Genomic DNA, 57,671 nt, shown 5'->3' on the forward strand with positions numbered 1-57,671 from the left:
CCGGATCAACCAGACCGGCACCGCTGTCGCCGATATCCTGATCGTCATCGCCGCTGCCGGGCTGCCCGCCGCCGGCAAGGCCGTCCTCGTCGAGCTTCACCGTCGCCACCGTGAAGGTCGGCTTGGCCACGAGGTCGAGCGTGGCACTGCTTTCGCGCACGGCAAGGTCGTCGCCCGCGATCTCGCTGGGGCTGTTGACGCCTTCGCCGAGCTCGCTGTCGATCGCCACCGCATAGACCGGGAAGCTCTGGCTGCCCGAGGCCCCCATCGGTACCGCGATGGACACGTCGATGGTGGCGTTCGTGTCGTTGGCGGCAAGCTGACTGCCGACCGGTGCCACGATATAGGTGCCTTCAGGAACGCCGTAGGGGTTGCCCGCCGCCAGCGTGACGGCGGAATAGCCATCGCCCGGTGCATCCCAGCTCGCATCCGGCAGCTTGACCAGAAGGTAATGACTCTCCGAGCCATCCGCCACGTCGCCGAAGCTGCCATTGACCTGCAGGTTGACGTTCTGGCCCTGGAAACCGACGCCGCCGAAGGCCGCGTTGAGCGCTGTCGGATAGTCGCCGACGGCATTTACAACGACGGGGATGCTGCCGAAGGTCGAGCTGGTCTCGCCGCTCGACGCGTCCTTAAGGTAGATCGTGTACAGAATGCTATAATCCGCCCCGAGATCGTTGTTCGGCTGCGTGATCTTCAGCGTCTGCGCCTCGGTCCAGGTGAGCACCAGATCGACGGTGGAGTCGCCGACGAAGATGCCCGGCGTATTGTCGTCCTTCGTATAGGTGAGCACGACATTGTTGGGCAGATCCACGATCCGGACCGACGTCACCGTCTCGTCCGCATCGCCGACATGCGTGAAGCCGATCGAGATCGGACTGGCGACCGGCGTGTCATTGGCCGGGTTGCTGTCGTACTGGTTCGGCTTGCTGTCCTCGTCGACCACGAACGAGGCTGTCACGGTTCCGTCCGCCGGATCCGGGTAGATCGAGAAGGTGGCGTCGGCCGAATCCGCATCGCCGTCGCCGTCCTGGATCGTGTAGCTGAAGGTGATGGTGGCCCCGCTGACATTGGCCTTGCCGGTATAGCTGGCATCGCCATTGGCAGCGACACTGATCGTGCCGCTCGGGCCGGTGATCGTCCAGCCGCCCTGGCCGTCGCTCACCGCCGGGCCGAAGGCGTCGGCCCAGGCGATGCCGGTGATCTGCGGCGCACCGGCGCCATCAGCGCCGAAGCTGTCATCGGTGCCGTGGGTCAGGACGTTGCCGAGCGAGATCGTCGCCAGCTGGTGTTCGAACGCGCCGAAAGTGTCATCGACCGCGTGCGGCACGTCGTCGATGATCTTCACGCTGAGCGTGGTGCTGCCGGTATCGCCGTCGCTGTCGGTGACCACAACGCTGAAATCGTCATGCGTGTTGTCGCCCGACGTGTTGTCGGTCAGCGTATAGGTATAGCTGATCTGGTTGCCGGCAAAGCCGGTCAGCACCAGCGTGCCGACATGGCCGACGACATCGGTCACCGTGACGGGGAAAGTAGCCGAGTCCTGCAGCTGTGCCAGAGTCAGCGTCTTGTTGCCGATCGTGACCGACGCCAGGCCGTCCTGCGCCGTGACCGTGATCTGGCCGCTGGTCACTTCCGACTGGTCGCTGTCCAGCGCCGGGCTGGCAAGTTCGCCCGATCCGTCGGGCAAGCCCTTCTCATCGACCAGGGCGCCGGCTTCGCCAGCCGGGGGAACCGAGACCGTGATGGCGTGGTCGTCGATCTGGATATCGAGGCTGGTTTCGATTTCGTCGCCATCGCCGTCGCGCAGCTTGTAGATGAAGCGGTCGACCGCGTAGAGCGGCGCATCGGAGAGGCGCGTATAGACATAGTCGCCATTGGGCTGCAGCACGAGCGTGCCGTACTTGCCCTGGACGCTGAAGCCGCCGGCACCGACGTCATTGTCGGAATTGCTGCCGTCGGCCGGGAACTGGCGCAGGCCCGCCACCGTGGCGCCGTCGGCGCCCAGCGTGTCGGCGCCAAAGCCGCCCAGGCCGAAATAGGTGCTGTCGCCGGTGATGACGTTGCCGGTCGCGGTCAGCTGGTTCTCGGTCGAATCGCCGTCCGGACGTGCCGTCGGCACGTCGTCGACGATGTCGATGACCAGCGTCCCCTGGCCGATATCGCCATCGCTGTCCTTCACGCTGATGGCAAAATCATCATGCGTGTTGTCGCCGGATGTGTTGCTGAGGAGCGTGTAGGTGTAGGAAATCTCGTTATTGGCATAGCCGGTCAGCAGCAGCTGCCCGACATGGCCCGAAAGCGGGATCGAGACCGGGTTGTTCACCAGATCGGCCAGCTGCGCCGGCGTCAGGGTGACGCCGCCGATGACCACTTCGGCAACGCCGTCGCCGGCCGTCACCTTGATCTTGCCGCTGGTGATCTCCGAATTGTCGTTGCCCGGAACAATGTCGGCCGTTTCGCCGGAACCGGTGGCAAGGCCCTTCTCGTCGACCAATGCACCGGCGCCGCCGGCCGGTGGCACATCCACCGTGACGGCACGGTCGAGGATCCTGATGTCGAGGCTGGTCTCTACGGCATCGCCGTCGCCATCGCGCAGCGTATAGAGGAAGCGATCCAGCGCATCGAGCGGGCCGCTGCCGAAGCGCGTATAGCTGTAATCGCCATTGGCTTGAACGGTAAGCGTGCCGTATTTGCCGGTGACGACGAAGCCGCCGCCGCCCGCATCGTTGTCGAAGCTGTTGCCATCGGCCGGGAACTGCCGCACACCCGCCACCAGGGCGTCGTCGGCACCCTTGACGTCGGCATTGCCGGTACCTTCGTTGGTGCCGGCGCCCGTGATGACATTGCCGATCGCGGTAATCTGGTTGCCCAGGTAATCGGTATCGAAATGCGCGGTCGGCACATCGTCGATGATCTTGATGGCAAGCGTGGTGCTGCCGGTATCGCCGTCGCTGTCGGTGACCACAACGCCGAAATCGTCATGGGTGTTGTCGCCCGACGTGTTGTCGGTGAGGGTATAGGTGTAGCTGATCTGGTTGCCGGCAAAGCCGGTCAGGATAAGCGTGCCGACATGGCTCGTGGCATCGGTCACCGTGACCGGGAAGGTCAGGCCGTTCTGCAGCTGCGCCAATGTCAGGACCGTGTCGCCGATCTTGATCGAACCGAGACCGTCCGGCGCATTGATCGTAATCTGGCCGCTGGTCACTTCCGACTGATCGCTATCCAGCGCTGCATTGGCAACTTCGCCCGATCCGTCGGGCAGGCCCTTCTCATCGACCAGGGCGCCGGCTTCGCCAGCCGGCGGCACCGACACCGTAATGCCTGTGTCGCGGATCTGGATGAGCAGTAGCGTGGGGGACTGGTCACCGTCGCCGTCCCGCAGCGTGTATTGGAATGTATCCGTCGCGTTTAGTGGCGAACCGTTGTAACGGGTATAGGTGTAGTAGCCGTCCGCATAGATGTTGAGGGTGCCATACTGGCCCGTCACGCTGATGCCGGCCCCATGGACCACATCGGAAATCGCCGACTGCTGGTTCCCACCGCCGATGGAAAGAATGGCCGTGACTTGCGCGCCGTCGGCACCCGGCGTGTCGGCGGAGGCCACGCCAAAGATCGTCCCGGCACCGGTGATGACATTGCCGTCCGTCGACAATTGATTGCCGACACTGTCCATATCCACGCGCGCCGTCGGCACGTCATCGACGATGTCGATCACCAGGGTCGTGCTGCCGGTATCGCCGTCGCTGTCGGTGACCACAACGCCGAAATCGTCATGGGTGTTGTCGCCCGACGTGTTGTCGGTCAGCGTGTAGGTATAGCTGATCTGGCCGTTGGCGAACCCGGTCAGGATAAGCGTGCCCACATGCGAGGTCGAATCCGTCACCGTCGCCGGGAAGGTGGCGACGTTCTGCAGTTGCGCCAGCGTCAGGACCGTGTCGCCGATCTTGACCGAAGCCAGGCCATCCGGCGCATTGATCGTGATCTGGCCGGATGTCACTTCCGACTGGTCGCTTTCCGACGCCGGATTGGCAACCTCGCCCGAACCGTCGGCCAGGCCCTTCTCATCGACCAGGGCGCCGGCTTCGCCAGCCGGCGGCACCGACACCGTAATGCCTGTGTCGCGGATCTGGATGAGCAGTAGCGTGGGGGACTGGTCACCGTCGCCGTCCCGCAGCGTGTATTGGAATGTATCCGTCGAGGTTAGTGGCGAACCGTTGTAACGGGTATAGGTGTAGTAGCCGTCCGCATAGATGTTGAGGGTGCCATACTGGCCCGTCACGCTGATGCCGGCTCCATGGATCCCGTCGGAAATCGCCGACTGCTGGTTCCCACCGCCGATGGAAAGAATGGCAGAGACCTGCGCGCCGTCAGCACCCGGCGTGTCGGCGGAGGCCACGCCAAAGATCGTCCCGGCACCGGTGATGACATTGCCGTCCGTCGACAATTGATTGCCGACACTGTCCATATCCACGCGCGCCGTCGGCACGTCATCGCTGATGATTACTTGAACCGAGCCGGTCACATTGCTGTCACCCGTCGCGTCGGTCGCCACAACGGCGAAGGTCGGCCCGTTCGCCGTGTCATCCTTGCCCTGCGTGCCGTGCGTCAGGACATTGTCGGCCAGGGTATAGGTGTAATTCACGGTGAAGCCGGTGCCGCTCGGCACGATACCCGTGACGACGAGCTTGCCGCCGGCATTGTCGATCAGCGTTTGCGGATAACCCGCAGCCAAATTGACCGCGGCCCCGCCGATGCTGAGTGCACTGAGTCCCTCATTGTTGGTGTTGACGAAGAAGCTGCTGCTGCCCGTCTCCGAATTGCCGGCTGCTGCCGAACCGTCGGCCAAGCCTTCTTCATCCACCAGCACTTCGCTGTTGGCCACAGTCGGAATCCGGGTGTCCTGGGTGACGTTGATGGTCAGCGTCGCCGGATCGGAATCGCCGTCGCCGTCGGTCAGCGTGTAGGTGAAGACTTCCTTTTCATTTGCCGGCACACTCGGCGCCGTCAGCGTGTAGATGTAGCTGCCATTGGCCTGCATCGTCAGCGTGCCGTACTTGCCGGTGACGGTGAAGCCGCCCGCTGCGTCATTGTCGACACTGCCGTTATAGCCGCTGAGGCCGGACACACTGGCCCCGTCGGCGCCCTTGGTGTCGGCACCGGCAGACGGATTCGTGGTGTCGAGGCCGGTAATGACGTTGCCGGTCGCCTGGTTGCCAAGGCCCTCGGCAACACTATCCGCATCATCGCGCGCCGTCGGCACGTCATCAATGATGTCGATCACCAATTGCGCGGTTTTGGCATCGCCATCGTTGTCGACGGCGTAAATCGTCAGCGTTTCGTGCGTGTCTTCGCCGTTGGTCGGCGTCGTCAGCGTGTACTTGTACGTCAGGACATTGGTTACCGCGTTGAAATCAACAATGTCGAAGAAGCCAAACTGCATGCCCGAGATGCTGATGCTGCCGATCCCGTCCGGCGCATTGAAATGGATCTCGCCATAGGTGACTTCCGATTGATCGCTGTTGTCTGCCGGATCAGCCGCTTCACCGGAACCGGCCGGCAGGCCTTTCTCATAGACCACCGTGCCGGCTTCGCCATCGATCGGCAGGTCGATCTCGACACCGCGGTCTTTGATCGTGATGGCCAGCGTCGCCGGATCGGAATCGCCGTCGCCGTCGGTCAGCGTGTAGGTGAAGGAATCCACCGCCTGCAGCGGCGTATTGGTGAGGCGCGTATAGGTGTAGTAGCCGTCGGCATAAATGTTGAGCGTGCCGTACTGGCCGACGATCGACTGGCCGACACCGTGACCGGTGTCCGGCAACGCGGTTGAGACGTGCGAGGCCTCGTTCTGTGACGCGATCGCCGTCACCTTGGCACCGTCGGCGCCCTTGGTGTCGGCACCGGCACCACCCTGGCCATCATTCGTGCCCAGGCCCGTGATGACGTTTCCGTCAGTCGACTGGTGATTGTTGACGCTATCCGCATCGTCGCGCGCCGTCGGCACGTCATCAATGATGTCGATCACCAATTGCGCGGTTTTGGCATCGCCATCGTTGTCGACGGCGTAAATCGTCAGCGTTTCGTGCGTGTCTTCGCCGTTGGTCGGCGTCGTCAGCGTGTACTTGTACGTCAGGACATTGGTTACCGCGTTGAAATCAACAATGTCGAAGAAGCCAAACTGCATGCCCGAGATGCTGATGCTGCCGATCCCGTCCGGCGCATTGAAATGGATCTCGCCATAGGTGACTTCCGATTGATCGCTGTTGTCTGCCGGATCAGCCGCTTCACCGGAACCGGCCGGCAGGCCTTTCTCATAGACCACCGTGCCGGCTTCGCCATCGATCGGCAGGTCGATCTCGACACCGCGGTCTTTGATCGTGATGGCCAGCGTCGCCGGATCGGAATCGCCGTCGCCGTCGGTCAGCGTGTAGGTGAAGGAATCCACCGCCTGCAGCGGCGTATTGGTGAGGCGCGTATAGGTGTAGTAGCCGTCGGCATAAATGTTGAGCGTGCCGTACTGGCCGACGATCGACTGGCCGACACCGTGACCGGTGTCCGGCAGCGCGGTTGAGACATGCGAGGCCTCGTTCTGTGACGCGATCGCCGTCACCTTGGCACCGTCAGCGCCCTTGGTGTCGGCACCGGCACCACCCTGGCCATCATTCGTGCCCAGGCCCGTGATGACGTTTCCGTCAGTCGACTGGTGATTGTTGACGCTGTCCGCATCGTCGCGCGCCGTTGGCACGTCATCAATGATGTCGACCACCAGTGTCAGGGCTTTGGCATCGCCATCGCTGTCAGTGACGACAACCGGGAAGTCGTCATGGATGGTGTCGCCGTTCGTCTTGCCATTGAGCGTGTAGCTATAGGTGAGCACGCCGGTCGCTGTGTCGACGCTGTCGATATGCAGCGTGCCAAACGCGCCGGGGATCGTGGCGCCGGCTATGACGGACACGCCTTTGATCGTCAGGGAACCGAAGCCATCCGGTGCGGCAAAGTTGATGGTGCCGCTGGTCTTTTCTGAATTGTCGTTATCGGGAACGCCATCGGCGGTTTCACCCGAGCCTGCCGGCAGGCCGGCTTCATAGACCTTGGTCCCCGCTTCACCCGTGGTCGGCACATCGAGCGAGCTGTCCTTGTCGCTGATCTTGATGTCCAGGGCGGCTGTCGACAGATCGCCGTCGCCATCCTTCAGCGTGTATTCGAAGTGATCGACCGCTTCGAGCGGACCGTTGCCGTAGCGGGTGTAGATATAGCTGCCGTCTGGGTTCATGGTCAGCGAACCGTACTGGCCGCTTACCGTGAAGCCGTTGCTGCCGTCATTGTCGAAGCTGTTGCCATAAGCGGGGTTCTGCCGAACGGCAGCGACCAGCGCACCGTCGGCGCCCTTGGTATCGGCACCGGCACCGCCCAACCCACCGTCGGTGCCAAGACCGGTCAGGACATTGCCGTCGGTCGTTTGCAGGTTGGCCACATTGTCGGAGTCAACCCGCGCCACAGGCCCGTCATCGTTGACGATGATGCTGATCGTGCCGGTCGCATCCGCGCCGCCGCTTCCTGAAACCGTCGCCACGAACTTGCCGAGCAGCGTGTCGTCGGCGAAGATTTTGGTTGCGTCACCATGTTGCTGGTCATCGAGCAGGGTAAAGGTGAAGGCGCCCGTCGCCTTGACGATGACCATGGTCCATTCGCCGGCCATGGTCAGCGTGATCGTGTTGGCGTTTTCGGTCTTGACCGGTGCGCCGTCGAGCGAGCTGCTCGGGTCGTCGAAGACAAGGTTGCTGACGGTACCGTTATAGATCGGCAGATTGCCGCTGAAGATTGCGGAAGCCGGGGCGCTTGCCGGGTCTTCGCCCGACCCGCCGGCCAGCACATCTTCCGTCACCAGGCCGCTCGCCGACCCGGCGCGCGGCGAGGGGACGTTGTCGCAGACGTCGATGGTGAGAACCGCCGTGTCCGTGTCGCCGTCCTTGTCGGTCAGCGTGTATTCGAAATGCTCCTGCACCACGGCCGGCACATAGGTGACTTCGCGGATGTAATAGTCCGAGGAATCCGAGCTCGGGTTACCGGCACTGTTGTTCGGGCCGTATTCCGTGGCGCCGAATTCGATCCTGGCAATGCTGGCGCCGTTCGTGTCGTCGACGCCGATTTCGAACGTGCCGACATTGTTGCTGTTGCCGAAATTGACGTGGATATAGCCGGTGGCCGGATTGTCGGCGCCCGGGCCGAACAGGCCCTGGGCGATCAGGTTGCCATTGGCGTCATAGGCCTTCCACGTGCCCTGCTCGCCGTCATTTTCGTCCTTGAACAGGTTCGAGACCTTAACGGTCGCGGAATTGACCGGGCAACCGAAGGTCAGGGTCAGAGCTTCGCTGGTATGGCTGTTCGGATCGTAGCCGATCTGGCCCGGCACCTGCAGGCCCGGCTTGGTACCGGAAACGCCGATGCCGTTGCTGTCATATTGCACCGTGCCCTGGCTGCCGTCGAACTTGGTCGCCGTGATGGTCAGGCCCTGCGCCGTCCAGTCGGCGGCCTGCCCGCCGGTGCCGGAGCGGCCGACATGAACCGGGTCGGCCGTCAGCGTGTCGATGTCGAAGGCCGGGTCCAGCGAATAGCTGTAGGTGCCGTCCTCGTTGATGGTGAGCTTGCCATACTGGCCCTGCACCACGGCCGAGTCGCCGTCGAGCGTCTTGTCGCCAGTGTCGATAGCGACATTGGCGCCGCCGAGATTGATCGAATGCACCTGGCTGACTCGGCCGGGATCGTCGGCGCCGACCTGGTCCTGTTGGCCGGGTTGATCTGTGCCGGTGTCGGCATCATTGGTGTCGCCGGTCAGGACATTGCCGGTGATGGTGTGCTGCGACTCCTTCATGAACTGATGATCGTCATTGGCGATCGGCACATCGTCGACCACGTTCACGCTGAAGGCACTGGCCGGCAGGCCGATCGTGTCACCGTCCTTGTCGCTGACCGCGACGAGGCTGGAGAAGTCGATGCTGAGGCCGTTCTCGCCATTGCCCGCCTGATGGTCGAGATGGTCGAGCAGCGTGAAGGTATACTTACCGTCCGAGGTGAGGCTGAGGGTGAATACCAGGACGCCCGCCGCCTTGGCTTCGAGAACGCCATTGTTCCAGGCATAGCTCAGAGCCGTGCCGCCGGAAGTGAGATTCTGAGCGATGAGGCCGGCGAAAACACCGCCGCCGCTCTTGAACGCCCAGTTGCCGGGCTGATCGGCGCCGATCGAAACCAGGCTGGTCAGCGACCCGGTCGCGACCGTGGCATCCGGCTCGGCGTCGCCGGCTTCCTGATTCCCCTGGGCATGGCCGCCACTATTGGCTGGCGTCAGCGCCTCTTCCTCGACAATGCCGACCACCGTCGCGTTGGTCACGCGCGGCATGTCGTCGTCGACTTTGATCTTGATCTTGGTGCTGACGGAATCGCCGTCATTGTCGACGACCACGACATCGAAGTTGAGCTTGATGTCCTGGCTGTTTTCCTGATCGCCAGCTTCGTGCTTGAGCGCCTTCACCAGTTCAAAAGTGAAGCTGCCATCGGCATTGAGCGTCAGCGTGAAGACGACGGGGCCGTCGGGGCCGCCATCATGACCGACAATGACATTGCCTTCGCGGTCGGCCCAGATCTTGTTGCCCGTCTCGGAGACCAGAACATTGCTGCCGCTGCTGTTTTTCAGCCAGCCGTCGCCCGCCGTGAGGCTGATCGAGCCGCCATCGGCACCGGTGCCGAAATTGATCTGGCCGGTGGCGGTGTTGCCGCCATTGGCATCCTTGCCGGCCGAGCCCTGATCCTGATTGCCGCCGGCGATGAAATCTTCATCGACCAGCAGATAGCCGTCGCTGCTGGGCGTCTCGTTGGTCGGGGTTATGCCGGTGATCTCCGGCGTGTCGTCATTGATCTTGAAATAGAGCTGGGTGGTGTCGCTGTCGCCGTCGGCATCCGTCACCTTGACGCCGAAGCCGAGGGTCAGCAGGGAATCCTCAAGGCTGCCGGCACCGAGGGGGTTGCCATCGGACGGATGTTCGACCGGATGGAACAAGGTGAAGGTGAATTCGCCGGTCGATTTGTCGAGCGTGACGGTGAACATGGTGACGCCGTCGGCAAGGCCGCTCAGCGTTGCCGGCGAGCTTGCATTGTCGACCACCAGGGTCACCGGGTTGCCGGCGACGTCGGTGAGGGCGAAGACCGGCGGCAAGGCGAGGCCGCTGACATAGACCTGGCCCGAAGCATCGGCGAAGCTGAAGGTCACCGGCTGATCAGCGCCCGGCTGGACCAGGATCTTGCCGCCGACGCTGGCGCCGAAGACACCGATGTCGAGCGGGCCGCCTTCGATGCCGCCCGACAGCTTGTCTTCGTCGACGATGCCGAGCAGCGGCGTATCGTAGGTGACGCCGCAGATCTTGGGGCCGTCATCCTGAATCTGGATATTGAGCGGCGCATCGACATGATCGCCGTCGAAATCGGTGCCGCGGAAGTTGATGTCGTTGGCGCTTTCGCCATCCTCGCCATAGATCGTCAGCGGTGGCGTGGCATCGTCGGCATTGGTGGCATCATCCTGGTTAACCTGATGCAGCTGCACCATGGTGAGCTGACCGGATTCCGGGTCGAGGTGGAGCACGAAGACAGGCGTGTCAGTGCCCGGCACGGCTTCAGCCACCAGCGCTTTGCCATCCTGCTGGCCGTCGAGGACACCGTCGCCGTCGACATCATCCTTGTTGGCGATGCCGATGATGGTATTGGCATCGATCTGAACAGCGCGGACGGTGACTTCGACGCCGTCGATCATGACGGTCCAATTGGTGGCACCCGCCGTCAGCGGGGTTTCGGCGGGCCCCATGTAGAGCTGGTAGGCGGTCGCATAGGCCCCACCGTCGCCGGTGAAGACCGTTTCGCCGGCTTCCTTGTTGCCGGCATAGTCATTGCCTTCGTCACCCGGCACACCGGCGCGGCCATCGGCGCCGAAGCTCACATTGAGCCAGGTCTGCGCGGCGCCGATCGGCTTGTTGCCGGCCCAGCCGGCGGCATTGAGCGCTTCAAAGACCGCGTAGTTCGGGTAGGTGTAAACTTGACCATTGTACTCGTACTGGTACTGAACCGGCACGTCGTCCTCGGCCGCGGTCTCCTTTGAGGAATCCGGGTCGCCCGCCTGCGGGCCGACGCCGCTCTGGACGCCATCCGTCTCGTCATGGACGATGCCGGTATCGGTCGGATTGATGACCAGGACGGAGTCCTCCCAGTTCAGGGTGCCCAGCGACGGCACGTCATCGACGGAATGGAAGGTGAGCGCATCGGCCGGGCTCGGCGTTACCGAACCGTCGGAATCGACCATGAAGAAGGGAACGTCGATGTCGAACATGTCCGAAATGTCGCCATCCGCGTCGGCTGTGCCGGCGGCATTGTCGATCACGCCGTAGATGGTGAAGTCGACGTTGAATTCAGCCGGTACAGTTGCCAGCTCCGGCTCGCGCACGCCGACCGAGAAGACGATGGTGGCAACGTCGCCATATTGCCAGTTGTCGTCGCCGGCATCGTACCAGCCCTGCGTGATGTAGTAGGCAACCAGCACTTCGCCATGTCCGTCGCCGGCACCGGGCGCGGAATCCGCCACGGCCGGCAGCAATTTGTACTGCAGTTCATGGCCATGCGAGGTGAGGTTCATCGCTTCGAGCTGCGTCTGCAGCGGAATGGAAGCACCGTTCTGGAAACTGATCGTACCAGGCACGTCAGCGTGGAAATCGACGCTGACGACGGCCGTGCTGGTCAGGGGTTCGCGGTCGGTATCAACGCCCTGGCCGTTGTCTTCATCGGCCGGATCGTTGCCGTTCTGGCTTTCCTCTTCGTGGTCATCAAGATCGAATTCGTCGTTGCCTTCGCCCTGGGTGCCGCCCGTCTTGGCGTCGCCGATATTGAGCTTGGCAGCGAGTTCATCGCTGATCTGCTCCTGATAATCGGGATCCTTGTCCGGCGCCAATTTGAACGATGCGAGCTCCTCAATCCTGCCGTGGAGATCGTCTTCGTTGATGACAGCGCCCTGGCGGACATTGAGGAGGGAGGGAACGGTGTCGACCTCGTCATCCTCGATCAGTTCCGGAAACTCGCGATCGACCAGATTGTAGTTGAGGGCGGTGGGGTTGAGGCCGCCGATGGCATTGAGGCCGCCGATGCCGGCCTGCGGATCGAACGGGCTGAAGAGGCCGCCATTGTTGTCGGGACCCGCACCTTGGTCACCGGCGCCGGGGCCGGCTGCCGTCTGGATGTCGATATTGGGGTCGGTGGCGGCAAGGACCGCCGCGACGTCGACGGGCTGGCCGTCATTGCCGATGATGGTGACTTCTGATTGGCCGGTCGCTTCCGTATAGCCAAGAAGGATAACCGTGACGTCGCCGACCTTGACGGCCAGATTGCCGTTTTCGCCGAGGCGCGCGACCAGTCCTTCGCTCGGGAAGGGGAGTTGCAGCGTTTCGCCCGGCGTCACCTGGACCCGCACGACATTTTCACCCTGCGGCACTTGGACCTGCATCGGCGTGTTGCCGGATTGGGTCAAATGCCCCTGATCGATATCGCCCTCCTGGAGGGTGGCAGCGGCATTGTTGGTCGTGATGTTCGTGGTGTCGGTGGCCATGAAACGCTCCCCAAGATGACCCAACGGCCGGGCTCGGCCGGATTGGCAGCGACCCTAACCGCCTGCCATTACATGGCGGTTAAAGGGACGCTTTTCGCCCAAAAATTCGTGCGTATATTGCCGTGAAGCACAAACAGTGTCTCCGGCTCTTTGATCTGTATTTTGATCGAATAGTGTGAGCTTTTTACTATTTTTTTAGGAGGCGGGAATATTTTTTCGTATCTCTGCGGTTTGTATAGGCAAACTTGCTACCAAACATTTGTGATGACATCACTATAGTGATATTTATATAGATTAATTTTAATTTCTCTGGAAATCGCTACTCAAGATGTAGCGCAATCAAAGGCCCTCGATCCTATATGTATATCGGGGTTCAGCAGCAATCTGAAACATATTAATTCTACCTTCACGTGTAGTATCGCAGATCCTTTGCGGCTGCCGAAGATGACATGTCCAAGGGATCTCCTCAGCCACTTGGATTGTCTTGTTTGGGCGGCGCGTAAACTGCGCTAAAGGGTGGCCCATGCACCGGACCTTGGATAAGGGCCGGGCCATCAGGGAGTAAGGTCGATCATGGCCGACGAACTCGGCTACAACGCCCAGGACGAAGACGATGACGAACCGTCAGCGATTCCGGCGGGCGCCAAGAACTACATCACGCCCGCGGGCCTTGAACGGCTGCAGGCCGAGCGGCGCCAGCTGTGGCGCGTCGAGCGGCCCGAGATCGTGCGCGTCGTCGAATGGGCGGCCGGCAATGGCGATCGCTCGGAGAACGGTGATTACATCTATGGCAAGCGGCGGCTGCGGGAGATCGACCGGCGACTGCGCTTCCTCGACAAACGCATCGCTGCGGCCGAGTCGGTCGACCCTGCCCGGCAAACCCGACGCGACCGGGTTTTCTTCGGCGCCACAGTCACTTACGCGCGTGAGGATGAGACGGAAGTCACCGTCACCATCGTCGGCATCGACGAAATCGACAGCGAAAAGAACCATGTGAGCTGGATATCGCCGGTGGCGCGCGCCCTGCTCAAGGCCGGGGTGGGCGATACGGTCACTCTGCGCACGCCCACCGGACCGGAAACGCTCGAAATCCTGTCGATCAGCTACCCGGCCGGCTGATCAGACCCAGCCGCCATCGACGGTGAATTCCTGGGCCGAGCACATCCTGGAATCGTCGGAGGCCAGGAACAGCACCATGCGCGCAAGGTCGACCGGCATGACGCGGCCGGCCAGCACCTGCTGACGGTCGATCTCCTTCTCGGCCTCGGCATCGACCCACAAAGTAAGCTGCCGCTCGGTCATCACCCAGCCGGGGATGACGGTGTTGACGCGGATATTGTCCTTGCCGACATCGCGCGCCATACCGCGCGTCAAGCCATGGGTCGCGGCCTTCGATGTGGTGTAGGCCGGCATCCCGCCCTGCTTGGCTTTCCAGCTCATCGAACCGGTATTGATGATGGAACCGGCCTTTTTCCTGATCATGCCCGGCAGCACCGCCTGCATGCAGAAGAAGTATTGCTTGATGTTGATGGCGGTGCGGTTATCCCAATACTCCGGCGTCACGTCTTCCCATTTGTGGCGCTGGTCATGGGCCGCGTTGTTCACCAGGACATCGATATCGCCGAGTGCCGCCGCGATATCCTTCACCGCCTGGCGCAGGGCGCCGGTATCGGTGAGGTCGCATTTTATGAACAGAGGCTTTCGACCGTACTGCGCCTGCATTTGGTCGAGCAGCTTGTTGCTGCCCTCGACGTCGAGATCGACGAAGGCGACTTTGGCGCCTTGATCGACGAAGGATTCAACGATGGCGGCGCCGATGCCGGAACCGCCGCCGGTGACAAACACCACCTTGTCTTTAAGTGACGGATAGCGGGCGAGCGAAGAAAGATCCATGAAATCACCTGTCAGTTCGGAACGAAACAATGGGACATGATATGCGCCGTCACGCCTTGGCGGCGCGCGGTCGTTTCTGAGGACTGCTGGCCACCTGGTCGACGACCCGGGCGGTGTCGCGCAGAAGCTGGCGGACGGCGACCCGCGCTGCATTGGGCTTGCGCCCGCGGATGGCAGCCAGGATGCGCGCATGCCCCGGCAAGGTCCGGCCGATATCGCCGCGCTGACTGGCCGTATAATTGAACATGCTGCCCAGGGCCGATTCGATGACCAGGCCGAGCGGCACCAGCAATTCATTGCCGGCGGCGAGCAGGATCGCCTGATGGAACACCACGTCGGCCGTGTTCCAGGCGCTCAACGTCTTTGCGTCCGCCATGGCGTTAAAGGCGCTTTCAATCTCGGCCATCTGCTCTTCGGTACGATTGGTGGCGGCGAGTGCCGCCGTCTCCGGCTCCAGGATTTCGCGCACCTGCTGCATATGCACCAGGAAATGCGTCGGATTTGCCGCGGCGCAATACCAGGTCAGCACGTCCCGGTCGAGCAGGTTCCAGGCGGCCCGTGGCTGCACGCGCGAGCCGATCTTCGGCCGCGAAAGTATGAGGCCCTTGGCCATCAGCATCTTGATCGCTTCGCGAACGGCCGTGCGGCTGACGCCGAAGGCCTCGCACCACTCCGCTTCGTTGGGCAATAAGGTTCCTGGGGCAAACTCACCATTCAATATGCGCGCGCCGATATCCTGCGCGACGCTGTGATGCAGACTGCCGCGCTCTGCCCGTGATTTCGTGGCGGATGGCTTCCTGGCCTTCATCGTACAGGCTTCTCCCCAATTAATGTCGGGCCTTTTTGCCAACCGGGACCGCATTTCTCAACCCTTGATGCGATTCACCTCAAAAAAACCCGCTGCCCCTCCACATGGCGCGATGTATTTATCATACAAACGAGCGTTGCCGGAGAATATTTTGTATGATAAAAGCCGCAGTTCAAGAAGACGATGGCATCCTGCAACAATGAACAGGATGCATATTTCCTCTGGGAGGAGCAGCAATGCAGGGTCGGACCACAGTCCGCTGTGACCGCTCGTTCGGTGGGTCGACCACCGCATTCAATCCCGGAAGATCACTGTTTTGTGTGACGGTTTAGTCCGAGGCCGGCGCTATCATGCGCCGGCAGGACAGAAGTGACGCATGACATAAGAAGAGCAAGATCGACCAACAACTGTGATGGGAGGAACGACGTGAAATCATTGAAGACATTCCTGGCGGCCGCCGCCCTCAGCGTCTTTGCCTTGGGTACGACCCTGGGCACGGCCACGCAGAGCTTTGCCGAGGATAAAGGGCTCATCGGTATTTCGATGCCGACCAAATCCTCTGCGCGCTGGATCGCCGATGGCGACAACATGGTGAAGGTGTTCACCGAAAAGGGCTACACCACCGACCTGCAATATGCCGATGACGATATCCCCAACCAGCTCGCCCAGATCGAGAACATGGTGACCAAGGGCGTCAAGGTTCTCGTCATTGCCGCGATCGACGGTACCACCTTGTCGGCCATCCTGCAGCAGGCGCATGACGCCGGCATCAAGGTCATCGCCTATGACCGCCTGATCCGCGACTCCGCCAATGTCGATTATTACGCCACTTTCGACAATTTCCAGGTCGGCGTGCTGCAAGCGACGACGCTGACCGACGCCCTCGGCCTCAAGGATGGCAAGGGTCCCTTCAACATCGAGCTGTTCGGCGGGTCGCCGGACGACAACAACGCCTTCTTCTTCTATGACGGCGCCATGTCGGTCCTGCAGCCCTATATCGACAGCGGCAAGCTGGTCGTGCAATCCGGCCAGATGGGCATGGACAAGGTCGGCACCCTGCGTTGGGATGGCGCCGTTGCCCAGGCCCGCATGGATAACCTCCTCTCCGCCTACTACACCGACAAGCGTGTCGACGCGGTGCTGTCGCCCTATGACGGCCTCTCGATCGGCATCCTTTCTTCGCTGAAAGGCGTTGGTTACGGCAGCGGCGACATGAAGATGCCGTTCGTCTCGGGCCAGGACGCCGAAGTGCCGTCGGTGAAATCGATCCTCGCCGGCGAGCAGTATTCAACCATCTTCAAGGACACCCGTGAGCTTGCCAAGGTGACCGCCAACATGGTGGACGCGATGGCCAGCGGCAAGGAACCGGAAGTCAACGACACCAAGACCTACAACAATGGGGTCAAGGTCGTTCCGGCCTATCTGCTGAAGCCGGTTGCGGTCGATGCCAAAAATTGGGAGGAAATCCTGATCGGCAGCGGCTATTACACCAAGGACCAGATCACCCAGTAACCGGTCTACCGGAACGGATGGGCCTCGCGCCGGCAGCCGCGGGGCCCATTCTGCTTCCACCCATTCTGCTTCCACTGGGTCAGCTTTCGGATATTTGGCCGGGGCTGGACACCAGGCGTAATAGGGCCGACCAAGTTTTGGCCGGCTTTTTTTGTTCCCCGGAAGGCTGCTTTCCTGCAATCTGTTTGCGGTTCCGGGCTGAGTTCAAGGACGCGTCATGGACACCATTCTCTCGATGCCCATTCTGGAAATGCGCGGGATCGTCAAGACCTTTCCCGGCGTCAATGCGCTCGACAACGTCAATCTGACCGTCCGCGAGGGCGAAATTCACGCCATCGTCGGCGAAAACGGCGCCGGCAAATCGACGTTGATGAAGGTGCTTTCCGGCGTCTATCCGCATGGCAGCTATTCCGGCGAGATCCATTACAAGGGCGAAGAGCGCCGCTTCCGCGACATCTCCGACAGCGAGAAGCTCGGCATCATCATCATCCACCAGGAGCTGGCCCTGGTGCCCCTACTCTCAATCGCCGAAAACATCTTCCTCGGCAACGAGCCGGCGAAGAACGGCATCATCAATTGGGGCGAGTCCTTCGCGCGCACGCAGGCGCTGCTGAAAAAGGTCGGCCTCAAGGAATCACCCAGCGCCCTCATCACCAATCTGGGTGTCGGCAAGCAGCAATTGGTCGAGATCGCCAAGGCGCTCTCCAAGGAAGTGAAGCTGCTCATCCTCGACGAACCGACAGCCAGCCTCAATGAAAGCGACAGCGACGCGTTGCTGAACCTGCTGATGGAGTTCCGCCAGCACGGTATTTCCTCGATCCTCATTTCCCACAAGCTCAACGAAATCCTGAAGGTCGCCGATTCCATCACCATCCTGCGCGATGGCGCCACCGTCGACACGCTGGATTGCCACAAGGAAAAGATCGACGAGGACCGCATCATCCGCGCCATGGTGGGTCGCGAACTCACCGACCGTTATCCCAAACGCACCCCCAAGATCGGCGAACCGATTTTCGAGGTGAAGAACTGGCATGTCTTCGACGCCGTCCATGCCAATAAGGAAAAGATCCGCGGCATCGACATGCATGTCCGCAAGGGCGAAGTCGTCGGTATCGCCGGCCTGATGGGTGCGGGACGCACGGAACTGGCCATGAGCATCTTCGGCCGATCCTACGGCCAGAACATCAGCGGCGACGTGTTGATGCACGGCAAGCCGGTCGATGTCAGCACGATCCAGAAGGCGATGAAGAACGGCATCGCCTATGTGACCGAGGACCGCAAGCATTACGGCCTCATCCTCATCGACGACATCAAGCGCAACGTGACACTGGCCAATCTGCCGGGCGTCTCCACCAATGCCATCATCGACGATGGGCGCGAGCTGGCGGTCGCCAACAAATTCCGCCGCGACCTCAACATCCGCTGTTCCAGCGTCTTCCAGCAGACCGTCAACCTCTCCGGCGGCAACCAGCAGAAGGTGGTGTTGAGCAAATGGCTCTTCACCGAGCCCGAGATCCTCATTCTTGACGAGCCCACGCGCGGCATCGACGTGGGGGCCAAATACGAGATCTATTCGATCATCAACGGCCTGGCCGATGCCGGCAAGGGCGTCATCGTGATTTCGTCCGAGATGCCGGAACTGCTCGGCATTTCCGACCGCATCTACGTGATGAATGAGGGCCGCATGGTCGGTGAGATGCCGGCCAAGGAAGCCTCACAGGAAAAGATCATGCGAGCAATCATGAAGTCATGGGAAGATTAATATGACACAGCAGGCCCTCCCGGTCGAAGACACCGGCAGTCACAGCAGCGTTTCGCGTTTCATCAAAAGCAATATCCGCGAATACGGCATGCTGTTGTCCCTGATCGTGATCATGGTCTTCTTCCAGGTCATGACCAGCGGCACGCTGTTCAAGCCCGTGAACCTCACCAACCTCATCCTGCAGAACAGCTACATCGTCATCATGGCGCTGGGCATGCTGCTGGTGATCGTGTCCGGCAATATCGACCTGTCGGTGGGTTCCGTGGTGGGCTTCGTCGGCGCCGTCGCCGCCGTGCTGATGGTGCAACACCATATTCACTTCATTCCGGCGGCGATATTCTGCCTGGTGCTGGGTGCCGCGATCGGTGCCGGGCAAGGTTATTTCATCGCCTATCTCAAGATACCATCCTTTATCGTGACCCTCGCTGGCATGCTCGTCTTCAAAGGGCTGGCGCTCTATATCCTGGCTGGCCAGTCGGTCGGCCCCTTCCCCAAGGAATTCCAGCTGCTGAGCACCGGTTTCCTGCCGAACCTGCTGCCGGGGACGTTCAACACCACCTCTCTGTTGCTCGGGATCGTCGTTACCGCCCTGGTCATCTATTTCAATTTCCGCGACCGGCAGAACCAGCAGAAGCATGACACGGCCGAGGAACCGACCGTGTTCTTCATCGGCCGCAATATCCTCATTGCCGCAGGCTTCCTGCTCTTTTCCTACCTGCTGGCTTCCTATCGCGGCCTGCCGAACGTGCTCATCGTCATGTTCGCGCTCATCGTGCTCTATGCTTTTGTCACCTCCAGCACGACCATCGGCCGCCGCATCTATGCACTTGGCGGCAACGAGAAGGCGGCGCGCCTCTCCGGCATCCGCACCGAGCGGCTGACCTTCTACACCTTCATGAATATGGGCCTGCTGGCAGGTCTCGCCGGCCTCATCTTTGCCGCACGCCTCAACACGGCGACGCCGAAGGCCGGCCTCGGCTTCGAGCTCGACGTCATCGCCGCCGTCTTCATCGGCGGCGCCTCGGCCTCGGGCGGTGTGGGCAAGGTCATCGGCGCCGTGATCGGCGCCTTCATCATGGGCGTCATGAACAACGGCATGTCGATCCTTGGCATCGGCATCGACCTGCAGCAGGTCATCAAGGGCCTGGTGCTGCTCGCCGCCGTCTGCATCGACGTCTACTACAAGAAGAAATCCTGAAGAGGTCCCGGTTCAATGCGTCTTATCCAGTTCACCAAGAACGGCCAGCGCGGCGTCGCGCGCATCGAAGGCAACAAGGCGATCGCCGTGCCGAATGCGGCGAGCGTCATCGATCTCGCCCAATCGGCCCTGATCGGCAATGTCAAGAATCTTGCCAACGACGTGACCAGCCGCGGCGACGGCGAGGTGCTGGATTATGCATCCCTGCTCGCGTCGGACAGCGTGCTGGCACCCATCGACCATCCCGATCCCGCCCATTGCCTCGTGACCGGCACCGGCCTCACCCATCTCGGTTCCGCCGATACGCGTGACAAAATGCATCAGAAGGTCGCTGGCGACATCGAGAGCCTGACCGATTCCATGAAGATGTTCAAAATGCATCAGAAGGTCGCTGGCGACATCGAGAGCCTGACCGATTCCATGAAGATGTTCAAAATGGGCCTCGAGGGCGGCAAGCCTAAAGACAGCAAGCCCGGCGTACAGCCCGAATGGTTCTACAAGGGCGACGGTTCGTCCGTCGTGCGGCCGGGTGCTGCACTCGATCTGCCGGCTTTTGCGCTGGATGGCGGCGAGGAGCCGGAAGTGGCCGGCATCTATCTCATCGCCCCGGACGGCAAGCCCTGGCGCCTCGGCTTTGCCATCGGCAACGAATATTCCGACCATGTGATGGAACGGCAGAACTATCTCTATCTCGCGCATTCGAAGCTGCGCGCCTGCGCCATCGGACCGGAACTGCGGCTGGGCGATCTTCCGGAAAGCGTTGAGGGCGAGAGCCGCATCTGGCGGAACGGCAGCCTGCTGTGGAAGAAGGCCTTCGTCAGCGGCGAGAAGAACATGTCGCACACGATCGGCAACCTCGAATATCACCATTTCAAATACCGCCAGTTCCGCCGCCCGGGCGATCTCCATATCCACTTCTTCGGTACAGCGACGCTGAGCGTCGGTGACGGCATCCAGACCCAGCCCGGCGATGTGTTCGAGATCGAGGCGCCAGCTTTCGGCGCGGCTTTGCGCAACCCGCTCGGCTCACGCGCCAATGAGGAGTTCGAGCTCGGCGGCGTCGGCTCTCTTTGACGCCGATGCGGGATCCTATCGCCTGCATCGCCATCGATTGGGGCACCAGCAACCGCCGGGCCTGGGCCCTGGGCATTGATGGGCGGATGGTCGCCGCACGCAACGACGATCAAGGTCTGCTGGCGATTGCCGAGCGCGACTTTGCCGGGTCGCTGCGAAGGTTCGCCGGCGATTGGCTGGACGGCCGCCCGCCGATCATCATGGCCGGCATGATCGGCAGCCGCGCCGGCTGGCGCGAGGTGCCCTATCTCGAGACACCGGCCGATCTCATGACGCTCGGCCGGCAGCTGATGCCGATCGAAGGTTTTGACGGTCTCCGCGTGCGGATCGTCCCTGGTGTCGCGCGGGTCGCCGGGGACAGCGCCGATGTCATGCGCGGCGAGGAATGCCAGATGCTGGGCGCGATGCTCACGCGCGGACAGCGTGACGGCATCTTCCTGCTGCCCGGCACCCATGCCAAATGGGCGCTTTTGAAAGATGGCGCGTTAGTCGATTTCCGCACCTATATGACGGGTGAACTTTACGGGCTACTGCGTCACAACGGGTCGCTGGCGCAGGTGATGCCGCCCAAGGGAGAGGCGGAAATCTTCGACGCCGATGCCTTCGATCGCGGCCTCGCGCGGGCCCTTGAAGGCGACGGCATCACGCATCTGCTGTTCAGCGTGCGCAGCCTATCGCTCTTTGCAAAGCTCCAGCCGGCAACAGCGCCGAGCTATCTGTCGGGCCTGCTGGTCGGTGCCGAGATGAGGGACGCCCTTGCCTGGCTGCAGGACCAAGGCGCCGGCAAGCGCATTACGGCGATCGGCTCGGCCAGGCTGCTGGAAACCTATGACCGTGCCGCCTCGCATTGCGGCATCACGCTTGATCGGCTGGAAAGCGACGACATTCTGCCGCCGGCCCTCTTTGCCATCGCGCAAGGCGCCGGGCTGGTTGCCAAAACAGCAGCCTGAGGCTGCGGGAGATTTCTCTATGACCGACCTACGTCCCTGGCTGAAGGATCTGCCGCTCATCGCGATCCTGCGGGGCATCACGCCCGTGGATGCCGAAGCCGCCATCGACACGCTGGAAGCTGCCGGCTGGCGCGTGGTTGAGGTGCCGCTCAACTCGCCCGACGCGCTGGAAACCTTGAAGCGCATGGTGAAGCGGGCGGGCGATCGCCTGCTGATCGGCGCCGGCACGGTGCTGAATGTAGCGCAGGTAAACGCCATCGCCGCTGCGGGGGCCAAGCTGATGGTGGCACCCAATTGCGTGCCAGATGTCATCCGCGCGGCCAAGGCGAAAGGCATGGCGACAGCGCCCGGCGTCGCCACCCCGACCGAAGCCTTCCAGGCACTCGATGCCGGTGCCGATGCCCTGAAGATGTTTCCCGGCGAAATGCTGCCGCCGGTTGCCGTCAAGGCGTGGCGCGCCGTCCTGCCGCCGGAAACCCTGCTGCTGCCGGTGGGTGGTGTCGCACCCGACAATATCGCCGCTTACCTCAAGGCCGGCGCCGATGGTTTCGGCATCGGCGGCTCGGTCTACAAGCCCGGGATGGCTATTCCGGAATTGGCCGCGCGCGCCAAGGCGCTGGCTGACGCCTTCCGCAACGCCCATTGATGACGGACGTCAACATCTTCGGCACGCTGCCGGATGGGGACGAGGTTTTCGAGATTCGCCTGAGCGATGGCACCGTGTCGGCTTCCATCCTTACCTATGGCGCGCGCCTCAGCGATCTCGCCTTCGATGGCGGGAATGGACCCAAAAGTCGCGTGCTGGGTTTTGCGACATTGGCAGAATATCTGGCCGATCGGAGCTATGCCGGCAGCGTCGTCGGGCGCTATGCCAACCGCATCGCCGAGGGGCGCTTCGTCCTCGACGGCTGGTCCTTTCAACTGACCCGCAATGAGGGGCCGACGCATCTTCACGGTGGCGCCAGCGGCTTCAGCCACCGCAATTGGCGGATCGTCGATCGGGGCGTGCAGCATGTGACGTTGGAGCTGAGGTCGCCGGCAAACGACGAAGGCTATCCGGGCGCGCTCACCGCCCGCTGCACCTATCGCCTCGCGGAAACAGCCGCGCTGCGGATCGACTTCACGGCCACGACCGATGCGCCGACCATCATCAATCTGGCAACGCATAGCTATTTCAATCTCGATGGCACGGCGGATATTCTTCGGCATCTTTTACTGATTCCGGCGGAATCCTATCTGCCTGTGGATGCAGGCATTGTGCCGACCGGAGAGATCGCCGCCGTTGCCGGCACGCCCTTCGATTTCCGCAGACCCCGCCCGGTCGGCAGCGGCGTGCATTACGACCACAATTTCGTCATCGACCGGCAGCGCGTGGCAACCCCGCGCCTGATGGCCCGCCTTGACGGGCCTGTGACCGGCACGCGGCTGGAAATCCATTCCACCGAACCCGGCCTGCAATTCTATGACGGTGCCGGTTTTCCAGGAGCGCCCCATGCCGGGCTTTGCCTGGAGCCGCAGATATTCCCGAATTCGCCCAACCAGCCGAGTTTCCCCGACGCCATCCTGCGGCCGGGCGAGACCTATCGGCAAGTAACGGATTATCGCTTCAGCCGCATCTAGAGAGCGCTCCCTCTCCCCGCATGGGGGAGAGGGCCAAGTGGAATGCTGTCTCAGTGATTGTCGCGCGGCAGGCCCTTTTCCTGGGCGATGCGCTGGTACTTCACCGCCGGCTTCAGCACCATGCCCTGGTCGAGCTGGTCGACGATCCCGCGCTGGATCTCCTGCCAGGGTGTCTGGTGGGCGGGATATTTATAGCCACCGGCCGCCTCGAGCGCTGCGCGGCGGGTTTTGATTTCCGCTGCATCGACCAGCATGTTGACGGTGCCGGTCTTCAGATCGACTCGGACGCGGTCGCCGGTCTTGAGGAGGGCGAGGCCGCTGCCCACCGCCGCCTCGGGTGCGGCGTTAAGGATGGAGGGCGAGCCAGACGTGCCGGACTGGCGCCCGTCACCAATGCAGGGCAATGACGGCACGCCCTGTTTGATGAGATAGGCAGGCGGGCGCATGTTGACGACTTCGGCGGCACCGGGATAGCCGATCGGCCCCACGCCGCGAATGACCAGGATCGAATGCGCGTCGATGCCCAGCGACGGGTCGTCGATGCGGTGGTGATAGTCCTCCGGCCCATCGAAGACGAAGGCCTTGCCCTCGAACGCTTCCGGGTCTTTGGGGTTGGAGAGAAAGCGCTGGCGGAATTCGTCCGAGATCACGCTGATCTTCATGATCGCGCTGTCGAAGATGTTGCCCTTCAAGGCGACGAAGCCCGCCTTCTGCATCACCGGATTTTCGAAGGTCTTGATGACCTTGTCGTCCTCAATGGTGGCATTGCGGCAATTGTCGCCGATAGTCTTGCCGTTGACGGTGAGCGCATCCTCGTCGATATGGCCGTGCTTCATCAGCTGCGCCACGACCGCGGGCACGCCGCCGGCATGATGATAGTCCTCGCCCAGATATTCGCCGGCCGGCTGCATGTTCACCAGCAGCGGGATATCGCGCCCCAGATCCTGCCATTCCTGCACGTCGAGCTCGACGCCCATATGCTTGGCGATGGCGTTGATGTGAATCGGCGCATTGGTCGAACCGCCGATCGCCGAATTGACACGGATGGCGTTGCGGAAAGCTTTCTTGGTGAGAATTTCAGAAGGCTTCAGATCCTCGCGCACCATGTCGACGATGCGCCGGCCAGTCTCATAGGCCATCTGCTGGCGCTCGCGATAAGGTGCCGGAATCGCCGCCGAACCGGGCAATTGCATGCCCAAAGCCTCGGCCAGCGAGTTCATCGTCGTCGCCGTGCCCATGGTGTTGCAATAGCCGGTCGACGGCGCGGAGCTCGCCACCAGTTCGATGAAGCCCTGATAGTCGATCTCCCCCGCCGCCAGGAGCTGGCGCGCCTTCCAGACGATGGTGCCCGAACCCGTGCGCTCGCCCTTGTGCCAGCCATTGAGCATCGGGCCGACCGAAAAGGCGATCGCCGGCAGGTTGACCGTGGCTGCCGCCATCAGGCAGGCCGGCGTGGTCTTGTCGCAGCCGATGGTGAGAATGACGCCGTCCAGCGGATAGCCGTAGAGAACTTCGACCAGGCCCAGATAAGCAAGGTTCCTGTCGAGCGACGCGGTCGGGCGCTTGCCGGTTTCCTGGATGGGATGGACCGGGAATTCGATGGCGATGCCGCCGGCGGTGCGGATGCCGTCGCGCAGGCGTTCCGCGAGCACGATATGATGCCGGTTGCAGGGCGAGAGGTCGGAACCGGTCTGGGCGATGCCGATGATGGGCTTGCCCGACTGCAGTTCCTCGCGCGTGAAGCCGTAATTGAGATAGCGCTCGAGATAGAGCGCCGTCATGTCGGCGTTTTCAGGATTGTCGAACCAGGCCCGGGAGCGCAGCTTGCGGCCGCTCGGATTGTGAGCGTGCCGGCTGGAATTGTGATCGGGGGATGGCATTGCGTGCTACTCCTTGGAAAGCCTGTCGAGTAATCGGTGCGCTCGGTACGCGAACGGCACCGTGAGCGATGGATGGTCTTGCCAGCGTCTTTCGTCGCATCCCGCCTTCGCACGCGCAGCATTGCCGGGGAACGTATCAGCGCGATACGGGGCCATGAAAGGCACGCGGGCGGATGGACTTTGCGCGTGGGCGCATATGCATCGCACAGCGCCGCCGGATTTGGAAGCTATATTATCATACAATATGCTGAAAGACCCGTGGCAGCGCTGCAAATTCCATGCATTTGCAAATGGATGCGCATTCGCAAGACCTTGGGCATTCGCAAACGCGCGGGTGCCTGCGGATCTTACGCCGGCCCGGCGTCGCCCCCCTTGCTCAGCAGCGAGGCGCGGTTCTTGCGGCCTTCCTCGATGACTTGGGTCATGGCCGCGGCGGCCGCTGTCGCATCGCGCGCGGCGATTGCCTCGACGATGGCGGCGTGATCCTCGGTCGAATGCGACAGGCGCCCCTGATCGGTGACTGGTGACGAATCGACAAAACTGGCCATCAGGGCCGCCTCGATGATGGCCCCCACCGAACGCATGAACGGATTGCCGGAAGCGGCGGCGATTTCGAGATGCAGCGCAAGGTCTACTTCCGCGAAGGTCGAGCGGGTATGGCCGGGCTGGCGGAATTCGTCGATGAGGGCGCGCATGCGCGCGAGCGAGTCGTCGCTGCGGCGCAGAGCGGCCAGCGCACTGGCCGCCGGTTCGACCGCCAGGCGAATCTCGTAGAGGCTGTTGAGGAACCGGAGATCCATGCCGAGATCGAGGCGCCACCCTAAGAGATCGGAATCGAACATATTCCAATCGACCTGGGCGCGCACCTTGGTACCGACGCGGGTCTTGGAGACCACCAGCCCCTTGGCCGCCAGCGTCTTCAGAACCTCGCGCAGAACCGTGCGGGAGATGCCGAACTGGGCCATCAGATCGCCTTCGGCCGGCAGCAGGGCACCTTCGGGATAATCGCCGCGCAGAATGGCGACGCCCATGGCGCGCACGATCTGCTCCTGACCCATGCGGGCGCCTGACATCCGTGTCGCGGTCGTCCGGATCGGCCGATATCTGTTCTGTGCGACGATCATTCCTTGCTCCCCTCGCACCTGCAGCAAAAAAGCCGGCAGGCCGCCTAAATTCTAAGCAGTGGGACGAGAGCGAACAAGCGAGATGAATTTCGGCGGAATGAGACCGGCTGGAATGAAAAAAGGGCGCGCCCAGGGAATGCGCGCCCTTTTCCATCTCACTTACTTCTGAATGCAGGTGTCGACGGTGTCCTTGGTGCATTCATCGAGGCCGGTGAAGACCGGATCGTCGACCTTCTTGCCTTCGATCAGGTCAATCATGACCGACGGCGCCTTGTAACCCATTTCAAACGGACGCTGGCCGACAAGCGCGGTCACGAGACCTTCCTTGGCGATCGCCACTTCATCGCCGATCGTGTCGGCAGCCGAGATGACGAAATCGCCGCTGGCGATACGGTCCGCGAGCGGCTTGAACAGATCGCGATATGGCTGCGGCGCGCCGAAGAGCGGCCAGCCGCCTTCGATCGCAAACGCATCGAGCTTCGGGTTGGCGGCGAGGATGTCGGTCATTCCCTGCACGCCCTTGGCGCCGTCGTCATTGGTGAAGATCGGGCAGCCATCAACTTCGGTCCAGCCGCCTTCACCCTTCAACGCCGGCAGGCCCTTCTGGCCGCTCAGCGCATCGCGGGTGCCCTGCGCGCGGCGCAGGATGTTGTCGGCGCCGGGATTGCCCTGGATCGAGCAGAAGGTGCCGCCATTGGGCTTCTTCTCCTTGATATATTCGCCGATGCGATAGCCCATCAGATAGTTGTCGGTACCGAGATAGGTCTTACGCAGGCCTGAATCCTCAGCCGCGAGATCGGCGTCGAGGGTCATGATCGGCACGGTGGCATTTGCGGTCTTGATCGTCTGGGCGATCAGCTTGGCATTCGATGGCGAGATCGCCATGGCGACCGTGTCCGGCTTGCCCAGCATATCCTGCACGATCTGCGCTTCACCCGCTTCATCGGAGGTCGACGCCGGACCAGTGTAGAAGCACTCATATTCGGAATCGGGGTTTTCCTTGTTCCATTTCTGGCAGCCTTGGTTGATCGCCTCGAAGAAGGGGTTGTCGAGCCCTTTGACGACGATGACCAACTGCTTTTTAGCCAGTGCCGGGCTGGCGCTCAAAGCCAGAGCGGCAACCGCGACGAGTACCGAAAGCTTATTCATTCCATTCCTCCCAAAAAACGGACGGCCATTGAAACAGGCGGGCGCTTAGCGCTTGTTGCACGAGACTGCATTCAGTCTTTCGACGCCGAAACAGAACCGGATGATTGCGCATCACGCTGGATGCCATCCGCCTGTCCGACGATTACACATGTCACAAGAATTGGTTCGGCAAAGCAGCCGTCATTCAGCCGGCTGGCGCGCATCCTCCCTTTCTTCCGACGCCGCCCGGACGTTTGCCGTCCGATGCCACCGCCAGAAATTTTTTCTTGTTCCGCGATTAGCTAATAACGATGGTTTGCAACCGTCAATCATTTTGTCGTACAAAATGAAATCTTTTGTACGACAATATTAACGACTGAGGTGTTTGAGGTGTTTGCGGTGCAGCGGCCCCGACCATCAATCGACCATCAATTGACGTTCGGGATGCCCGCTGCATAGTGTTGTGAAGCTGCTTTGTGAGAAGTCGACACGTTCATTCGCACAAGCAAAAGCAAAGCCGCATCGCAGCAACACGAACCGCGAACTTAACAAGCCGGAGAAGAATGCCGGCAGCTTGCTCTGGGAGGGGCGACAGTCGCGTGCCAGTTCTTGAATTGCAGAATATCTCGAAACATTTCGGCGCCATTCAGGCGGTGAATGATGTCTCGTTCTCGCTCGAGGCCGGCGAAGTCGTCGGCCTGATGGGTGACAACGGTGCGGGAAAATCGACGCTGGTGAAAATGATCGCCGGCAATTTCCGCCCGAGTCACGGCACCATGCGCATGGACGGCGCCGAGCTCGTCATGCATCGACCCGTGGAGGCGCGGCGCCACGGCATTGAAATCGTCCACCAGGATTTGGCGCTGTGCAACAACCTCACTGCGGCAGAGAACGTCTTCCTGGGCCGCGAGTTGCGGCGCGGCTTCGGGCCGTTCAGCCTGCTCGATTATCCGGCCATGTATAAGCGCGCGGCGCAGATCTTCACGGAATTGAAATCCGAGACCAGGCCGCGCGATCTGGTAAAGTCGATGTCCGGCGGCCAGCGCCAGGCCGTGGCCATCGCCCGCACGCGCCTGACCGATGCCAAGATCGTGCTGATGGACGAACCCACTGCCGCCATCTCGGTGCGGCAGGTCGCCGAAGTGCTCAATCTCATCCGCCGCTTGCGCGACCACGGCATTGCCGTGGCCCTCATCAGCCATCGCATGCCGGACGTCTTTACGGTGGCTGACCGGGTCATCGTCATGCGACGCGGCCGCAAGGTCGCCGACAAGAAGATCGCCGCGAGTTCGCCGGAAGAAGTGACCGGCCTCATCACCGGCGCCATCGAAGCCGCCTGATCAGGAAACCCAAATGACCAGCGCCGACATGCCCAGCACGAACGAGACCCAATCGAGTACCGACCGCACCATGGAGCAGCGCCTGGCGCTGAAACAGCACGGCAGGCTGACGGCACTCCTGGCCAACCAGACATTCTGGGTCTTCATCGCTGTCATTCTCGCTTGTCTTTATTTGTCTGTCAGCACCGACTCATTCGCGACAGCGAAGAATCTCTACAACATCACGCGTAACGTCACCTTCGTCGCCATCATCGCGCTGGGCATGACGATCGTCATCATCTCGGGCGGCATCGATCTTTCCGTGGGATCGGTCCTGTGCCTGTGCAGCATGGTGCTGGCCGTGACGATGCATGCTGGCTACAGCATCGAAATCGGCATCGCCGCCGCCATCGGCACGGCATTGCTGGTCGGCGCCTTCAACGGCATCCTCATCGCCTATCTGGGCTTTCCACCCTTTGTCGTGACGCTGGGCATGCTGTCGGTCGCGCGCAGCCTGGCCATGGTGGCTTCCAACAATACGGTCGTGTTCGAATTCGGGCCCGATCACGACAAGCTGCTGGCCCTGGGTGGCGGCGCCTGGCTGTTCGGCATCGCCAATCCGGTGCTCTATATGCTCGTGCTGGCGCTCCTGACCGGCTTCGTGCTGCGCTGGACGCGGTTCGGCCGCCATGTCTTTGCCATCGGCGGCAATGAGAAGGCCGCGACATTGACCGGCGTGCCGGTGAAACCGATCAAGGTCGCGGTCTACATGATTTCGGCGCTCTCGGCCGGCATCGCCGGGATTGTCCAGACCGGCTGGCTGGGTGCCGTCACCACCAATATCGGTGCCGGCATGGAATTGCAGGTCATTGCCGCGGCCGTCATCGGTGGTGCCGACCTCGCCGGCGGCGTCGGCACGGCGCTCGGCGCCCTCGTTGGCGCGGCACTCATCGAGGTCATCCGCAACAGCCTCGGCCTGCTCGGGATCAATGCCTTCTGGCAGGGCGCCTTCATCGGCGGCGCCATCATCCTGGCCGTTCTGTTCGACCGGGTCCGGAATTTCCGCCAGAGCGATTGATCGTAGCGATTGATCGCAGCGATTAATCGTCCGGCAGCGCTACTTTCAACGAACGGGGCGGCGCTGCGCTTCGGCCGCTCCGCCATGCTCGGTCGAGTCCTCGGACTTGAATGACTTTGTCGCCCGGGCAATCTCGGCCATGGCGAAGACACTGGTCGCGGCCACGCCAATACGGGCAGTCGGATTGCTTTTGGCGATCCTCGCGTTGATAGTGGAGCGGGTCACCACAAGACCGAGGATCGATGACAAAGCTGGTCCTGCCGATCGACAACTATGTGCCGAGCACCGCGGCGGTGGACCCGATCTTGCTGTGGCGGGATACGCCTGACTTCGCCGACTTCCTGGCGCGGCCCGACAGCGCCGAATTCGTATCGCTCCTCGACTATTGGGACGACAAGCGCGGGGGGACCCCGGCACCCTTGCGCTCGGCCATCAACCCGGCCGATCTCTCAAGGCTGCTGCCCGGCATTTTCATCATGGAGGTCATCGACGGCCCCCCGCTTGATTTCCGCTTCCGCCTGGTCGGCACCAACATCATCGGCGGCCTGCGCGCGAATTTTACCGGCAAGACACTGCGCGAGGTTTTCCCGCTTGATGGCATGTTCGCCATAATCTGGAAGCAATACCGCGCCGCGATCCAAGGCGACGTCGTCCTGCGGGTCGGCGTCGACGGTTTTGAAGACCATCACTACCGGTTTCGCGTGCCGATCAGCGTCATCCTCCTGCCGCTGCGCACCGCCCCCGACAGCCCCCGCATCGGCCAGCTGCTGGGCTATGTGAAGTACTACAAGGAAAAGATGGAACGGGTGGATTTCTGAGCCTGGCGCGCCCAACACACAACTCTAAAACGTCCCTACGAACCCGATCGGCTCGACAAAGAATCAATGAGTTAGATCGATCGTAGCTCATTAGCGCCCCGATCGGTAGGTCGCTATTCTGCCGAATGGCTCAAGCAAAAGTCACTATTGGCACGAATGTTGACAGGAGCCAACCCGTGCCCCCTGGAAATGCAGAACCCGGCACATTTCCTGGTTAGACGAACCACGATTTGGGGGCGTGCTTGCGAGGGCCGCTGGGGGGCCTCTTGATCTTCTTAGGAGGCAAGAACTCCCGGAACACGTCATTAATGATCTGCCGCCAGCCGTCGTCGGGCTGCATCCCGATCAGAGTTTGAACAGGGTTCAGCCGCATGATGGAATCCTTGGCCTCCCCAGCATTCTTCTCCATGAGCAACTCCAGATACTGGGTGAACTTCGTCGGCCAGTCATCCAGCAGCGCGACGCCACGGGCAATCAGGTTTGACTGGGAAACCGTTGTCTTACTTTCCCCAGGGCGCATAGCTTTGCCCTCGACGGCAGCAACGACACGGCCCAGGCTTAGCAGAAGCTCTAACTGATCGCCCATTGATAGGTCGGACAGGACCGACCCTGGCGGGTGAGTTCCGCCAGTAGCAATCACATGAATCACCTTCATTGCATCTTGGGTCCGCTGATCCACGCTGCGGCCCTGCATCAAGGTGAACGGCATCTGACAACGAGGACAGGCCTCGATTCCAGATAATGACCACAGGAATTCATGGTCCGGACAGGAGGGGCAGCTATTGATGAGAGTCCGCCGATGAACGTGGCAGGCACTCAGCGGTCCCAAATACCAATTATGCCTGTGGAAAGGACTGTCCACTAAGCATTCTGGGCAGATCCACATTTTACTAGTCCGGACCCAATCCCGAAGGATCACCTGGCCGCGAAAGTGCGCCAAGCGAGGTGTATCGGCACCCAGCAACCCGTTTTGGAGAACCTCCCATTGATCACCCAGTGCGTCGGCAAGTTGGTCCAAGCTCCAGGCAAAAGGTAGTCTCCATATCCGGTCGGCAGCGCGAAAATCAGGGATCAGATTTCCGACGTTTTCAGAACCAAGGATTTTCGCGGTGCGCTTGAGATAACCGAGGATGCTTTCGCCTTCATATGCCTGAGGGCGGATCGGATATTGTTTGACTGTCATTGTTGGTTTGCTTGGGATCGAAGTTGCTGTGCATGCCACGCATGGAATTTGCCAAGCAGTTCTCAATTTAGGGTTACGATTTCCTTCAATTTTACATGAATTCGATCGACGCGTGTCAGACCACGCTGACAACGACAGCGGTTAGATTATCATGGCCGCCCCGCTCAATGGCGAGTGACGCCAACCGATCTACTGCTTGGACGCCGTAATCTATCAGAGCCTCCCAAATCTCATCATCCTCAATAAGATCGCTAATTCCATCACTACAAATCAGATAACTCTCACCCAGCCAAAGTGATTTCCCACCCACATGTGGCGTGATCTCTAGCTGAGGATTTGAGCCGCCTAGAACTTGAACTAGCGTGGAACTCTGCTTCTTTAGGCCTAGATAACCACCAACGGTATCGTCCCGAGATAGCTGATAGAGCCCAAGCGAGCTAAACGAATACACTCGGGAGTCACCGACGTTAAAGAAATACATCGTCGCACCATGAATCCATAAGCCCGCTATTGTCGTGCCCATGCCCCGCGTCTGGTCGGTCATCAAATCGAAGATTTGTCGGTCGACCTCGACGAGTGCTTGAGCAATGGCCTCCTTATTGTCGGCCCTCAAAAGCCGTCTGCTAAGGAACTCGATGGCGCCATGACTAGCGACCTCTCCGCCCGCCGGGTTGCTCATTCCGTCTGCGACCAGAACGACTCTGACTTCGTCCGTGGAAGCAGTTACTTCATGAGCGTTTCGCATGGAGTCGGAGGATGCCCAATCAACGACGTGAACACGATCCTGATTGATTGAATGAATCAGGCCCGGATGAGTGATCGCCCGGATCAGGAGGTTGAGTGAAGCGGGTGGCGATGACGGCCTATTTTCCTTCATTTGGGCTGACTTCAGATATTCGGGCATTGACGAAGGAAGCCGTGCCATCGATTTGGATGACAAACTCAAATGTCATCTCATCCTTGTCAGGCTTGATAAGACCGCGAGTGTTGTCGACGATCGCGAGGATCTTGGTGGCTGCATAGAAGCCATTGGTGTTTCTGAGTATGAGAATTTGACCAAGCTGCGGCCGACGATGTGCCGAGGAGAAGTCGAAAGTGGCGGCGTCGCCAATGTCGCTTATTTCGTGGGCCCCAACAGCGACAGCGATGCCATGTATGCTGGGCTTGTCGTTGTGAGCTTGTATACTCGTGTCACTGGATTTACTCCAATGAGTCTCGAAGAGATATGGGTCACGTCCCAGGATGTAGACGCCGTTATACGACGAGTAATCGAAAGTGATCGTCCCGCTGCTTGATGTCACATGAGGCGGGGGAACGTCTGATGCCTTGGTAGCGAAGGGGCTTATTCCCAGCTTCTGAACTATCAGTGTCGCCAAAGCATAGGGCGTCAGCTTATTCGCATCGAGATATTGGATTGTCGAGGGCATTCCCGGCACTGGCGTGTCATCAAAGCGGACAGGCAGAACGTATTCTGACTTCTCCATCAGAGCTCGGCTTAGAGCAGAACGACGTTCGTGGCTGCACCAGGGTTTGTCCACATACTCCTTGGAGATGAACATCACCACATACGATGTCTCAGCGGAGAAAAGCTGATGGAAGAACTCGACGCCGTCTTTGCCCCATAGCGTTACTTGGCTGTCGCCGTCATAGAAGACCGGAACGCCAAAGGATTGAAGGGATCGAACGACCTGCTCGACGTAGAGTCGTTGTTCTCCAGCGAACGAAACGGCTGCCTGATACTTAAACATTTACGGCCTCAAGTCGGTGGATGTCGGATTACGTCCGCAATCTCCGCGGCAATCTCTTGAACGGTATTCGTTGCTGTATTTCGAGCGAGCCTATGCGCCCGGCGCTCACTCGAAACCGCCAGCTCGATATGTTAGCTAGGGCGCCAAGATGCTCTAAATAGTTGATCAATATAGATATGTAGATTGATTGATTAATCCTTAACAGATCTTATAATTCCCGGAAAACTGCCAAATGAAAGAGTCGCTGGGGACGTAGCGTGATATCAAAAGTAGAAGGCTTCATAGAAAAATACTTAGGTGAACTAAGGCAGAACAACGCCGCCGTTTTCGTTGGGGCTGGACTGTCTACTAGTGCTGGCTTTGTTGACTGGGCAGGCCTTCTGGCGCCGTTGGCCAAAGAGATAAGCCTCGACAGCACCAAAGAGACTGACCTCGTGGCGCTTGCCCAGTACTACCTCAACTCCAAGCGTGGGCAACGCCACGACATCAATCAACTTCTAGTCGACAAATTTTCAGATTTGCGAGCGCCGACGGAGAACCATCGCATTCTTGCTCGGCTTCCTCTCGGCGTTTACTGGACCACCAACTATGATCGACTGCTGGAAACTGCAATTCAGCAGGCTGGTCGTCGACTCGACGTAAAACTCACGGTCAAGGGTCTGTCGAGGACACGCCCCGGTCGAGATGCCGTGCTCTACAAGATGCATGGCGACATTGAATTGCCCGAAGACACGATTCTGGCAAAAGACGAGTACGAGAGATATCACGTTAGCCACCAGCCCTTCGTCACAGCTCTCTCGGGCGACCTCGTCGAGCGAACTTTCTTATTTCTCGGCTTCAGCTTTACAGACCCGAACATCGACTACATTTTTAGCCGAATCCGGATTCAACTTGTTGGCAATCAGCGGACTCACTACTGGCTGACCAAGCGTCGCACTCAAAAGCCCGGAGAAAGCTCAGAGGACTTCGGGTACGCGAGGGCTAAGCAAGATCACGTTATCGAGGATCTCAAGCGCTTCAACGTTGAAGCAATCCTTGTCGATGAGTACTCGGACATCACCGAAACTCTGCAGAAAATCGAGAATCGATTTCGCATGGCGACAGTCTTTGTCTCTGGTGCGGCCGCGGACTATTCGGGCAATGACCCGACCGTTGTTGATCAGGTTCTTAAGAAGATTGGTACGAATCTCATTTCAGATGGCTTCCGGATCGCGAGCGGCATGGGTATCGCTGTCGGGACGGCAGTCGTCACTGGTGCAGTCGAACAGATCTATTCAGATGACTCACGTTCTATCCAAAACAGCCTGGTGCTGCGACCCTTTCCCATTGGGATTGAGGACGCCGCCAAGCGTATGGAGACGTTTACTCGCTATAGGGAAGAGCTCATCAGTCAGGCCGGGATCGCGATCTTCATTTTGGGAAATAAGATCGAGAGCGGAAAGCTCGTCGAGTCTCCCGGGGTCTGGCAGGAGTTCGAGCTCGCAAAGCAGAAGGGGCTCCACATTATCCCCGTCGGTGGGCTTGGCGGCATGGCTGCCAAAGTCGCAAATGAAGTGCTGACAAACTTCGCCCAATACTACCCGAAAGATGACGGCTCCATCCGCGCGGCAATCGAAAAGCTGAATGGGCCAATGGGGGATGGATTGGGTTACCTCGACGCTCTACGAACGATTATTAACAAGCTCGCAAAGGACTAATTGAATGCCGAGGCGCGTATTCTTTAGCTTCCACTATGACGACATCATGAACGCGAACATCGTTCGAATGTCGGGTCAGTTCAAGCCGACAAAGGAGACCGGATTCTATGACGCGTCGCTCTGGGAAGAGGCGAAGCTAAAGGGCGACTCAGCAATCAAGCGGCTCATCGACGACGGTATGAAAAACACGAGCGTCACGTGTGTCCTGATTGGCGAAAAAACCCACGCTCGGCCCTGGTGCAAGTATGAGGTCGAACAGTCGCGAGCTCTCCGCAAGGGACTGTTCGGTGTTTTGCTTCCCAATCAGACCAAGTACGGCCCGAAGTGGATCAGCCAATGGGCGCCCGTCTACACCTGGGATCACAACAAGTTTCAGAGTTGGGTCGACCAAGCCGCTGAGAAAGTTGGCCGATAGTCCAGCCCTGATCGGTCGGAGTTCGAGCGTGACATCGCCTCTGGGGATTTCAAAGAAAGACACCGAATGCGCAGAACGTTCTTCTCGTTTCATTACCAACCGGATGTCTGGCGGGCTTGGAATGTCCGTAATTCTTGGGCTGTCGTGCCGACGGAACAGGAGGACGTGGGTTTCTTTGACGGTAGCGTATTCGAAGCTGCGAAGAGGACGAGCGATGATTCACTCAAGACCTTTTTGCGCGAAGGACTGAAGAATACTTCGGTAACTTGTGTGCTTGCAGGTACTGCGACATGGACAAGGAGATGGGTGCGGTACGAAATCGCGCGTAGCGTGATCAAGGGTAACGGCCTACTGACCGTTCATATCCACGGGGTGAAAAACAAGGATGGAGTTGTCGCGGAGAAGGGTTCAAACCCGCTCAATGCGATGGGTGTGTATAAGGCCCTCGGCAGTATCTATCTGGCGGAATGGAAAGACGGCAAATGGGCGAAGTACGAAGATTACTCGCTGGCAATTCCCGAAGCGGATCTTAGATTTGCAGCCCCCACGACCGACAATGTGGTTCAGCTTTCCAGTCACTACATGAGTTACGACTTCGTCGACCAAAGCGGTCGGGCGAACATCGGTGGATGGATAGAGACCGCGGCGGGGTTGGCGGGTCGCTAACTCGATGTGGCGCCGATTGGCGCCGCAAGCATTTGACAGAGAGAGTTGGGAGGAGCGATGCCTTACCTAACCGAAAGCGAAGTAAGGGAAGCCGCGAAAGGTGTGGTGCTGCGTAAGCGCGCCATCAGTGCGGCTTCAATTCTCAAGGAGTCCGTTGAAGCGGCATCTGACGCCGATACCTTCGATGTGTTTCTGTGCCACGCATTTCGAGACGCAGAACTCGTTCTGGGAGCGAAGAATATTCTGGAGAGCAAGAGGTTGAAAGTCTATGTGGATTGGATCGTCGATCCTCAGATGAACCGTTCCAATGTTACGGCCTCAACGGCAGGCATTCTCCGCAAGAGAATGCGGAACAGCAAAAGTCTATTCTATCTCTATTCCAACAACTCCACCCAGTCGCGATGGATGCCTTGGGAGCTGGGTTATTTCGATGGCCACAACGGGGCGGTTGCCATTTTACCAATCAAGCCGGATGGCAAGCGTATCGACTTCAGCCAGGAGGAGTATCTAGGTCTCTACCCTAAGGTCGAAATTCAAGACGCAGACCTATTCATTAATAGGACGACAGATTTACCAGTGCCTGGTGACGACAAAGCCAATTATAGAGGCTTTGAGACCTGGATCAGTCGGCCGCGGGAACTCCAACTCTAAGCGAATGATGGTTACGGAGATGCGCTTTCGCCACTGCGCATACCGGAAACATGTGTCATTGAGTCCTTTTGGGATCGTTCCACTGCTAGCACTGGGGGGAGTGAGATGGCTAGACTACTTGGCCCTGTTCTGCGCCTTCGCGGCCACGACCATCGAAACAACCTCTGGCGCATAAGCGCGCTGGTATGTGTTGAGGCGGGCGATCCCAAGCCTACACTATCCTATTCGCTCGGCGTTGGTGACAGGAACATTCCCTGCGGCCAGCTCTGGGCAATCGACGGCGCAGAGTCTTATCGATTTGATCTCGATGTGCCCCTCACTGATCAGCCCCAGGTTCTTCGCTATCGAGTTAGCACGGGGCCGGAAGAGTGGACAGTTCATGTCCCTGGCCAAAACATTCAGCCGCTGTTCGCATTTGGGTCGTGCAACGGTTTTTCGAGCCTGAAGCTCAAGAAGTCAATCGATGACTCGGATGCGCTATGGAAACATATGGCGCTCCGCCACGAAACTATCGGCTATAACGCTCTTCTATTGGGTGGCGATCAAGTTTACTCCGATGCCATGTGGGAGCTCATCACCGAACTTGAAGACTGGAATGATCGGCTCTGGAGCGATCCTCTGAAAGGTGTCGTTCCCGAGGGCTTGCCTGAAAAACTGCTGAACCACTTCTTTATGGAAATGTACTGCAGGCGTTGGAGTCAGCGCCCGGTTCGCGAAGTTCTAGCTCGAATACCAACCATCATGATGTGGGATGATCACGACATCATGGATGGCTGGGGTTCCTACAAAGAAGAGTGGGCTCAGAGCCCTGTCTATCGCCTCATCTTCTCTACTGCGAGCAAGTGTTTTGAACTCTTTCAACTCCAGTCGACGATGCACGATCCGGTATTTATCCCGGATCGTGCGGCAGGCTACAGCCAGCTCTACTATTTCTCGGGCGTGTCGCTTCTCATTCCTGACCTACGTGCTGAACGGCGGCTTGATCAGGTAATCAGTCCGACAACGTGGAAGGCTATCTATAGTAAGCTCGAAAGCCTATCGATCGATCCCGATCGCGCACTAGTTCCCTGCCGACATCTATTGGTCATGTCTAGCATTCCCGTCATGCACGCGCGGTTCGGTCAAATCGAGTCAATCCTTGGCTGGACGCCGGGACAGCAAGAGCTTGAGGACGACCTACACGATCATTGGAGCAGTCGCCCCCATCGAGGCGAGCGCCTTCGCCTGATTCATCGGCTCCTGGAGTACTCCCGCAAAGAAAATGTGAGAGTGACCATTCTGTCCGGAGACGTTCATGTCGCGGCACATGCGACAATCTATTCTAGTCGGGAGGGCGAGCCTAGCACCAAGCACACACTGGTTCAGTTAACTTCATCGGGTATCGTTCATCCGGCGCCCCCAGCGATCATGAGGTTTGCCCTCAACACTCTGTTTGATGATGACGAAGAGATTGATCAGGGCATCATTGGGCGCATGGAAAAGATGCCGGGCGACGAAAGGCGCTATGTTGCATCGAGGAATTGGCTATCTCTCGAACGAGATGATCCTCAACGATCCTTGGGGCGGCTTTGGGCGAACTGGTTCGCCGAAGAGGATGTGGCGCATCCGTTTACGAGGGTGATTCATCCGATCGGATAGCGTCGAGGCTACACATCATGCCAGGGCACTTTGGCACGATCTGCCATGGCGCATTGCTGAAACGTCTGCGGCGACACCTGTAACCGAAGATCAGTAGGTACATCCATGAATCGTTCGGCGGAAACATCATTGATCGACGTTTTGGGGAGGCGGCATGAAAAGCTGACCTTGCTTTTGGGGAATGGCGTAAACCGCTACGGTAGTTCTGGTCGGCACAATTCCTGGGCAGATTTGCTGCTCGATGTTGCAAATAGGCATATTCCAGGTGTTGGCGACAGGCTTCCTTCCGGCGTTACGGCAACCGAAGTATTCGATCTATCCTGCTTAGCTGCGAAGTCTAAGGATTCGGAAGGCCTTTTGCAGAAGGAATTTTGTACCTCAATGGCTTCGTGGAGGGCATATCCGCATCATGAGCGGATCGTGGAGTGGGCCCGGGAACGAGATCATCCAATTCTCACGACCAACTTCGACCAGGTCCTTTCAGAGTCCTGCAATGCGAATGTTTATCATCATGGGAACTCGAAATTCACTTACTACTACCCGTGGGCAACCTACTTTGGGCTCGGAGAGATCCAACGCCCTTCATCGGCATTTGGTATATGGCACCTACACGGAATGATGCGATATCATCGAAGCATACGTCTGGGGTTGACTCATTATATGGGGGCTGTTCACCAAGCCCGAAGGTGGATTCATCGTGGGGGCGGTAGACTTTTCTCATCGGCGAGAGCCATCGATACCTGGAGTGGAAGTGGGACTTGGTTGGACGCTTTTTTCAACAATGACCTGCTTGTGATAGGTCTTTCGTTGGATGAAGTAGAAGTCTTTATTCGATGGTTGCTCCTGGAGAGATCGCGCTTATTCAAGAACTTCCCATCATTGCGTCGCAGAGGTTGGTTTGTTTGCACCAAAGACGGCGTCTCCCCAGGAAGAGAGTTGTTCCTGCGGGGCGTGGGGCTGACGCCAATCAGGGTGAAGGACTACCACGAGATTTATCAATCAACTGGCTGGCGCTAGGCGTAGCGCGTACGCCTAGTTTGAAAGCGACAGCTCCTGGTTTGTCCTACAGCTCTTACACGTTGGGCGAGACGCGGACGCCATCTTCAGCCTATTGCCATCGGACTGGGGTCGGGCTTATCGGCTCGTCGGCTATCAAGCTGCCCAGTCTCCAGCTTGGCGGGGCGCATTAAGGATTTCGGTGGCCGAAGCCTGCGCATCTATCAAGAAGGCAAAGGCAAGCTGGCCGTGGGCCTTAGAAATTGTTTCTAGAGCCCTGTCCTCCGCGGTCAGAAATAGCTCCGCGCCATTTGTGATGATATATCGAAATGGCAGGGGCCCTAGTGGTGTGTTTTTGAGGTTTTGCCTGAGCTGACGAAGTGCGCTTTTTAGGCGAGAAATCTCAATACCGGATTCCAGTAAGCCCTTAATGATCTTCAGGCTAACTACGTCCCCAAATGTGAAGCGGCGGCGGATACCACGCTTTCCTGGAGGCGACCCGGACGGCGTCACAATTCCCATCCTGGCAAGATAATCGACCATGGTTAATGACAGTCCGCTCAGTTCAGCGGCCCGTTTCGCTGTAACGCATTGAAGAACGATATTTTGCTTGACCATTTCATAACTATGCTCAGAATTATGATGAATACAACAGAAACTTGCGACTCGGGATCGTGGCTCAGCTATAAGAAGACACGGTAATGTTGAGCAGGTTTAGTTGGTTGATATGTCGCAGATGTCGCTATCTGCATAGCGCAAGACGGTAATCGGTGCTTTGATCGCCCATCGGTGGGATGACGCCCGGTTGAATTTGAAGGAGGTGACCATGGCTCTCGACTACGACAGATTGGTCGCCAAAAGCTATCAAGACGTTTTCGGTGACGAGTCCGTGAAGGTGATCGATGCAAGCGTTCTGGGCTGCATGATTGCATCAGCGTGGATGGCAGATGTATCGGATCACAAATTTCCATCCGAGCGTCTTGCTGCCCTCGTTACGTCGGTCAAAGATGTTCCAGAGTCCGTGCGGAACTCACTCCACATTCAAGAACGCCTTGAGGGCGACTACCTTGAGGAGACGACTGAGATGGTTGTTGCTGCTCAGTCCGCAGGCCTAGTCGGCCGTCTGAATCCCACAAGCGTATCCGCGATCTTTAAGGTCAACCCGGTAAAGGCATCTCAGCTCTTGAAGAGTTACGAGCTGGATTATCCCGAAGAAGTGGCCTGGGTGAAGCGGGCAATTGCTGGATTCCGCGACAAGGAGTCTAGCTCCAGTTCAGTGGCGGAAGTAGCTTAAGGTCACTGCATTTGGGCAACCTTGACGCGCTTCAGGGCAAGCTCAAATCCGTATCAAAATTCATTGTTCCGTATATCTTCGAAGTTCTGGCGCCTCGCCTTATCGAGACGACTGATCCTGACTATTTGGATGTCAGCGACTCCAAAGATCTGAATGATCCTATTTGGAAAATTGTTCGACTTCGCAAGCTTGAAGTTGCTCTTTTGAATTTGCCGCTCTTTCAGCGCCTTCGTCATGTTCGGCAGCTTGGCCTAGCTCATTTGGTTTATCCCACCGCTGTCCATAGCCGTTTGGACCATTCTATTGGCACCATGATTGCGGCCCGCCGAATGTACGAAATGATCTTGGCGAACACCGACAAGATCGATCAGGCGAAGGCCAAGAAGTTCGGCGAAATAGCATCCTTTGCTGCGCTGCTCCATGACGCAGGGCATACGGCGTTCAGTCACTGTGGTGAGACGGTTCTCAGTACAATGCTTCCTGGGGAGTTCTCCAGGATCGAAAAGGAGCTACAGACATTCTACTCGAAGGGCGATGGCGCCAAGACATTCAAAGAGAGTAAGCGGCCACCTGCCGCCGAGTTGATTTCGGTCCTATTCGTCCTTTCTCCATCAATGCGGAGGTTCCTGACTAACCACGAGATACCTGTAGCTATTGAGCGTTTCATACTCACTGCGGCTGGATTGATAATTGGCCGCGGATACCAACTTGAGGAAGGCGACGACGAGTTCAATTTCATATCGTCAATTGTCTCCGGCGATCTAGACGCAGACAAAATAGACTATGTGGCGAGAGACGCATATTTCTCTGGCGTGCCTATATCGGCTGATGTTGATAGACTGATTTCGCAGCTTGTTGCAGCTCCCGTGACAAAAGACACGACCGTCAACGGAAAGCAGGCAGACCAGCATCTCAAGCTAAACAACAAAACTCGATATGATCTGGGAATTCGTAGGGCGGGCATCTCCGCATTTGAGATGTTCGTGATGACTAGATCTTATCTGTTCGAGCGAATCTACAGCCACCAGAAGATACGTGCTGCCGAACGGGCACTTGAGCGCACAGTCAGGCTATTTGTCGGTCACCTCTTGCCGGACATCGCAAAGGATGATCGTGATAAACCGGAATCAATAAAGCTAGTAACCGAGGGGCTTCAGAAGGTTTTTGATCTATTGTTCGTCGCCACGGGAGACGATGGAGTCCTTCATGAAATGCTGCGGCACGGCGACTACGAGGAGTGGGCAAATCGAATCCTTCTACGACGCCTTCCAATGCGGGGCCTTGCCATCAATCAGCGGGTTGCCAAGGAGTTCGTGGCCGATGGAAATGGCACGCCAATGTCCATTCTTCTGCCATTCAAGTATGTCTCCAGAATAGCGACCGACAGCGCTCAGCTACGTGAGCTGGAGACGGAGATCAAGGCATCCTCCGGTCTTGATGAATCTGATTACGTTATTATTGACTGGCCGAGCTTCAACCCGGTTAGCGAGAATCCTAAACTTTACGTTTGGGACCATAAAGAGCCCAAGAATCTAAGTACGCTGAGCAGATATTTTAATGTTCAGCAGCTCTCAAATGCATATCGCGACGTTAAGCAAACTGCTTGGGTGTTCTGCTCGCCGTCCAATCGAGTAAAAGTTGGTGTAACTACTGCACTCATCCTCGAAGAGAAATTTGATTTGCTCCTTGGCATGGAGGCCTTTCATCGCGCCAAGCTCCTCGATCATGAGGTTACAGATTACCTCAATCACCTTTCACCACCGATTGGAAATGAGCGTGGGCGTATCGCATTAGACAATCTCAGACAGAATATTCTGGATTGCAGATTAATCCCTAGCGTCAAGCAGCTTGAGGAGGCCTTCGCAGATCTGGAAGAACCCGAAATTCCAAGGGTTGCAAATAAGATTGAAAGTGCTTTTCTCACTCACCCATTTTTGCGTGGATATTCAGATCATCTCGCTGAAGCCATGGCTGTCTTGGCCTTCCTGATCCGCCATGCACAGACGACAATTGGAAATTTTCCTCAGCCTAGTCGAAAGGCGCGCGTTAAAGGTGACGAAGATCTTGCGCCTGACGCTGCAAGTGAGGATGAGAAGAAGAAGAAGCGAGAGGCCACTTTTCAACAGAGCGTAAGAGAGTTCGTTCAGGCAGATCGAGCAACGAACGCTCGATTTGAGATCATTGACGGCGGACATGTTGGCGGCGGCGCGTTTGATTTGGTTTTCCAATCGAAGACGCCGCCGATGGTCTCGGTCGTCGTGGAGCTGAAGAGCGAAGATGCGAAGTACGAAAAGATTTATGATAGATCGGCGGGTCAGCCGTCTGTCTATGCAACAGATCGATTTGGGCGTGCTTCGATTCTCTATGTGCAGTACAAACAGATGGAAAGCGTCTCTGTCTCGGATACAATCGAGCTTCGGAGGGCTTCCGGCAGCAACCAGGTAACATTTTGCCTCGCACAAAATGCCTTTGGCGGTAAGCCGAGCGAACGAGGCGGCGGGACGAGCAAAATAGCATAATCCCGGAATCGTCGATACAAAGCGGGCCATCTCCGAATTGAGACACTGAACGAGTTCGGGCGGAGTTCAACCTAGTGCCGGGTCATTCCATGCTCTCGCGAAGCGACTACAGCTTCGACAAGCCGCTCAAGCGTCCGCAGCGACGATCCCTGCCATAAGCGTGACATCGCCTCCATTTCCTCGACCGTGAACGGGGATGCCCATCTGGAGCTCAATCCCCGCCGCTCAAAAACCCGCTTGAGCATTTGGTAGCTGATGGCGACCATGTCTGACGGCCTGGGTTCCGGAAATCGGATCGCTCGACACCGATCAAGCAGCACGCCGGGAATGCCCTTGAGAGTGTTCGCTGTGGCGATCCACACGACGTTCGATAAATCCACTGGGGATTGAATGTAAGGGTCGACCCATCGCCGCGCTGACTGCGCTTCGAAGAACCCCAGCAAGACATCGAACATCGAGCCATTCTGTTTTGACGTGGACGCTTTTTCCATCTCATCGAGAAGAATTCCTGGAGACGCCGTCGCATGGCGGCGGATCATAGCCACTGGAAGAGAAGGCTCTCCTGAATGCCATCGCCGAGCCGTGCCGCCGATCGTAGAGTCCGCCACCCCGCCACATGGGTACGTCTCATTCGGCACTTCCAAGAGGTCAAGAAAACGCTCGGCGTAAGAAGTCTTGCCGCAGCCGGGCGGTCCAAACAGAACAGTCGGCCGCATGGTGACATGCTGCTTCCCATATAGACCGCCTAACATCGCCTTGGTCACATCAGCCGCGTGAGGGAATTCGGTCAGCAATGTGTTGCCAATCAGATCAAGATTGGGAATCGCGATAAGAGGGAGTGCCTTGGCCTCGATTTCCTTGAATTCTCGGCGGAGCGTCGATCCCGCGCTGATGTCGGTGTTTCCAACTCGCTGCAGCACTACCACTGTCAGATCTTTCGGTGCGGACGGCCCATTTTGTGGTGTAGCCTGAACCTCAATGTGCGCCTCGATCGTCGCGTCTTTATCTGACAGCCTCTCCGATACCTCAGGATTGGCCTTTTTCAAAAACTTTGCGCCACACTCACACGCAGCTTGCCGCGCATCATTTCGCCGTAAACCGAACGGATTGACGAATTCCGTTGCGAGCAAGAGCCAGCCGACTGCACCAGACGCGTAGGTTGAGATTTCATCAGAACGAGGGTGCAAGCTCTCAGCAAGCCTGCAGAGAGTGCCTGCGACATTCAGCATTGATTTGGCATCGCCCAGGCATGCTGCATAGAGCTGATATCGTTCATTCGCTTCGCAAAAGAGCCCGCGAATAGATGGTTTTTCGGCCCGCAACTCGTTCAGCGCGTTGCCCGTGGCGACGCAAAGCTCAGCGTCGCAGTCGACCGTCAGTTCGGAGAGGTATTTGCGCGCCAGATCTACGCCTGCACTTTCCCACTTGATCCGACGCGACAGTCGCTCGGAGTACATCTGGATATCAACCTTGATATCGTTCCCACAGAATGGAATGAGCTGATACAGCTCTTTCAGAGATGGCAGATGAGTCCCCGCGATGGCTGCCTTGGAGTGACGAGCAAAGATCTTGGCTTTGCAGGCGCGCGCTTTCTCTTCGCTGTCATCGTAATACGCCATTGGATGACTCCCGTACGGAATAGCATCGACTATCGCGGGAACGCTCACCGTTGCGCCCCACGCGGGCCTAACGACGCGATATTCTACGTATTCGGAAGGTGAGCGAGATTGAGCACAAATGAGGCTCGACGCTTACGTCGCGCGCTGACGGTGAATCCCGGCGCTCGATCATTGAAGGATGTCCTTTGGGTCGATGTGGGCGCCGAGCCGATACCAGCGGCTTTCTGTGCGTGCCCACCGCTTGGAGGGATCGATCACCCACACGGACGATGTGAAGATCGTACGAGGCCCAGGCCCCAGAATCGGATGATGATCGACAATGCCGACAAGGCTCACACCACGAGACGCCGCAAAGGTCCAATCGTCTAGGAAGGGAGCATTGGAGAGATCGTCCGCGCTGGGAGCTTTGCCGCTATAGATGCGCTCAACATCTCGAACGCTGCTTTGGAGTACTTCCAATCTCTTACGCAGATAGTCAGGCCACTCTTGAGTCATGGCAGCACCTATCGCTCTCGATTTCATTTTGACGAGATGCAGGTGACTGCAGACGAAGATTGGAAGTCAGCCCACCTGCGTGCAGGTGCTTATTCGCGAAGTGATACTTCCGAAGCAGATGTGATCAAGAAGGGATTGCGCGGTCGTCATTGAAGAACGTATACAGAACATCACGCCGGGAGTCAAGATACATGGGGAGCGACACCCCGCTACGTAGCTCCCGCGCTCCATTTCGGTCGACTGGGAGATATCCCGATGGAACCTGCATATCTAGCGACTTTGAACACCAATCAGCGTCGGGCGGTGGAGCACGAATTGGTGGGCGGAAGCCCGCTCCTGCTGATTGCTGGAGCGGGGTCTGGCAAGACCAAAACCTTATCTCACCGAGTAGGTCATCTCATCGCCAACGGCGTCGACCCGGCTCGAATTATGTTGCTTACTTTTACGCGCCGCGCGGCCCAAGAGCTGGTGAGCCGTGCGCAATCGGTGTCTGCCGGAGTGATGCGTTCGTCGAACGTTGAACTCCCCTGGGCGGGCACATTCCACTCTATCGGCGCCAAGGTGTTGCGCGAGTACGCCGATCAGATTGGTTTAAATCGCCAGTTCACGGTCATGGATCGCGAAGACTCTGCCGATCTCATGGACTTGGTGCGACACGATCTCGACATGCATCTCTCTACACGGCGATTTCCGCAGAAAAGCACGTGTCTCTCGATCTATAGCCGCGCAGTCAACAGCGAACTGTCGCTAGAAGAGGTCCTCGATCTGGCGTTTCCTTGGTGCCATCAATGGTCCAACGAGCTTCGCGATCTATTCGCTGCCTACGTAAAAGCTAAACAGGCGAACGCCTCGCTAGACTATGACGATCTGCTCGAATACTGGAGCCAGGCAATGCAAGTGCCAGAGTTGGCGCAGCATCTGTCGAACAGGCTCGACCATATCCTGGTCGATGAATTCCAAGATACGAACTCGCTCCAATCCAACATCTTGCTGAATCTTCGACCTGATGGTCGTGGGCTCGTCGTCGTTGGAGATGATGCGCAGGCGATCTACTCATTTCGATCTGCAACGGTAGAGAACATTCTCTCGTTTCCTGACCAATTCTCGCCACCAGCCGCAGTCATCACTCTCGACAGAAACTACAGAAGCACCCGGCCTATTCTGGCAGCTTCGAACATTGTCATCGGGGGCGCCAAGAAGCGATTTACCAAAGATCTTTGGAGCGACCGTGCATCTGCTCAGAAACCTCTTCTTGTCAGCGTGGAAGACGCGACTGAACAGGCGCAGTACGTTGCAGAGAGAGTGCTAGAGCTCCGCGAAGCGGGTGTCAGCTTGCAGCAACAAGCCATCCTCTTTCGAGCTTCGCATCACAGTGCCGCCCTAGAGCTTGAGCTGACGAAGAGAAACATTCCATTCATTAAATTCGGCGGGCTCAAATTCTTGGATACCAAGCATGTGAAAGACTTGCTCGGCGTCCTCCGCTTTGTCGAGAATCCCAGAGACAAAGTCGCTGCCTTCAGGACATTCCAGCTACTGCCCGGTATTGGACCAAAGGCCGCGGGACGGGCGTACGCGTTCATCACAGACTATGCGGCGCCTCTGCATCGCATTGGAGAATTCAAACCTCCGGCTTCTGCCAACGAGGGCTGGACGGCTCTTTCCGAACTGGTGACTGGCCTAGGTGCATCGACTTGGCCATCGGAGCTCGACAGGATTCGGCGCTGGTATGCTCCCATTCTAGAAGCAGAGCATGATGATGCTTCCGCAAGAATGGCTGACCTAGCACAGCTCTGCGATATCGCGGCGGGTTATCCTTCAAGATCCCGGTTCTTAACGGATCTAGCGCTCGATCCACCGGATGCTACAAGTGACGAAGCCGGGAAGCCGCTTAAGGACGAAGAGTACGTCACTCTCTCCACAGTCCATTCTGCGAAAGGGCGCGAATGGCGATCAGTTTTTGTCCTCAATGTCACTGATGGCTGCTTCCCCATCGATCTCGGCGCCGGAACAGAAGCCGAGATCGAGGAAGAACGGAGGCTTTTGTACGTAGCGATGACGCGAGCGAAAGACGATCTCGCGCTCATTCTTCCACAGCGTTGGTACGTCCATGGGCAGCAGGCTCTCGGGAGCAGGCATGTCTATGCGGGACGTACTCGGTTCATCACAAATCAGATGCTGGATCACTTTGAACAGCGAAGTTGGACAAGCTCCTCTCGGTCACTCGACAGGAGCCAAGTGCTGCCACCGCAAATTATCGATATCAGCGCCCGCCTTAGAGAAAGATGGAAGTAAATGTCTGATCGGCCCCGCCCTTGGATATATGCCGTTGAAATCACCAATTCGGGGTGCAGCCTAGCGGAGCTGTCTCATCGAACACGACAGCATTTTCGCGTCAGAGGGGACGAGCACGAAATCGCCTTGGAGGCCTCCGCCCGTATCGTCGTCCGTTTTACAGATCTAGACGCCGCCAGTCGCTTCTACTTCAATGAAGGCGGGCGTTTCGTGAAACTGCCAGATGCTCCGCGAGATGCTCCGGACGCACCTTCACCGACCAACGAGCTCGCTTAACACGAGCGAAACGTAGTTAAGAAATTGTTGTGAGTATCGCTGCGGAAATGGGCTGGACGAGCAAATCCAAGTCAGCTTAGGCATTTGGATTGGCCTGGGTTGCTTGCTCGGCTACAATTGCGCCTGGGTCTGGGACATGGGTTCATTATCGCTATATGCGACAGCTATTGCATTTCTTCGTCGCGCTGATTGTGACGGTGTCGATTTTCTGCGGCGGACATGGCGCAGAAACGAACGCTGCACAGTATGATTTGGCCGTGACCCCGGCGGAACTGCCCTTCCATAGCGATAGTGGCCACGACAATAGCCGGACTCACGTGGCAATGCATTCCTGCCACGGAACGTGCCACATGTTCTCCCCTGCGCTCGCCTGGTCAAACGGCGGCCACCGGAAAGACGGTAAGCTGACGCCGATACCGCGGGTGCCGTTCGAGAATTGGCACCCTCAAGCACTCGTTCGACCACCCATTGATCTCTCCCGCCAGCCGTTGAACGGCTGACTTCCAACACATCAAACGAGATCACGCTGGCCGTACATGCCAGCGCAGATGCGCGTGGCGGTGGCTCGCATGCCGATCCCACCGGACCATGCATGGGAAAGGTCCTGAATCATGACTTTGGGGATAGGCGCGATCGTGGTGCTCTGCGCCGTCATCGTTCCGTTTATTGTAATTGGCGGACATATCGGTGTGCTTTGGCAACCCGGCGAGTACGCGACGATCATAGGTGCAGCTCTCGGCGGTTTTGTAATTGCCAACAACACCCAGGTGCTAAAGGGCGCCATTGGCGGCATCAAGAAGGCCGCCAAGGGTCCGACGTATAAGAAGCAACACTATGTTGAGCTGCTCAGTGTGATGCACCAGGTTTTCCGGCTCGCTAAAACGAAAGGCATGCTCGCCCTGGAACAGCACGTCGAAAAGCCAGACGAAAGCCCAATCTTTCAGGGCTTTCCGACGTTCCTCGCTGACCATCACGCGGTCGCCTTCCTTTGCGACTACCTCCGGATGATGACGCTAGGTGCCGAAAGTCCGCATGAGGTTGAAACTGTGATGGATGCCGAAATTGAGAAGCACCATGAGGAGCAGCACGCTGTCTCACACGCCATTCAAACGTTGGCGGACAGTATGCCCGCCCTGGGCATTGTGGCGGCTGTGTTAGGCGTCATTCACACGATGGGTTCTATTTCAGAACCGCCAGAGGTCCTGGGCGGATTGATCGGTGCGGCGCTCGTTGGCACGTTCCTGGGCATTCTATTGAGCTACGGCTTCATTGGCCCAATTGCGTCGAAGATCGCAAACGTCGATGCAGTTGACGCTCAATACTACCAGTGCATGAAGGCAGGCCTGCTCGCCCACATGCAGGGGTATCCACCGCAGGTGTCAGTCGAGTGTGCTCGGAAGGCCCTGCTGCCTCACTACATGCCGAGCTTCTACGAAGTCGAAGCAGTCGTGGGCGCACTTCCAACACCCTAGAGGTTGCTGATTTATTGGCGATATCTACGCTCCCGTTCGTACAGATTTCGGTCTGTCGAACAGGAGCGCAGATGCACCTAGCAAAATCGCACCGCCACAGATCGCTACGTCGGCAAGATTAAAGGCTGGCCAGTAGTAGTCTCGCCAATAGAAACTCAAGAAGTCCGTCACATATCCGTTCATGCCACGGTCGATCGCATTCGCCATCGCGCCGCCCAAGATGAGGCAGTAGCTGGCAGCTTCGATCCGGGGAAGGGGCTTATAGAGCCTCCATGCGAGGACGGCAGATACGGCCAAAGCCAGCAAGGTTAGAAACCAAGTCTGCCAGCCGCTCCCATTGGCGAATAGGCTAAATGCTGCCCCGGTATTGCGGGTATGTACCAGGTCGAAGAAGCTCGTGATCGGCACTTGGGAGCTGTATTCAAGTCCATTGACGATGGCGGCCTTGGTCACCTGATCCAAAACGACGGTCGCCGCTGACAAGGAAAGCCAGACAGACGGGCGCGGCGCCTTGGTCACCTGATCAGCGACGAATGCTGCTGCGCTCCCCAACAATGCGCCCCATACGACATCGGCTGGGAAATGTGCGCCGCTCGCGATACGTGCCCAGGCCACAAGTCCGGCCAAGGCGATCAAAGCGACACGGCCCTTCCGTGCGACCAACGGCCAGACCGACCAGATGGCAAGAGCAGTATATGCGGCATGCCCACTCGGGAATCCGAACGCAAACTCGGGCGAACCAGCGACGTTGACCGAACCCTCCAGCAGAGCAAGGGGTCGAGGCACATTCAAGGTCAGCTTGAAAAATGCGACAACGACCCACGCAATGACAAAACCAATCACAAAGCGTCGCAACTGGCGGAATGTCGAGGCCGCCGCTTCATGATCCCCGTGGGTCTCCAAGTGCCACCCTCGCACGAGGAGTGCGAGAAACAAGACGGGAGCGCCCCAATAGCTCCCGGCTGCGCTGACCGCGACAAGCAAAGGCTCCATCGACCCAGTTGCAGCGCCGTTGATCAGCCTGAATGCTTCAACGTTGTAGCCACCCCAGTCATAGGCTGCGGCCCAAAAATGATTGGCAGATCTCATGACTATCAGCTCACTCGACCTTTGCGCTTAGCAACCTAAGAGCATTCGCCGTTACAATGATGGTCGCGCCAGTGTCGGCCAGGATGGCCATCCACAGGGGCGTCGCGCCCATCAGGCTCGTGACCAGGAAGACGGCCTTGAGACCGAGTGCGATAGTGACGTTCTGCCTGACATTGGCCAGGGTGAGCCGGGACAGACGTACCATCTCTACGACACCACCAACTCGATCCTTCAGCAGAGCACCGTCGGCCGTTTCGATTGCGACACCCGTGCCACCACCCATGGCGATGCCGACAGATGCCGTCGCCAGTGCCGGAGCGTCGTTGATGCCGTCCCCGATCATTGCAACAGGTCCAGCCTCTTTCAGCTTACCAATAGCTTCCAGTTTTTGATTGGGCAGGAGGTCGGCCTGCACTGCCAGGCCCAGATCGCTGGCAATTGCCTTGGCCGTTCGGGGGTTGTCCCCGGTCAACATCACGGTCTCAACACCCAATGCCTTAAGCTCCGAAATGGAGATCTTGGCATCTGGTCGCGGTTCGTCTCGTACCGCAATGAGACCAAGTACCTTGTTGTCGTGGCTGACGGCAACGACGGTCTTCCCCTCCTCTTCGAGGATGGACGCTTCCCGTAGATCACCATACGAGAGAATACCAATATCCTTGCAGTAGCGTGGCGACCCAACAATCGCTTCGGCCCCATCGACGACCGCAGCGACACCCTTACCGGGAAGGGCCGCGCCGCCATCGGCGCGAGGAACCGTCACGTTCTCCGCCGTGGCCTTATCAATGATAGCCTTGCCAATCGGGTGGCTGGAACCTGCTTCGATCGCTGCCGCCACTCCCAGGATACGCTCGCGGATACCACCGATCTCGATCACGTCCGTGACCACCGGATGCCCGATGGTCAGAGTTCCGGTCTTGTCGAATGCGATGGTCTTCAGCTTCCCAAGGGTCTCCAGCGCGGCTCCGCCCTTCAGCAGCAGACCCAGCCGGGCGCCACGCGCCAAGCCGGAGGCAATGGCGGCCGGGGTCGACAGGACTAGCGCGCAAGGGCATGCAATAAGCAACAAGGAGAGACCACGGTAGATCCAGGTATCCCAATCAGCGCCGAAAGCGAAGGGAGGGATAATGATGACCAAGGCGCTCGCCAGCATCGCCAACGGCGTATAGTACTTGCTGAAATCATCAATAAATCGCGCCATCGGCGCCTTCGAGCCTTGCGCCTCCTCAACCAGCCGGATGATTCGCGCGATCGTGTTATCGGACGCCTGGCTAGTCACCTTGATCGACACCGGGCTTGCACCGTTGATGCTGCCAGCAAAGACCTGATCGCCCGTGGTCTTTTGGACAGGCATAGATTCGCCCGTGATGGCGGCATCGTTAAATGCCGAGGTGCCGTTAGAGACTTCGCCATCAGCGGGAACGCGGTCACCAGGCCGGACTAGAATCGTGTCGCCGGGCGCCAGGCTGGCCGCTGGCACTTCAGTTTGCTTTCCATCTTTCAGAAGGAGGGCGGTCGTTGGCATCAGTGTGCCAAGAGACTTGATGCCTGCGCGTGCCTTCGTGGCAGCCACGCTTTCCAGCAGTTCACCAACCGAGAACAGGAAGATGACGACAGCCGCTTCGACCGCCTCCCCGATGAAGAGAGCGCCGACGGCGGCCACGACCATCAATGTCTCAATCGAGAACGGGAGACCGGAAATAGCCAGTTTGAAGGCCTGACGAGCAAAGGGCAGCAAGCCGATGACAGAGGCCGTGATGAAGGCGGCGGATGTGTATTCGGGAAAGACTCTGCCAATCAATCCGGCAACGCAGAGCAGGCCCAGTTCGGCCAGTACGATCTTCCCCTTCTTGGATTGCCACCAATGCTTGGCATCTCCCAGATCATGGGTATGACCGCTTTCATCCTTCTTCGCCTCACCACGGCTCTTGCCGTGATCATGGGCATGGCCGTCCGCGTGGTCGTGGTCATGATCGTGACCATCGCCGTGTGCATGCGCAGCTTTTGGCGCGGTCGGCACATCAGGCTGTCCATTTTTCACCAGCTTACCTGGGAATCCTAGGCCCGATAGCTTTCCTGTGATCACCTCGACCTGCTCATCGGGATTATCGGCGTCCAACGTTAGCTTGGATGCTGCATAGTTCACTTGAACGTTTGCCAGCCCAGGCAGGCGCCCAAGAACCCTCTCGATCTTTCCCGCGCAGCTCGGGCAATCCATCCCTTCAACTTCAAAGCGCATGCGCGTAAGGGGAGTGGTCGATTTTGCGTGTTGTGCCATTCTGTCACAGCCTTCGTGAAATCAGGTGTATTGCCGTAAGATGCGACCTACAGTCGTTGTAGGTTCAAGGAGGAAATGAGCCGTGGCCAACAATCAGCTCGGCATTTCGATCGGCAGACTTGCAAAGCAGACCTCCACGAGTGTTCAAACGTTACGTTATTACGAAACACTTGGGTTAATTCCCGCACCAACCCGGACCTCTGGAAACCAGCGAGTCTATGAACCAGCCCACGTCAAAAGGCTGTCCTTCATTCGGCACGCGCGTGAACTGGGCTTTTCGCTTGAAGCAATCAAAGAGCTTCTGCGACTGTCCGATGATCCGAATCAATCCTGCGCGACCGCCGATGCCATTGCTCAGGAGCAGTTGCGAGAGGTGGTATCTCGAATCGACCGTCTGACTGCTCTTAAGGGTGAGCTTGAACGGATGATCGGCGAGTGCCGGACGGGAGCTATCGGTGAGTGTAAAGTGATCAGCGTTTTGGCCGACCACACGCACTCCAATTGCGCCTCGCCCGAGCATTACGCCGACGAGCGGCTGCTGCCCGCGCGGCGATCCAAGCCGTCTAAGTGATCCTCGCGTCATCGCAGCAACCACCATCCCTGCTCATTGATGGCATAGACGGGCTTGTAGTGCCGAATTGTATTGGCCTGAACGACCGTCTTGATCTGATTGTCTAGCAGTAGTGGGCCAGACTTGTCGTAGACGATCAGTACCGCGTGCCCGAGGTTTAGATTGAGATCCTGCAGTGCGATGACACGCATATCTTCAGGAGGGACGCCGAGCTTTTTCAGTGCCATGTACTTGGCGATTGCGTAGTCCTCGCAGTCCCCATTCTTCTTCAGGAACTGGTAGGGCGTCGCCCAGTAATCCTCCATGCCCCAGTTGTTGATATCGAGCGTGTACTTCCTGCTATTGAGAGCAAGGTGAACGTCCTTGATCTGTTGCAGGCGCTCTTCGCCCTTCAATTTCTCCAGAAGTGGTAACCAGGACTTGCTTGAACATGTCGAACTGGCGCATTCCGCGCGACTGTCATCCCAACGCTTGAGCATGTCCGTCCACTTTGGAAACTTGCCAAAGTTCTTCGATGGCAGCTCAACGCTCGTTCCAAAGACTTTCGGATACGGCTTGCTCTCCGCCGTCGTAGGCACGAGGAACATGCCCATGCACGCAAGGCCACCGATGGTGACCTTGCGGATGGTCGCACCTCGTTTATGTCGCCGGGGATAGCGCATCGACGACGGCCTTAATGGTTTCAAGCGAATTGTCCTCTTTGAGGACGACGCCGTTAATGACGAAAGACGGTGTCGAGTTCACACCAAACACCGTTTCAGCCTGCTGAAGCGAATTGATGATCGTGTCTTTCATCTGAGTATTCGCTTGGCATTGGGCGAAGGCATCTGGCGACAGCCCTGCGGTTGCCGCGAGAGAAGAGAGCTGTCGAAAGGAGTCTTCCACTACCCATTGCTGCTGAGTGGAGAACAGCCGATCAACCATGGCCCAGTACGCCATTGGAGAAACGCACCGCGCCAGCAAGGCGCCTTCGACGGCAGGCTTGTTAAGTGGAAAATCCCGAAGAACCAGTTTGGCTTTGCCAGTGTCGAGATATGCCGCCTTTAACGCTGGAAGAACATCCTTGTGAAAGGCCGCACAGTGGGGACAAGACATCGAGGCATACTCGACGATCGTGACGGGTGCCGATTCACTCCCGAGGATGACTTCACCGGGCTGAATTGTGGCTAGATCGTGCTCCACAGGCGGCGGCAGCTTATCGAGGATGGCGGCCTTGGCGGGCGCGCCAGGGCTTTGCATCAGACTCCAGATGCTGACAGCAGCAGCCGCGAGAATAACCACGCCAGCGGTGGCCGCCCGTGCGGTTCGTTTGTTCATTGTAGAATTCCAGTCCGTTCCACGGCCAGGCGTGGAAAAGTTCGATATTCGGCACGATCTCTGAAGTCGCACTAATGAGCGCTAAGTCAGACTGCGTGTCGGCGAAGCCGCGTCCAATTGCGCCAATAGGCAGTTCGCCTCAAAACAGGCGGAGCCATCGCAAATTCGCGACTAGTTTAGGACAGGAAAATTGGTGGCCGGAGGTGGTCGAAGGCCAATGTGCCGATGGGGCTGCTCTGGAAGTCCACGAAGGCTTCGGAGCTACGAGAGAACTCGATCTCGGCGGCGGCGGCTGTCACGAACAAGACGTGGCAACCAATTGCACCGTGACAGGCGCTCTTCGTCGCGCCGCTGTCATCCGGGCTGCCAGGATGATGCCCAGCATCCGCCTGCAGGCTGATTCCTGCTGGCGCATCGCTCAAGCCATCCTCAGCGACCTCGGCAAAGCGGCCATTAACGGCCACCGCCAGGATCATCAAGCAAAGCACAAATGAGCGGATCAGCATCTGCATGGCGCCGATCCTATAGAAATTGGCTCACAACCGCAATCTGCGGGCCTGTGTCACTTAGCTCGATCGAATATATAAACCGCTCCTCCGGCCTCTAGGGGCGGCATTGAAGCTGACAAGTCAGCATCCCGGCGGATGGAGAACGCCTTCTGCGCCTGATAGAGCGGCCAATTACCCGCCAGGGCCTTATGGATACTTCCTATTACGATATAACGTCTCACCGATGGCTCTTCGAGGACCGATTGCTCAAACCTGTTCTGGGCCGGGGGCCAGCAACAAAGCACGGTCGACGGCTTGTATTTGGCGACGGCGGCAGCGGCATCCAGTTGCTCGACTTCACCGACGTTTTCGATTTTCCCCGCCCAACTGAAGTCGTCGGTCGCCTTGATATCGACACCCTCCTCCTTCAGCCGGGCACTAAGGAACCCGTCTCCGGCACCTACTTCCAGGCAGGAGCCTTCCCTCATCAGGCCCGCAAGGGCGGAGATGGTCGCTGAAGTGAAGAAACAATAGATGCCGTTGGCCTCTGCGGTGGGCATCAGCAGGTTCTTCTGCCGAAACCTGGGCCATAGGAGCCGAAAAAGGACTGGGCTGACTAACTTGCGTGACCTGCCAGGCCCAAAAAACAAGATCCGCAGCAGGATACGGTCCAAAACCGAGAAGTGCTGGCTCTTGCTACCGTGCAACGAAGTCTTGAGATACCGCTCGATTGATATCGCAGACATTCGCTGCCGAACGAGCTTTCCCTGGAGATCGCGCGATTCCTGCTTGGTAATCGGCTGGGTACGCTTCCGAGGGGCCTCAACATTGTGGAGAGGCCTCATAAGCTCGTCGAGGCGGGCCTTATCCTTATCGCGGATGGCAGCAGCGAGCTCGACCTCGGCCGCCTTCCATTCCTCTGGATACCGCTCCTGGAGTGCCTCCAGGGATGGCGAGGTGTTCAGGTACTTGAGTGTCCTGACGATCTCGTCTCCATAGTCCTTCATAAGCGGGCCTTGCTAGCGTCGGAAGCCCATAGCTTATGACGCTCTGCTCAAAGGCAAAAGCCCCATTGACCAGGCCAGCCCGGCCTTACAGATACGGTTCAATCTCCTTCAGAACCACCGAGGGGATGAATGACGTGTCGATGTACCGCGCTCTAACGTCGTCCCGATCGAGCTTCTTCAGCTTGGTATTGGACACATTGTCCCCGTCGCCAGCCTTCCATGCCGACTCCCAGAACATAGCAAGGTAAGCAGCACCCCACGCCATCACCTCTGCGGTGGAATCGCCAAGCTCTTCCCACATCGCATTATAGGTCGTCTGGTTCTTGCCTGCGCCAGCGTTCTCAAAACTATCCAGCACTTCCATAGGCGGAAGCTGCGTGGCGACCTCATCCATCAACTTCACAACCGCTGTCGCTATCTCCTGCCCAGTAGTCAGCAGGTCCATTCCGTGGTTGTTCGGCAGCTTCCCCTCAATCATCTCGTGGAGCGCCTTGGCCTTCAAAGAGAGCATGGCGCTCTCGTAAGCGCTGTGAACGTCCTTGCCGTACGGGACTGTATCCGTCACACCCGTCTTGGGATGATGTCTCTTAACCGTTCTGGACGCATCGCCATCGGCGTAGATCGATCCATGCAAGGGCTGGCAAGCGTCTCCCATGTAGTGAGCGGCAATCCCCGCCGCGGTGAGATATCCCACCACATCTCCGGAAGATGTGAAGTCGACCATGGCCTTGAAGAACTGCCATAGGCGGAAGGGTAAAAGACCTTGCTTCAGAGAACTATTGTATTGCCTGGCGGCATCCGCATCCCCATCGGCCTTTGCCCTTGCGGACATCTGCTTGTAGAAGTCTAGCCAAGCATCAACCGTCATCCTGTTGCTCGGGTCCGCAAGGCAAAGCTCTCGCCAACTTTCCTCGTTGGGCCCGAATGGCGCATCGATATCGGCGTAATGACAGGGATGCTCGGGCCCAGAGCTTCCATGACCGCCGCCGCCGCCCGTGTCTCGACCACCCTCTCGGGCGTTCTTTCCCCGCGTCAGTTTCTTCCAGATCTCGTCCGGAACGTCCGCTAATGGGACAAACTCATCTGCCGCGCTGAGCTGACCTACGCTCTTGTCGAAGCCCTTCTCCTCCATGGCTTCAATGTCGAAAGTCAGCAACGA

General features: G+C 58.6%; 44 protein-coding genes (1 of these 44 running past the window's edge). 24 read left to right on the forward strand and 20 right to left on the reverse strand.

Annotated features, from left to right (window positions below):
- Positions 1-12,637, reverse strand: a 12,637-nt coding sequence (locus tag ACE3OA_RS19800; RefSeq protein ID WP_374314022.1) for an Ig-like domain-containing protein, incomplete at its 3' end; no start/stop codon positions are given.
- A gap of 573 nt (positions 12,638-13,210) precedes the next feature.
- Between ACE3OA_RS19800 and greB the strand changes: the two genes are divergently transcribed.
- A complete protein-coding gene (greB, locus tag ACE3OA_RS19805) occupies positions 13,211-13,756 on the forward strand; it encodes a transcription elongation factor GreB (RefSeq protein ID WP_374314024.1) in 546 nt (181 codons plus the stop codon).
- On the opposite strand, the gene ACE3OA_RS19810 is transcribed toward greB, so the two are convergent.
- Both ACE3OA_RS19810 and ACE3OA_RS19815 read right to left on the reverse strand, forming a co-directional pair.
- A complete protein-coding gene (locus ACE3OA_RS19810; protein ID WP_374314026.1) occupies positions 13,757-14,530 on the reverse strand; it encodes an SDR family NAD(P)-dependent oxidoreductase in 774 nt (257 codons plus the stop codon).
- A 49-nt stretch (positions 14,531-14,579) separates the two neighbouring features.
- Positions 14,580-15,392 carry a FadR/GntR family transcriptional regulator gene (locus tag ACE3OA_RS19815; RefSeq protein WP_374314028.1) on the reverse strand — a complete coding sequence of 271 codons (813 nt, stop codon included), beginning with the start codon at positions 15,390-15,392 and terminating at the stop codon, positions 14,580-14,582.
- Positions 15,393-15,815: 423 nt separating this feature from the next.
- On the opposite strand from ACE3OA_RS19815, the gene chvE reads away from it, so the two are divergent.
- The 7 genes from chvE (at position 15,816) to ACE3OA_RS19850 (ending at position 23,454) form a co-directional block, all read left to right on the forward strand.
- Entirely contained in the window at positions 15,816-16,850 is a 1,035-nt protein-coding gene (chvE, locus tag ACE3OA_RS19820) for a multiple monosaccharide ABC transporter substrate-binding protein (RefSeq protein WP_374314166.1), read from the forward strand.
- A 217-nt stretch (positions 16,851-17,067) separates the two neighbouring features.
- Positions 17,068-18,612 (forward strand): multiple monosaccharide ABC transporter ATP-binding protein, encoded by a 1,545-nt coding sequence (gene mmsA / locus ACE3OA_RS19825; protein WP_374314030.1) that lies wholly within the window; start codon positions 17,068-17,070, stop codon positions 18,610-18,612.
- 1 nt (position 18,613) lies between these two features.
- Positions 18,614-19,810 (forward strand): multiple monosaccharide ABC transporter permease, encoded by a 1,197-nt coding sequence (gene mmsB / locus ACE3OA_RS19830; protein WP_374314032.1) that lies wholly within the window; start codon positions 18,614-18,616, stop codon positions 19,808-19,810.
- Positions 19,811-19,825: 15 nt separating this feature from the next.
- Entirely contained in the window at positions 19,826-20,884 is a 1,059-nt protein-coding gene (araD1, locus tag ACE3OA_RS19835; RefSeq protein WP_374314034.1) for an AraD1 family protein, read from the forward strand.
- 5 nt (positions 20,885-20,889) lie between these two features.
- Positions 20,890-21,834, forward strand: a complete 945-nt coding sequence (locus tag ACE3OA_RS19840; RefSeq protein WP_374314036.1) for a 2-dehydro-3-deoxygalactonokinase — start codon at positions 20,890-20,892, stop codon at positions 21,832-21,834.
- A 19-nt stretch (positions 21,835-21,853) separates the two neighbouring features.
- Complete coding sequence (locus ACE3OA_RS19845; RefSeq protein WP_374314038.1) at positions 21,854-22,480, forward strand: 2-dehydro-3-deoxy-6-phosphogalactonate aldolase; 627 nt, start codon at positions 21,854-21,856, stop codon at positions 22,478-22,480.
- The gene (locus tag ACE3OA_RS19850; protein ID WP_374314040.1) at positions 22,480-23,454 is read left to right on the forward strand and encodes an aldose epimerase family protein; all 975 of its coding nucleotides are present in this window, start codon (positions 22,480-22,482) and stop codon (positions 23,452-23,454) included. Before ACE3OA_RS19845 ends, ACE3OA_RS19850 begins: the two co-directional genes overlap by 1 nt.
- 50 nt (positions 23,455-23,504) lie before the next feature.
- Here ACE3OA_RS19850 and ACE3OA_RS19855 read toward each other — a convergent pair whose 3' ends face one another.
- From ACE3OA_RS19855 to ACE3OA_RS19865, 3 genes are all read right to left on the reverse strand, one after another.
- Entirely contained in the window at positions 23,505-25,334 is a 1,830-nt protein-coding gene (locus ACE3OA_RS19855) for an IlvD/Edd family dehydratase (RefSeq protein WP_374314042.1), read from the reverse strand.
- A 347-nt stretch (positions 25,335-25,681) separates the two neighbouring features.
- Positions 25,682-26,458, reverse strand: coding sequence for a FadR/GntR family transcriptional regulator (locus ACE3OA_RS19860; RefSeq protein ID WP_374314044.1), 777 nt, complete (start codon positions 26,456-26,458; stop codon positions 25,682-25,684).
- Between the two features lie 159 nt (positions 26,459-26,617).
- Positions 26,618-27,607 carry a substrate-binding domain-containing protein gene (locus ACE3OA_RS19865; RefSeq protein ID WP_374314046.1) on the reverse strand — a complete coding sequence of 330 codons (990 nt, stop codon included), beginning with the start codon at positions 27,605-27,607 and terminating at the stop codon, positions 26,618-26,620.
- Positions 27,608-27,711: 104 nt separating this feature from the next.
- Between ACE3OA_RS19865 and ACE3OA_RS19870 the strand changes: the two genes are divergently transcribed.
- From ACE3OA_RS19870 to ACE3OA_RS19880, 3 genes are all read left to right on the forward strand, one after another.
- A complete protein-coding gene (locus tag ACE3OA_RS19870) occupies positions 27,712-27,888 on the forward strand; it encodes a hypothetical protein (RefSeq protein WP_374314048.1) in 177 nt (58 codons plus the stop codon).
- A 297-nt stretch (positions 27,889-28,185) separates the two neighbouring features.
- Positions 28,186-28,926, forward strand: a complete 741-nt coding sequence (locus ACE3OA_RS19875) for an ATP-binding cassette domain-containing protein (RefSeq protein ID WP_374314050.1) — start codon at positions 28,186-28,188, stop codon at positions 28,924-28,926.
- A 13-nt stretch (positions 28,927-28,939) separates the two neighbouring features.
- A complete protein-coding gene (locus ACE3OA_RS19880) occupies positions 28,940-29,983 on the forward strand; it encodes an ABC transporter permease (protein ID WP_374314053.1) in 1,044 nt (347 codons plus the stop codon).
- A 45-nt stretch (positions 29,984-30,028) separates the two neighbouring features.
- Here the strand turns inward: ACE3OA_RS19880 and ACE3OA_RS19885 are convergent, their stop codons facing one another.
- The gene (locus ACE3OA_RS19885) at positions 30,029-30,232 is read right to left on the reverse strand and encodes a hypothetical protein (protein WP_374314056.1); all 204 of its coding nucleotides are present in this window, start codon (positions 30,230-30,232) and stop codon (positions 30,029-30,031) included.
- On the opposite strand from ACE3OA_RS19885, the gene ACE3OA_RS19890 reads away from it, so the two are divergent.
- A complete protein-coding gene (locus tag ACE3OA_RS19890) occupies positions 30,226-30,801 on the forward strand; it encodes a PAS domain-containing protein (RefSeq protein WP_374314058.1) in 576 nt (191 codons plus the stop codon). The genes ACE3OA_RS19885 and ACE3OA_RS19890 overlap by 7 nt on opposite strands.
- A 214-nt stretch (positions 30,802-31,015) precedes the next feature.
- Here ACE3OA_RS19890 and ACE3OA_RS19895 read toward each other — a convergent pair whose 3' ends face one another.
- From ACE3OA_RS19895 to ACE3OA_RS19905, 3 genes are all read right to left on the reverse strand, one after another.
- A complete protein-coding gene (locus ACE3OA_RS19895) occupies positions 31,016-31,984 on the reverse strand; it encodes a TniQ family protein (RefSeq protein WP_374314060.1) in 969 nt (322 codons plus the stop codon).
- A gap of 115 nt (positions 31,985-32,099) precedes the next feature.
- Positions 32,100-32,888 carry a PP2C family serine/threonine-protein phosphatase gene (locus ACE3OA_RS19900; RefSeq protein ID WP_374314062.1) on the reverse strand — a complete coding sequence of 263 codons (789 nt, stop codon included), beginning with the start codon at positions 32,886-32,888 and terminating at the stop codon, positions 32,100-32,102.
- Entirely contained in the window at positions 32,848-33,732 is an 885-nt protein-coding gene (locus tag ACE3OA_RS19905) for a TIR domain-containing protein (protein WP_374314064.1), read from the reverse strand. The genes ACE3OA_RS19900 and ACE3OA_RS19905 overlap by 41 nt, the downstream gene beginning before the upstream one ends.
- A gap of 257 nt (positions 33,733-33,989) precedes the next feature.
- Between ACE3OA_RS19905 and ACE3OA_RS19910 the strand changes: the two genes are divergently transcribed.
- The 6 genes from ACE3OA_RS19910 to ACE3OA_RS19935 all read left to right on the forward strand — a co-directional run bounded on the left by ACE3OA_RS19910 (position 33,990) and on the right by ACE3OA_RS19935 (position 39,816).
- Positions 33,990-35,429, forward strand: coding sequence for an SIR2 family protein (locus ACE3OA_RS19910; RefSeq protein ID WP_374314066.1), 1,440 nt, complete (start codon positions 33,990-33,992; stop codon positions 35,427-35,429).
- 4 nt (positions 35,430-35,433) lie between these two features.
- Positions 35,434-35,844 (forward strand): TIR domain-containing protein, encoded by a 411-nt coding sequence (locus ACE3OA_RS19915; protein ID WP_374314068.1) that lies wholly within the window; start codon positions 35,434-35,436, stop codon positions 35,842-35,844.
- A gap of 66 nt (positions 35,845-35,910) precedes the next feature.
- On the forward strand, positions 35,911-36,510 hold the full coding sequence (locus ACE3OA_RS19920) for a TIR domain-containing protein (protein WP_374314071.1): 600 nt from the start codon (positions 35,911-35,913) through the stop codon (positions 36,508-36,510).
- Between the two features lie 57 nt (positions 36,511-36,567).
- Positions 36,568-37,161 (forward strand): toll-Interleukin receptor, encoded by a 594-nt coding sequence (locus tag ACE3OA_RS19925; protein ID WP_374314072.1) that lies wholly within the window; start codon positions 36,568-36,570, stop codon positions 37,159-37,161.
- Positions 37,162-37,266: 105 nt separating this feature from the next.
- Positions 37,267-38,799: an alkaline phosphatase D family protein gene (locus tag ACE3OA_RS19930; RefSeq protein ID WP_374314074.1), complete on the forward strand. Its 1,533-nt coding sequence runs from the start codon at positions 37,267-37,269 to the stop codon at positions 38,797-38,799.
- Positions 38,800-38,904: 105 nt separating this feature from the next.
- Complete coding sequence (locus ACE3OA_RS19935) at positions 38,905-39,816, forward strand: hypothetical protein (protein ID WP_374314076.1); 912 nt, start codon at positions 38,905-38,907, stop codon at positions 39,814-39,816.
- 135 nt (positions 39,817-39,951) lie between these two features.
- On the opposite strand, the gene ACE3OA_RS19940 is transcribed toward ACE3OA_RS19935, so the two are convergent.
- Complete coding sequence (locus ACE3OA_RS19940; RefSeq protein ID WP_374314078.1) at positions 39,952-40,413, reverse strand: MerR family transcriptional regulator; 462 nt, start codon at positions 40,411-40,413, stop codon at positions 39,952-39,954.
- A gap of 208 nt (positions 40,414-40,621) precedes the next feature.
- Here ACE3OA_RS19940 and ACE3OA_RS19945 point away from each other — a divergent pair, with 208 nt between their 5' ends.
- Both ACE3OA_RS19945 and ACE3OA_RS19950 read left to right on the forward strand, forming a co-directional pair.
- Positions 40,622-41,089 (forward strand): hypothetical protein, encoded by a 468-nt coding sequence (locus tag ACE3OA_RS19945; RefSeq protein ID WP_374314080.1) that lies wholly within the window; start codon positions 40,622-40,624, stop codon positions 41,087-41,089.
- 11 nt (positions 41,090-41,100) lie between these two features.
- Entirely contained in the window at positions 41,101-43,608 is a 2,508-nt protein-coding gene (locus ACE3OA_RS19950; protein ID WP_374314082.1) for an HD domain-containing protein, read from the forward strand.
- Between the two features lie 71 nt (positions 43,609-43,679).
- Here ACE3OA_RS19950 and ACE3OA_RS19955 read toward each other — a convergent pair whose 3' ends face one another.
- Together ACE3OA_RS19955 and ACE3OA_RS19960 are read right to left on the reverse strand one after the other, a co-directional pair.
- A complete protein-coding gene (locus ACE3OA_RS19955) occupies positions 43,680-45,227 on the reverse strand; it encodes an AAA family ATPase (protein ID WP_374314084.1) in 1,548 nt (515 codons plus the stop codon).
- Between the two features lie 168 nt (positions 45,228-45,395).
- Positions 45,396-45,749, reverse strand: a complete 354-nt coding sequence (locus tag ACE3OA_RS19960; RefSeq protein WP_374314086.1) for a DUF6634 family protein — start codon at positions 45,747-45,749, stop codon at positions 45,396-45,398.
- Between the two features lie 228 nt (positions 45,750-45,977).
- On the opposite strand from ACE3OA_RS19960, the gene ACE3OA_RS19965 reads away from it, so the two are divergent.
- From ACE3OA_RS19965 to motA, 3 genes are all read left to right on the forward strand, one after another.
- Positions 45,978-48,014 (forward strand): ATP-dependent helicase, encoded by a 2,037-nt coding sequence (locus ACE3OA_RS19965; protein ID WP_374314088.1) that lies wholly within the window; start codon positions 45,978-45,980, stop codon positions 48,012-48,014.
- Positions 48,015-48,457: 443 nt separating this feature from the next.
- Positions 48,458-48,790, forward strand: a complete 333-nt coding sequence (locus ACE3OA_RS19970) for a hypothetical protein (RefSeq protein WP_374314090.1) — start codon at positions 48,458-48,460, stop codon at positions 48,788-48,790.
- 111 nt (positions 48,791-48,901) lie between these two features.
- Positions 48,902-49,762, forward strand: a complete 861-nt coding sequence (gene motA, locus ACE3OA_RS19975; RefSeq protein WP_374314092.1) for a flagellar motor stator protein MotA — start codon at positions 48,902-48,904, stop codon at positions 49,760-49,762.
- A gap of 24 nt (positions 49,763-49,786) precedes the next feature.
- Here motA and lspA read toward each other — a convergent pair whose 3' ends face one another.
- Together lspA and ACE3OA_RS19985 are read right to left on the reverse strand one after the other, a co-directional pair.
- On the reverse strand, positions 49,787-50,851 hold the full coding sequence (lspA, locus tag ACE3OA_RS19980; protein WP_374314094.1) for a signal peptidase II: 1,065 nt from the start codon (positions 50,849-50,851) through the stop codon (positions 49,787-49,789).
- A gap of 10 nt (positions 50,852-50,861) precedes the next feature.
- Positions 50,862-53,129 carry a heavy metal translocating P-type ATPase gene (locus ACE3OA_RS19985; RefSeq protein WP_374314096.1) on the reverse strand — a complete coding sequence of 756 codons (2,268 nt, stop codon included), beginning with the start codon at positions 53,127-53,129 and terminating at the stop codon, positions 50,862-50,864.
- An 82-nt stretch (positions 53,130-53,211) separates the two neighbouring features.
- On the opposite strand from ACE3OA_RS19985, the gene ACE3OA_RS19990 reads away from it, so the two are divergent.
- The gene (locus ACE3OA_RS19990) at positions 53,212-53,700 is read left to right on the forward strand and encodes a helix-turn-helix domain-containing protein (protein ID WP_374314098.1); all 489 of its coding nucleotides are present in this window, start codon (positions 53,212-53,214) and stop codon (positions 53,698-53,700) included.
- A gap of 8 nt (positions 53,701-53,708) precedes the next feature.
- Here the strand turns inward: ACE3OA_RS19990 and ACE3OA_RS19995 are convergent, their stop codons facing one another.
- The 5 genes from ACE3OA_RS19995 to ACE3OA_RS20015 form a co-directional block, all read right to left on the reverse strand.
- Positions 53,709-54,362, reverse strand: coding sequence for a transglutaminase-like cysteine peptidase (locus tag ACE3OA_RS19995; protein WP_374314100.1), 654 nt, complete (start codon positions 54,360-54,362; stop codon positions 53,709-53,711).
- The gene (locus ACE3OA_RS20000) at positions 54,340-55,017 is read right to left on the reverse strand and encodes a DsbA family protein (protein ID WP_374314102.1); all 678 of its coding nucleotides are present in this window, start codon (positions 55,015-55,017) and stop codon (positions 54,340-54,342) included. Before ACE3OA_RS20000 ends, ACE3OA_RS19995 begins: the two co-directional genes overlap by 23 nt.
- 176 nt (positions 55,018-55,193) lie before the next feature.
- Entirely contained in the window at positions 55,194-55,529 is a 336-nt protein-coding gene (locus ACE3OA_RS20005; protein ID WP_374314104.1) for a hypothetical protein, read from the reverse strand.
- 50 nt (positions 55,530-55,579) lie between these two features.
- On the reverse strand, positions 55,580-56,512 hold the full coding sequence (locus ACE3OA_RS20010; RefSeq protein ID WP_374314107.1) for a hypothetical protein: 933 nt from the start codon (positions 56,510-56,512) through the stop codon (positions 55,580-55,582).
- A gap of 85 nt (positions 56,513-56,597) precedes the next feature.
- Positions 56,598-57,671, reverse strand: partial view of a hypothetical protein gene (locus ACE3OA_RS20015; RefSeq protein ID WP_374314109.1) — the 3' portion only. Its footprint extends 1,296 nt past the window's final position; the window shows 1,074 of its 2,370 coding nt (coding positions 1,297-2,370); the start codon falls outside the window, past its right edge — the gene reads right to left on this strand; the stop codon is at positions 56,598-56,600.

The sequence above is a fragment of the Dongia sp. genome (genome assembly GCF_041906375.1).
Lineage (GTDB): Bacteria > Pseudomonadota > Alphaproteobacteria > Dongiales > Dongiaceae > Dongia.

Excerpts from the sequence above, each read along its gene's own strand:
- ACE3OA_RS19810 (WP_374314026.1), bottom strand. The coding sequence starts at position 14,530 with ATGGATCTTTCTTCGCTCGCCCGCTATCCGTCACTTAAAGACAAGGTG.
- ACE3OA_RS19895 (WP_374314060.1), bottom strand. The coding sequence starts at position 31,984 with ATGACAGTCAAACAATATCCGATCCGCCCTCAGGCATATGAAGGCGAA.
- ACE3OA_RS19840 (WP_374314036.1), top strand. The coding sequence starts at position 20,890 with ATGCGGGATCCTATCGCCTGCATCGCCATCGATTGGGGCACCAGCAAC.
- ACE3OA_RS19965 (WP_374314088.1), top strand. The coding sequence starts at position 45,978 with ATGGAACCTGCATATCTAGCGACTTTGAACACCAATCAGCGTCGGGCG.
- ACE3OA_RS19860 (WP_374314044.1), bottom strand. The coding sequence starts at position 26,458 with ATGATCGTCGCACAGAACAGATATCGGCCGATCCGGACGACCGCGACA.
- araD1 (WP_374314034.1), top strand. The coding sequence starts at position 19,826 with ATGCGTCTTATCCAGTTCACCAAGAACGGCCAGCGCGGCGTCGCGCGC.
- ACE3OA_RS19905 (WP_374314064.1), bottom strand. The coding sequence starts at position 33,732 with ATGTTTAAGTATCAGGCAGCCGTTTCGTTCGCTGGAGAACAACGACTC.
- greB (WP_374314024.1), top strand. The coding sequence starts at position 13,211 with ATGGCCGACGAACTCGGCTACAACGCCCAGGACGAAGACGATGACGAA.
- ACE3OA_RS19845 (WP_374314038.1), top strand. The coding sequence starts at position 21,854 with ATGACCGACCTACGTCCCTGGCTGAAGGATCTGCCGCTCATCGCGATC.
- lspA (WP_374314094.1), bottom strand. The coding sequence starts at position 50,851 with ATGAGATCTGCCAATCATTTTTGGGCCGCAGCCTATGACTGGGGTGGC.
- ACE3OA_RS19935 (WP_374314076.1), top strand. The coding sequence starts at position 38,905 with ATGAATCGTTCGGCGGAAACATCATTGATCGACGTTTTGGGGAGGCGG.
- ACE3OA_RS19880 (WP_374314053.1), top strand. The coding sequence starts at position 28,940 with ATGACCAGCGCCGACATGCCCAGCACGAACGAGACCCAATCGAGTACC.
- ACE3OA_RS19985 (WP_374314096.1), bottom strand. The coding sequence starts at position 53,129 with ATGGCACAACACGCAAAATCGACCACTCCCCTTACGCGCATGCGCTTT.
- mmsA (WP_374314030.1), top strand. The coding sequence starts at position 17,068 with ATGGACACCATTCTCTCGATGCCCATTCTGGAAATGCGCGGGATCGTC.
- ACE3OA_RS19960 (WP_374314086.1), bottom strand. The coding sequence starts at position 45,749 with ATGAAATCGAGAGCGATAGGTGCTGCCATGACTCAAGAGTGGCCTGAC.
- ACE3OA_RS20005 (WP_374314104.1), bottom strand. The coding sequence starts at position 55,529 with ATGCAGATGCTGATCCGCTCATTTGTGCTTTGCTTGATGATCCTGGCG.
- mmsB (WP_374314032.1), top strand. The coding sequence starts at position 18,614 with ATGACACAGCAGGCCCTCCCGGTCGAAGACACCGGCAGTCACAGCAGC.
- ACE3OA_RS19890 (WP_374314058.1), top strand. The coding sequence starts at position 30,226 with ATGACAAAGCTGGTCCTGCCGATCGACAACTATGTGCCGAGCACCGCG.
- ACE3OA_RS20000 (WP_374314102.1), bottom strand. The coding sequence starts at position 55,017 with ATGAACAAACGAACCGCACGGGCGGCCACCGCTGGCGTGGTTATTCTC.
- ACE3OA_RS19900 (WP_374314062.1), bottom strand. The coding sequence starts at position 32,888 with ATGCCCGAATATCTGAAGTCAGCCCAAATGAAGGAAAATAGGCCGTCA.
- ACE3OA_RS19925 (WP_374314072.1), top strand. The coding sequence starts at position 36,568 with ATGCCTTACCTAACCGAAAGCGAAGTAAGGGAAGCCGCGAAAGGTGTG.
- ACE3OA_RS19995 (WP_374314100.1), bottom strand. The coding sequence starts at position 54,362 with ATGCGCTATCCCCGGCGACATAAACGAGGTGCGACCATCCGCAAGGTC.
- motA (WP_374314092.1), top strand. The coding sequence starts at position 48,902 with ATGACTTTGGGGATAGGCGCGATCGTGGTGCTCTGCGCCGTCATCGTT.
- ACE3OA_RS19850 (WP_374314040.1), top strand. The coding sequence starts at position 22,480 with ATGACGGACGTCAACATCTTCGGCACGCTGCCGGATGGGGACGAGGTT.
- ACE3OA_RS19915 (WP_374314068.1), top strand. The coding sequence starts at position 35,434 with ATGCCGAGGCGCGTATTCTTTAGCTTCCACTATGACGACATCATGAAC.
- ACE3OA_RS19920 (WP_374314071.1), top strand. The coding sequence starts at position 35,911 with ATGCGCAGAACGTTCTTCTCGTTTCATTACCAACCGGATGTCTGGCGG.
- ACE3OA_RS19945 (WP_374314080.1), top strand. The coding sequence starts at position 40,622 with ATGGCTCTCGACTACGACAGATTGGTCGCCAAAAGCTATCAAGACGTT.
- ACE3OA_RS19955 (WP_374314084.1), bottom strand. The coding sequence starts at position 45,227 with ATGGCGTATTACGATGACAGCGAAGAGAAAGCGCGCGCCTGCAAAGCC.
- ACE3OA_RS19940 (WP_374314078.1), bottom strand. The coding sequence starts at position 40,413 with ATGGTCAAGCAAAATATCGTTCTTCAATGCGTTACAGCGAAACGGGCC.
- ACE3OA_RS19930 (WP_374314074.1), top strand. The coding sequence starts at position 37,267 with ATGGCTAGACTACTTGGCCCTGTTCTGCGCCTTCGCGGCCACGACCAT.
- ACE3OA_RS20010 (WP_374314107.1), bottom strand. The coding sequence starts at position 56,512 with ATGAAGGACTATGGAGACGAGATCGTCAGGACACTCAAGTACCTGAAC.
- ACE3OA_RS19865 (WP_374314046.1), bottom strand. The coding sequence starts at position 27,607 with ATGAATAAGCTTTCGGTACTCGTCGCGGTTGCCGCTCTGGCTTTGAGC.
- ACE3OA_RS19855 (WP_374314042.1), bottom strand. The coding sequence starts at position 25,334 with ATGCCATCCCCCGATCACAATTCCAGCCGGCACGCTCACAATCCGAGC.
- ACE3OA_RS19815 (WP_374314028.1), bottom strand. The coding sequence starts at position 15,392 with ATGCGGTCCCGGTTGGCAAAAAGGCCCGACATTAATTGGGGAGAAGCC.